Source organism: Rhizobium sp. 01N447_2, from assembly GCF_056399245.1.
The window spans coordinates 1-40,605 of sequence record NZ_JBFTQY010000059.1 but is presented as its reverse complement, the minus strand read 5'-3'; the positions used below and the strand labels follow the sequence as shown (position 1 = coordinate 40,605).

45 protein-coding genes are annotated in these 40,605 nt (G+C 61.9%); 20 read left to right on the top strand and 25 right to left on the bottom strand.

The window, feature by feature from the left end; genetic code table 11:
- The first annotated feature begins 5 nt into the window (after nt 1–5).
- The gene (locus tag AC1ECN_RS29145) at nt 6–128 is read left to right on the top strand and encodes a hypothetical protein (protein ID WP_477954900.1); all 123 of its coding nucleotides are present in this window, start codon (nt 6–8) and stop codon (nt 126–128) included.
- Between the two features lie 13 nt (nt 129–141).
- Here AC1ECN_RS29145 and AC1ECN_RS29140 read toward each other — a convergent pair whose 3' ends face one another.
- Nucleotides 142–1,104: a LysR family transcriptional regulator gene (locus AC1ECN_RS29140; protein WP_477954899.1), complete on the bottom strand. Its 963-nt coding sequence runs from the start codon at nt 1,102–1,104 to the stop codon at nt 142–144.
- Between the two features lie 122 nt (nt 1,105–1,226).
- On the opposite strand from AC1ECN_RS29140, the gene AC1ECN_RS29135 reads away from it, so the two are divergent.
- From AC1ECN_RS29135 to AC1ECN_RS29115, 5 genes are all read left to right on the top strand, one after another.
- A complete protein-coding gene (locus AC1ECN_RS29135; protein WP_075224838.1) occupies nt 1,227–2,627 on the top strand; it encodes an MFS transporter in 1,401 nt (466 codons plus the stop codon).
- Between the two features lie 95 nt (nt 2,628–2,722).
- Nucleotides 2,723–3,136 (top strand): hypothetical protein, encoded by a 414-nt coding sequence (locus AC1ECN_RS29130; protein WP_018070937.1) that lies wholly within the window; start codon nt 2,723–2,725, stop codon nt 3,134–3,136.
- Nucleotides 3,137–3,231: 95 nt separating this feature from the next.
- Entirely contained in the window at nt 3,232–3,564 is a 333-nt protein-coding gene (locus AC1ECN_RS29125; protein WP_130661260.1) for a hypothetical protein, read from the top strand.
- Nucleotides 3,565–3,990: 426 nt separating this feature from the next.
- Complete coding sequence (locus AC1ECN_RS29120; protein ID WP_003546677.1) at nt 3,991–4,134, top strand: hypothetical protein; 144 nt, start codon at nt 3,991–3,993, stop codon at nt 4,132–4,134.
- Between the two features lie 303 nt (nt 4,135–4,437).
- Complete coding sequence (locus AC1ECN_RS29115) at nt 4,438–5,508, top strand: fatty acid desaturase (RefSeq protein ID WP_018070934.1); 1,071 nt, start codon at nt 4,438–4,440, stop codon at nt 5,506–5,508.
- A 101-nt stretch (nt 5,509–5,609) separates the two neighbouring features.
- Here the strand turns inward: AC1ECN_RS29115 and AC1ECN_RS29110 are convergent, their stop codons facing one another.
- A complete protein-coding gene (locus AC1ECN_RS29110) occupies nt 5,610–6,524 on the bottom strand; it encodes an SDR family oxidoreductase (protein ID WP_477954897.1) in 915 nt (304 codons plus the stop codon).
- 183 nt (nt 6,525–6,707) lie between these two features.
- Here AC1ECN_RS29110 and AC1ECN_RS29105 point away from each other — a divergent pair, with 183 nt between their 5' ends.
- Nucleotides 6,708–7,268 (top strand): TetR family transcriptional regulator, encoded by a 561-nt coding sequence (locus tag AC1ECN_RS29105; RefSeq protein WP_075224864.1) that lies wholly within the window; start codon nt 6,708–6,710, stop codon nt 7,266–7,268.
- Nucleotides 7,269–7,274: 6 nt separating this feature from the next.
- On the opposite strand, the gene AC1ECN_RS29100 is transcribed toward AC1ECN_RS29105, so the two are convergent.
- A complete protein-coding gene (locus AC1ECN_RS29100; protein ID WP_018484364.1) occupies nt 7,275–7,751 on the bottom strand; it encodes a YcgN family cysteine cluster protein in 477 nt (158 codons plus the stop codon).
- Nucleotides 7,752–7,954: 203 nt separating this feature from the next.
- On the opposite strand from AC1ECN_RS29100, the gene AC1ECN_RS29095 reads away from it, so the two are divergent.
- The 3 genes from AC1ECN_RS29095 to AC1ECN_RS29085 all read left to right on the top strand — a co-directional run bounded on the left by AC1ECN_RS29095 (nt 7,955) and on the right by AC1ECN_RS29085 (nt 11,465).
- Nucleotides 7,955–10,165 carry a transglycosylase domain-containing protein gene (locus AC1ECN_RS29095; protein ID WP_477954894.1) on the top strand — a complete coding sequence of 737 codons (2,211 nt, stop codon included), beginning with the start codon at nt 7,955–7,957 and terminating at the stop codon, nt 10,163–10,165.
- Nucleotides 10,166–10,336: 171 nt separating this feature from the next.
- On the top strand, nt 10,337–10,924 hold the full coding sequence (locus AC1ECN_RS29090) for a DUF1214 domain-containing protein (RefSeq protein WP_003557846.1): 588 nt from the start codon (nt 10,337–10,339) through the stop codon (nt 10,922–10,924).
- On the top strand, nt 10,917–11,465 hold the full coding sequence (locus tag AC1ECN_RS29085) for a DUF1254 domain-containing protein (protein WP_018070929.1): 549 nt from the start codon (nt 10,917–10,919) through the stop codon (nt 11,463–11,465). The genes AC1ECN_RS29090 and AC1ECN_RS29085 overlap by 8 nt, the downstream gene beginning before the upstream one ends.
- A 13-nt stretch (nt 11,466–11,478) precedes the next feature.
- Here the strand turns inward: AC1ECN_RS29085 and AC1ECN_RS29080 are convergent, their stop codons facing one another.
- A complete protein-coding gene (locus AC1ECN_RS29080) occupies nt 11,479–11,646 on the bottom strand; it encodes a hypothetical protein (protein ID WP_003546657.1) in 168 nt (55 codons plus the stop codon).
- Nucleotides 11,647–12,187: 541 nt separating this feature from the next.
- Between AC1ECN_RS29080 and AC1ECN_RS29075 the strand changes: the two genes are divergently transcribed.
- The gene (locus AC1ECN_RS29075; protein WP_018070928.1) at nt 12,188–12,394 is read left to right on the top strand and encodes a hypothetical protein; all 207 of its coding nucleotides are present in this window, start codon (nt 12,188–12,190) and stop codon (nt 12,392–12,394) included.
- Nucleotides 12,395–12,642: 248 nt separating this feature from the next.
- Nucleotides 12,643–13,692, top strand: a complete 1,050-nt coding sequence (locus tag AC1ECN_RS29070) for a DUF2336 domain-containing protein (protein ID WP_018070927.1) — start codon at nt 12,643–12,645, stop codon at nt 13,690–13,692.
- Between the two features lie 68 nt (nt 13,693–13,760).
- On the opposite strand, the gene AC1ECN_RS29065 is transcribed toward AC1ECN_RS29070, so the two are convergent.
- From AC1ECN_RS29065 to AC1ECN_RS29055, 3 genes are all read right to left on the bottom strand, one after another.
- Nucleotides 13,761–14,108 carry a DUF1491 family protein gene (locus AC1ECN_RS29065; protein WP_026170809.1) on the bottom strand — a complete coding sequence of 116 codons (348 nt, stop codon included), beginning with the start codon at nt 14,106–14,108 and terminating at the stop codon, nt 13,761–13,763.
- A gap of 165 nt (nt 14,109–14,273) precedes the next feature.
- The gene (locus AC1ECN_RS29060) at nt 14,274–15,722 is read right to left on the bottom strand and encodes a methyl-accepting chemotaxis protein (protein ID WP_130672274.1); all 1,449 of its coding nucleotides are present in this window, start codon (nt 15,720–15,722) and stop codon (nt 14,274–14,276) included.
- Nucleotides 15,723–15,857: 135 nt separating this feature from the next.
- Nucleotides 15,858–16,832, bottom strand: a complete 975-nt coding sequence (locus tag AC1ECN_RS29055; RefSeq protein ID WP_130672273.1) for an oxidoreductase — start codon at nt 16,830–16,832, stop codon at nt 15,858–15,860.
- A gap of 56 nt (nt 16,833–16,888) precedes the next feature.
- On the opposite strand from AC1ECN_RS29055, the gene AC1ECN_RS29050 reads away from it, so the two are divergent.
- On the top strand, nt 16,889–17,926 hold the full coding sequence (locus AC1ECN_RS29050; protein ID WP_018070923.1) for an AraC family transcriptional regulator: 1,038 nt from the start codon (nt 16,889–16,891) through the stop codon (nt 17,924–17,926).
- 103 nt (nt 17,927–18,029) lie between these two features.
- On the opposite strand, the gene AC1ECN_RS29045 is transcribed toward AC1ECN_RS29050, so the two are convergent.
- Together AC1ECN_RS29045 and AC1ECN_RS29040 are read right to left on the bottom strand one after the other, a co-directional pair.
- Nucleotides 18,030–18,950, bottom strand: a complete 921-nt coding sequence (locus AC1ECN_RS29045) for a peptidoglycan-binding domain-containing protein (RefSeq protein ID WP_130672272.1) — start codon at nt 18,948–18,950, stop codon at nt 18,030–18,032.
- Nucleotides 18,922–20,502 carry a sensor histidine kinase gene (locus tag AC1ECN_RS29040; protein ID WP_204333937.1) on the bottom strand — a complete coding sequence of 527 codons (1,581 nt, stop codon included), beginning with the start codon at nt 20,500–20,502 and terminating at the stop codon, nt 18,922–18,924. The genes AC1ECN_RS29045 and AC1ECN_RS29040 overlap by 29 nt, the downstream gene beginning before the upstream one ends.
- Before the next feature lie 413 nt (nt 20,503–20,915).
- Here AC1ECN_RS29040 and AC1ECN_RS29035 point away from each other — a divergent pair, with 413 nt between their 5' ends.
- Both AC1ECN_RS29035 and AC1ECN_RS29030 read left to right on the top strand, forming a co-directional pair.
- Nucleotides 20,916–21,410, top strand: a complete 495-nt coding sequence (locus AC1ECN_RS29035; protein WP_024322827.1) for a DUF5330 domain-containing protein — start codon at nt 20,916–20,918, stop codon at nt 21,408–21,410.
- Between the two features lie 377 nt (nt 21,411–21,787).
- Entirely contained in the window at nt 21,788–22,210 is a 423-nt protein-coding gene (locus tag AC1ECN_RS29030; RefSeq protein ID WP_024322826.1) for a SufE family protein, read from the top strand.
- A gap of 404 nt (nt 22,211–22,614) precedes the next feature.
- On the opposite strand, the gene AC1ECN_RS29025 is transcribed toward AC1ECN_RS29030, so the two are convergent.
- The 9 genes from AC1ECN_RS29025 to AC1ECN_RS28985 form a co-directional block, all read right to left on the bottom strand.
- Nucleotides 22,615–23,046, bottom strand: a complete 432-nt coding sequence (locus AC1ECN_RS29025) for a Ros/MucR family transcriptional regulator (RefSeq protein ID WP_003557810.1) — start codon at nt 23,044–23,046, stop codon at nt 22,615–22,617.
- Between the two features lie 440 nt (nt 23,047–23,486).
- Nucleotides 23,487–23,819 (bottom strand): monovalent cation/H(+) antiporter subunit G, encoded by a 333-nt coding sequence (mnhG, locus tag AC1ECN_RS29020; protein ID WP_018484375.1) that lies wholly within the window; start codon nt 23,817–23,819, stop codon nt 23,487–23,489.
- Nucleotides 23,816–24,166 (bottom strand): cation:proton antiporter, encoded by a 351-nt coding sequence (locus AC1ECN_RS29015; RefSeq protein WP_018497342.1) that lies wholly within the window; start codon nt 24,164–24,166, stop codon nt 23,816–23,818. Before AC1ECN_RS29015 ends, mnhG begins: the two co-directional genes overlap by 4 nt.
- Complete coding sequence (locus AC1ECN_RS29010; RefSeq protein ID WP_477954888.1) at nt 24,163–24,639, bottom strand: Na+/H+ antiporter subunit E; 477 nt, start codon at nt 24,637–24,639, stop codon at nt 24,163–24,165. Before AC1ECN_RS29010 ends, AC1ECN_RS29015 begins: the two co-directional genes overlap by 4 nt.
- Nucleotides 24,636–26,189, bottom strand: coding sequence for a Na+/H+ antiporter subunit D (locus AC1ECN_RS29005; protein ID WP_130672270.1), 1,554 nt, complete (start codon nt 26,187–26,189; stop codon nt 24,636–24,638). The genes AC1ECN_RS29010 and AC1ECN_RS29005 overlap by 4 nt, the downstream gene beginning before the upstream one ends.
- Before the next feature lie 67 nt (nt 26,190–26,256).
- Entirely contained in the window at nt 26,257–26,634 is a 378-nt protein-coding gene (locus AC1ECN_RS29000; protein WP_032989519.1) for a Na+/H+ antiporter subunit C, read from the bottom strand.
- On the bottom strand, nt 26,634–27,053 hold the full coding sequence (locus tag AC1ECN_RS28995; RefSeq protein ID WP_024322824.1) for a Na(+)/H(+) antiporter subunit B: 420 nt from the start codon (nt 27,051–27,053) through the stop codon (nt 26,634–26,636). The genes AC1ECN_RS29000 and AC1ECN_RS28995 overlap by 1 nt, the downstream gene beginning before the upstream one ends.
- A gap of 5 nt (nt 27,054–27,058) precedes the next feature.
- Nucleotides 27,059–29,416 (bottom strand): putative monovalent cation/H+ antiporter subunit A, encoded by a 2,358-nt coding sequence (locus AC1ECN_RS28990; RefSeq protein WP_130672269.1) that lies wholly within the window; start codon nt 29,414–29,416, stop codon nt 27,059–27,061.
- A gap of 188 nt (nt 29,417–29,604) precedes the next feature.
- Nucleotides 29,605–29,820: a hypothetical protein gene (locus tag AC1ECN_RS28985; RefSeq protein ID WP_130672268.1), complete on the bottom strand. Its 216-nt coding sequence runs from the start codon at nt 29,818–29,820 to the stop codon at nt 29,605–29,607.
- 187 nt (nt 29,821–30,007) lie between these two features.
- Between AC1ECN_RS28985 and msrB the strand changes: the two genes are divergently transcribed.
- Complete coding sequence (gene msrB, locus AC1ECN_RS28980; RefSeq protein WP_017959622.1) at nt 30,008–30,421, top strand: peptide-methionine (R)-S-oxide reductase MsrB; 414 nt, start codon at nt 30,008–30,010, stop codon at nt 30,419–30,421.
- A gap of 277 nt (nt 30,422–30,698) precedes the next feature.
- Here the strand turns inward: msrB and AC1ECN_RS28975 are convergent, their stop codons facing one another.
- From AC1ECN_RS28975 to AC1ECN_RS28960, 4 genes are all read right to left on the bottom strand, one after another.
- The gene (locus AC1ECN_RS28975) at nt 30,699–31,400 is read right to left on the bottom strand and encodes a pentapeptide repeat-containing protein (RefSeq protein ID WP_130672267.1); all 702 of its coding nucleotides are present in this window, start codon (nt 31,398–31,400) and stop codon (nt 30,699–30,701) included.
- Nucleotides 31,401–31,609: 209 nt separating this feature from the next.
- On the bottom strand, nt 31,610–32,161 hold the full coding sequence (locus tag AC1ECN_RS28970) for a GNAT family N-acetyltransferase (RefSeq protein WP_012756644.1): 552 nt from the start codon (nt 32,159–32,161) through the stop codon (nt 31,610–31,612).
- A 66-nt stretch (nt 32,162–32,227) separates the two neighbouring features.
- The gene (gene trhA, locus AC1ECN_RS28965; protein WP_064245549.1) at nt 32,228–32,896 is read right to left on the bottom strand and encodes a PAQR family membrane homeostasis protein TrhA; all 669 of its coding nucleotides are present in this window, start codon (nt 32,894–32,896) and stop codon (nt 32,228–32,230) included.
- Between the two features lie 115 nt (nt 32,897–33,011).
- A complete protein-coding gene (locus AC1ECN_RS28960; RefSeq protein WP_130661252.1) occupies nt 33,012–33,431 on the bottom strand; it encodes a universal stress protein in 420 nt (139 codons plus the stop codon).
- Nucleotides 33,432–33,727: 296 nt separating this feature from the next.
- On the opposite strand from AC1ECN_RS28960, the gene AC1ECN_RS28955 reads away from it, so the two are divergent.
- The 3 genes from AC1ECN_RS28955 to AC1ECN_RS28945 all read left to right on the top strand — a co-directional run bounded on the left by AC1ECN_RS28955 (nt 33,728) and on the right by AC1ECN_RS28945 (nt 37,274).
- Nucleotides 33,728–34,588, top strand: a complete 861-nt coding sequence (locus tag AC1ECN_RS28955) for a VOC family protein (protein ID WP_130672266.1) — start codon at nt 33,728–33,730, stop codon at nt 34,586–34,588.
- A gap of 202 nt (nt 34,589–34,790) precedes the next feature.
- The gene (locus AC1ECN_RS28950; RefSeq protein ID WP_018484387.1) at nt 34,791–35,957 is read left to right on the top strand and encodes an AI-2E family transporter; all 1,167 of its coding nucleotides are present in this window, start codon (nt 34,791–34,793) and stop codon (nt 35,955–35,957) included.
- An 18-nt stretch (nt 35,958–35,975) separates the two neighbouring features.
- Nucleotides 35,976–37,274: an NAD(P)/FAD-dependent oxidoreductase gene (locus tag AC1ECN_RS28945; protein WP_130672265.1), complete on the top strand. Its 1,299-nt coding sequence runs from the start codon at nt 35,976–35,978 to the stop codon at nt 37,272–37,274.
- Nucleotides 37,275–37,286: 12 nt separating this feature from the next.
- Here the strand turns inward: AC1ECN_RS28945 and AC1ECN_RS28940 are convergent, their stop codons facing one another.
- The 3 genes from AC1ECN_RS28940 to AC1ECN_RS28930 form a co-directional block, all read right to left on the bottom strand.
- The gene (locus tag AC1ECN_RS28940) at nt 37,287–37,844 is read right to left on the bottom strand and encodes a PH domain-containing protein (protein ID WP_128439229.1); all 558 of its coding nucleotides are present in this window, start codon (nt 37,842–37,844) and stop codon (nt 37,287–37,289) included.
- 85 nt (nt 37,845–37,929) lie between these two features.
- A complete protein-coding gene (locus AC1ECN_RS28935) occupies nt 37,930–38,742 on the bottom strand; it encodes a polysaccharide deacetylase family protein (protein WP_130672264.1) in 813 nt (270 codons plus the stop codon).
- Between the two features lie 102 nt (nt 38,743–38,844).
- A complete protein-coding gene (locus AC1ECN_RS28930) occupies nt 38,845–39,234 on the bottom strand; it encodes a DUF930 domain-containing protein (protein WP_018070902.1) in 390 nt (129 codons plus the stop codon).
- 251 nt (nt 39,235–39,485) lie between these two features.
- Here AC1ECN_RS28930 and AC1ECN_RS28925 point away from each other — a divergent pair.
- Nucleotides 39,486–40,605: S9 family peptidase (locus AC1ECN_RS28925; protein WP_477954881.1), on the top strand; the 1,120-nt coding region annotated here is incomplete at its 3' end.

Here is a 40,605-nt window from a genome sequence, read left to right as displayed (position 1 = left end):
GGAATATTATTGAACGCACCTTCTGCCGCCTGAAGKATTGGAGGCGCATCGCAACACGATACGACAAGCTTATGATCAACTTCGAGGCAACTTGCTACATCGCTGCTCTCGTCATTTGGTGGGCATGATTGAGTCTGGAGCCTAGGCCGCGGCTCTCKAGATCGATACGCAGCAGCCGGAGGCTTCGAGCGCCTGGCTGGCGACGTCGAGGAACAGGCGACGGAACCAGCGCGCCCGGCCGTCGGCCTGGTCGACGCGGCGATAGAGCATGGTTACGGGATCGGCCGGCAGCGAAAGCGGCGGCTCGCAGATCGTCAGCCCATGCAACTGCGCCATGCAGCGGCCGATCGACTCCGGCACGGTGGCGATGGCCGGCATGGCCCGCAGCGCCGTCGGCAAGGCGGAAAAGCGCGGTACCGTCGCCACCACCTGTCTGACGTGGCCGGTGCGGCTCAGCGCGATGTCGATGCTGGTCGCGGCATTGCCTTCGAACGAGACCGTGACATGCGCGACATTGGCAAAATCCTTGAGGCTCAGCGGCGCCTTTAGCCGGAGTTGAGCTTCGTCATAAATGCAGATCGAGGCCTGGTCGAACAGCGGCGCACGAATGTGCCAGGAGGCCGGTTCGTCGTGCACGGAGACGCTGAAGTCGAAGACGCCCTCGTCCAACCGGCGCGCGGCATCGCGTTTCTCGGAGGCGACGCCGATCAGCCGGGCGCCGGGTGAAAGCTGGAGAAGACGGGCGGCAAGCGGGCCGAAGAAGGCCGATTCGAGATTGTCACACATGCCGATGCGGAACTCGCCCTGCCAGCTTGCCGGATCGAATTCGGCCTGCGGGCGGATGGCGCGCTCGATGCCCGACAGCGCATCCTCGATCGCCGGGGCGATGGAAAGAGCGCGCGGCGTCGGCTGCAGGCCGCGGCCGACACGCACGAACAATTCGTCGTCCAGCGCCTCGCGCAGGCGCCGCAAAGCGGCCGACAGGCCCGGCTGGCCGAGCAGCAGCCGTTCGGCGGCACGACTGACGTTGCGCTCCTGCATCAGCACCGAAAAGGCCAACAGGAGATTGAGGTCGATCTTGCGAAGAGTGGCATCATTCATCATCGTCAGTAATACCTGGCATGGCTACTATCAATTTGCAATAGGAAAGGAAGCTGTACATTTTCTCGTTCCCTGCCGCCCGGCAACCTCCCCGATGAGGCGGCAGCAAAGAAGGAAAGATTTCGATGACTCTTTCCAAATCGCCAAGCGGGGCGGGGCTGGCATTGCTGCTGCTCTGCGCCGCCAATTTTCTCGACGCCATGGACGTCTCCACCATCGGCGTTGCCTTGCCTGCCATCCAGGCCGAACTCGGCATGGAGGCGACCTCGCTGCAATGGGCCGTCAGCGCCTATGTGCTCGGCTATGGCGGCTTCCTGCTGCTCGGCGGCCGGGTCGCCGACGTCTTCGGCCATCGCCGCGTCTTCCTCTGGTCGCTGGCGATCTTTGCCGCCGCCAGCATCGCCGGCGGTTTCGTCGATAGCGGGCCGACACTGATCGCCGCCCGCTTGATCAAGGGCATTGCCGCCGCCTTCACGGCGCCAGCGGCCCTTGCGCTGCTGCTCTCCGTCTTCGGCGAGGGAACCGCGCGGGCAAGGGCGCTCGGTGTCTTCTCCTCCACCGGCGCCGCCGGCTTCGTGCTCGGCATGGTGCTCGGCGGTGCCGCGACGATCTTCAGCTGGCGGGCGACACTCGTCATGGGCGCGCCCGTCGCCATCCTGACGCTCGTTCTGGCGCCGCTGGTGCTGCCCGCCGACCCGAAAAGGGCGGGACCGAGACCTGCCTTCGACTGGGCCGGCGCGCTGACGATTACGCCCGGCCTGTTGCTCTTCGTCTTCGGCATCACCAATGCCGCGGCCGCCGGCTGGCAGGCGTTCCCGACCTGGGGTTCGCTCGCCGCGTCGCTGGTGCTGATCCTGCTCTTCCTCGTGGTCGAAGCGCGCCATGCCGATCCGATGGTGCCGCTCGGCATGTTCCGCCGCGCCAAGCTCCGGCATGCCAATGCGATCGCCGCCCTCTTCCAGGGTGCCTATGTCGGCTTCCAGTTTCTGGCGACGCTCTACTATCAGAACGTCATCGGCTGGTCGGCCTTCACGACGGGCTTCTGCTTCGCCCTCGGCGGTGTCTTCGTGATGTTCCTGGCGCCACGTTTTGCGACGGTCGCGCAAAATCGCGGTGCTACCCGGCTGATGGCAGTGGGTGTCGGCCTGCAGGCCTTCAGCTACATCTTCTGGGTGACTGCACTCGGACATGTCGATCCGATCCTGCTCGTCGTGTTCTCGCAGATCCCGCTCGGCCTCGGTTACGCCCTGACCTACCCCTCGGTGCAGGTTGCGGCCCTTTCCGATGTGGAGGATGACAAGGCGGGGCTCGCCTCCGGGCTACTCTTCGCCTCCTTCCAGATCGGCGGCGGCATCGTGCTTGCGGCCGCCTCGGCGGTCTTCGCCGCCGCACCGCATTTCGGCTGGAACCCCTATGTCGCCGGCATCGCTTTCGTGGCATCGCTTGCGGTGGCGATCACGCTGCTTGCAGCCGCCGGTCCGCGGACATCGGCCGCCCGGAGGCCTACCTATCAAGCGGCGGAATGATCCTCACAGCCCGCACTCTGACCGGTGCGGGCTGCTCATGAACCGGAGCTAAATCTGCGGCAAGAATCCCGTTGCGTTGCCTGGGCGAAAGGCGCATGGTCGCAACTTCGGCAGCCATTGAACGGGCGCTGCCGACTGAGGATCTTGGTATCCTCGCCCCGATGAAAGGAGGACCGATGTCTTCCACTTCCGAAAAATCGCATCTGACCTCATCCGATCTCGACATGCTTCAGGGCGTGCTCGACGACGCCGGTTACGACGCCAGAATCCTGATCGACGACGAAAGGGTCTTCAACGTCGCGGCCGTGCTGCTGATCAGGCTGTTCGAGGAGGGCGTCACCTCTCCGGCCCTGCTCTCGCTGGCGCTCGAACACCATTTCGGCAAGCTGAAGACGCCGCCGAAACCGGTAACCCCCGTCTTTAACCGATATGCGATACAAGGATTGCCCCGCGAAGACGCGCCGGCAAGAGCGCCGCGGGTCTTTTCAGACGCGCTAAGGACGCTCTAACACTTTGAGTTTGCGCGTAATCCATTCGGAAATCGATTCCGATTTCGGGGTTATGCGCTAGCGGCAAGCGAGCCGCTCGGCTCCGAAGGATTATTGTGCGGAAAACCCTCTTGCTTTGTATCTGCGTCGCAGCGGCCGGTTATTTCGGATGGGTGCAGTTCGGGGCTTACCAACAACGGCAGCAAGCTAGGGATTTTGCCAACATCGACAGGGAGCGCCGGGTGGCGCTCCTGGAAATCGATGGCTGCCAGGCGCAAGTGGATATGCTTTTGTCGATGACAGACCGCCTGCTCAAGGCCGGCGGCATGCTGGTACCGCTCGATATCGGACGGGACATAGAACTCTGTTTGGCCCGCGGCATCATGTCGACATCGGGCCGATCGGAGATGGAAAGAACGAAGCTGATCCGCCTGTTTCCCTTAGAATAGGATGTCGTCCGAAAACCGCTGACACTTTTCGGCATCATGCTCTTGCGGATTGAACCCTGTGGAAATATGGCTTTCCTGCGGCGGTGGCCTTAATGGCGACTCAATTTTACGCTAAGAGGATGGCTCGCTGATTTGGCCGATGCGGCATTTGCGGTGACCGGAGTTCCGGCCCGCCATTTTCCCGATCGCGAAAGCATGGTGACGTCCCGTCTCAACGTCGGGTTTGGCTTTCGGTGACCTCTCCGGTCATCCGCCTCCAGACTGCGATGCGGTTTCAGCAGGCATCATTTTCATTCCATCCCTGCGGCCCGGTGTTGTCGGGTTGCCCCTCATGACGATCCCGCGATCTCTGATCGCGACCGACAAGCGGGGCGAATACCACGCAGGCTGCGGCTTTCAATTTCGATCTAAAGGGAGATTTTATCGATGGCAAAAGGACAAGTAAGAAGCAATCGCGAGGTCCGGAAGCCGAAGAAGGACAAGCAGGCAGCGAAGGTGGAAAGCACATTCGCCAATCAGATGAAGACGGCGACCAAAACCGCCCCGCAGGGCAGTGCTCCAAAGAAATAGAACCTCTTATCGAGCCCCCGCTCCGCCCCCCGTGCGCATAACAGCGCAAGTGATAGCGCGTCTTGTCGAACGCGCCGCGCTCCGGCGTGACACCATCACCCATTGACATGTTTTCAGAAAAACAGGAATTGCTTCAACCATGACCACTCTTCATACGATGTACCACTTCGACTATCCGCTCTTCCTCATTCGCTCGGCCGTGGTGATTGCACTCGGCTTTTCGGCGATCGTCGCCTTTCACGGCGTCACTCTGTGATCGAATCTGCGCGCCGCAGCGAGTGCGAGGAAATCCAAGTGGCCCCTTTGGGCGAGCCCGGCGACAACCCGGAGCGATCCGAAAACCCGGATCGATCCGCAGAGCAAGCCGAGCTTTTCGCTGAAAAACGCTGGCTGAAAATCCTTGCCGGATATCGCCAGCCACGAGCCGGACGCAGCGCTTTCGAGCTTGTCGTCACCGTCGTCCCTTTCGCGCTGTTCTGGGCTACCGCATGGGCGGCGGTTCATTACAGCTTCTGGCCCGGCCTGATCCTCGTCCTTCCCGCCGCCGCCTTCCTGCTCCGGCTGTTCATGATCCAGCATGATTGCGGCCACGGCTCGTTTTTCGCCCGTCGCCGCGTCGACGACTGGGTTGGACGCACGATCGGCATCCTGACGCTGACGCCCTACGACTATTGGCGCCGGGCGCATGCGGAACACCACGCCTCGGCTGGAAACCTGGACGAACGCGGCGTTGGCGACATCGAAACGCTGACGATCGCCGAATATAACGCGCTGTCGCGCTGGGGCCGGCTCGGCTACCGGCTCTACCGGCACCCGATCGTGATGTTCGGGATCGGACCGGCATGGCTGTTCCTCTTCAAGCAGCGCCTGCCTTTCGGCATGATGCGCTCCGGCGCCCTGCCCTGGGTCTCGACCATGGCGACCAATCTTGCCATCGCACTGGTCGCCGCGCTGCTGATCTGGGCGGTCGGGATCGTCCCCTTTTTACTGGTGCATCTGCCGACCGTTCTTCTGGCAGGTGCTGCCGGCGTCTGGTTGTTCTATGTGCAGCATCAATTCGAGGAAACACATTGGTCGAAGAAGCCGGACTGGCAGTTCCAGCATGCGGCCCTCCACGGTGCCTCGCATTACGACTTGCCGCCAGTGCTGCGCTGGATCACCGGCAATATCGGCATCCACCACGTGCATCATCTGTCGAGCCGGGTGCCCTACTACCGGCTGCCGGAGGTGCTGCGAGACCATCCTGAGCTTGCCGATATGGGCCGCATCACGCTCATGGAAAGCCTGCGTTGCGTCAAGCTGGTGCTGTGGGACGAACAGACGAAGCGACTGGTCTCGTTTCGCGACGCAGCGCGGCTTGCCACAGCACGATAATGGGGCGTTAGAGCGGTTCAGCTTTTCACCGAAGCACAGAACCGCCCTAACCTTTTGCCTGCATCCAATTCCAGGGAAAGCCCCTCTTTCCCTGGAATTGTTTAGCGATAGCCTGTCACATCCGCCGGCCTGCCCGGATCCTGCACTTCCACCATGTAGCGCCAGCAATCCGGCCGCGAACCGTCGATATCGTCGAAGCCATAGGTCTTGGCCACTCCGCCGCTCGACAGCGACTGGCCGTTCCAGCGGGCGCGATCGGGATCGGCGGCGATGGCCGCAACGGCGCGGCCGACGAAATGCGGGGTTTCGGAAATGGCGAAATGCGGCTGTATCTTCGTCGCCTCGCGCCAGTTCTCCTCACGGACACCGTAGGCATCCAGCATCATTTCGGAGCGCAACCAGCCAGGCGTGATCGAAACGGCGGTGGCGCCGTGTTTTTCCAAATCTTGCGCATGCGCCCAGGCCATGCGGGTGACACCCGTTTTGACAAGGTCGTAAAAGGGCGAAAGCCGGTAATGCGTGGCATTGTAATCAGCCGTGCCGTCGGTCATCTCCACCAGCAGCCCGCCGGGCCGCTCGATCATCAGCGGCAGGGCGTAATGGGCGGTAATCAGATGCGTCTCGATGCCGAGCCGCAGCATGCGCAGGCCGTTGTCCAGCGAATGCTCCCAGACGGACTTGTCCCATTCGAACAGTTTCTCGCCGCCCCAGATGTCGTTGACGAGAATATCGAGTCGGCCGGCCTCGCCGCGGATGCGGGCGACCAGCGCCTCGACCTGTTCCTCGACGAGATGGTCCACTTGCACGGCAATGCCCCTGCCGCCTGCTGACGTCACCAGCTCGGCCGTCTCCTCGATCGTCTCCGGCCTGATATATTCGGATTGCTGCGCTCGCGTCGTGCGCCCCGTCACGTAAACGGTGGCGCCGGCGGCGCCGAGTYCCACTGCGATGCCGCGGCCGGCGCCGCGCGTAGCACCCGCCACCAAGGCCACTTTCTCCCGCAAGTTCGCTGTCACTTCTCCATCCTCCACGCTAGAACGGCCTTTACGCCGTCATGGAAACGCCCAGGTTTAACTCTTTGTTTTTGCGCAATTCCGGACAGAAAACGCTTCCCACTTGTCCTGGAATTGCTCCGGCTGGCGCTCCTTGTTTATAAACGAATGATCGTTTACATTCACGGCGAATGCAAGAGGAATTTCATGCCGCGCCACCGCACACTTTCCGATGAACAGCTTCTCGCCATGGTGCTGGCGCTGATCCAGGCCGAGGGGCCGGATGCGGCAACCTTTGCGGCGGTAGCGAAAGCGAGCGGACTTTCCGGCTCGACGCTGGTGCAGCGTTTCGCCACGAAGGCGGCAATGCTGCGCGCCGCGCTGCTTTATGCCTGGGACAGGCTGGATGCGGAAACGGCGCGGCTTGCCGAGACGGTGCCGAAAACGCCGGACGGCGCCGTCGCGCTGCTCGTCGGCCTGTCGCAGGACTACGGCGACAATGCCGCCGCCTATGGTGAGGGGCTGCTGGTGCTTCGCGAGGATTTCCGCGATCCGGTGCTACGCGCCCGAGGGGCGGCGTGGGGAACAGCACTGACGGCGGCGATCGCTCGATGTTTCGGATCGGCGAAGGCGCCGGAGACGATCGCCCGGCTGATGCTGTCGCAATGGCAGGGCTCGCTCATCTGGTGGGGTTTTGGCGCAGAGGGGCCGGTGGCTGTCTATGTGGAAACGGAGCTGCGGTGCTTCCTCGCGGCAATAAAGCCCTGAGCCCACTTACGCTTCTTCGTCGTCCTTCTCCTCGCCCACGGTCAGCGGCCAGTCGACCACATAATCCTCGAGATCGTCGATATCGATTTCATTTTCGTTGATCGTGCGGCCTCGCGCAGAAATACCGGCGGCATGGACGGTCTCCGGGTCGCCGGAGACGAGCGGGTGCCACCAGTAGAGGTCGTGGCCTTCATTGACCAGCCGGTAGCCGCAGGTGGGCGGCAGCCAGGCGATATCGGGCACGTTCTCCTTCGTCAGTTGCACGCAATCCGGCACGAAATCCCAACGGTTCTCATAGCTCGAGCAGCGACAGCTTTCGCCGTCGAGCAGCTTGCAGCTGACCGAGGTGAAATAGATATCGCCGCTATCCCATTCCTCGATCTTGTTGAGGCAACAGAGACCACAGCCGTCGCAGAGGCTTTCCCACTCGGCGGCGGTCATCTCGGCAAGCGTCTTGCTCTTCCAGAAGGGCAGATCGTTCATCGTCGTTTCATGCAACAGCGGCCCGCAAATTCGCGTGACCCTCATGCATCTCTCTTGTTATCGGCCGCAAAATCAATCAATCCTTCAGTATACTCCTGGTACTCGGAGAATTCTCTCCCGGTATCGGAGAGATTTGCGGCCATATGCGGGCCTCGCGCTTTCGTCGGACATGACCGAAGCGCGATCAGGCGGGAATACAGGACGTGCAGGATCCGGACAACCCAGGAAATGGGCCAGGAAATGGGCCAGAAAACGGGCCAGAAAAAAGGCCCGGAAAAGCGGCGAACGAGGCGGCGGAAAAGCGGCCGGCGAAGAGCCGTCACATTCTGCTGCGCATCGATTCCTGGATCGATTCGACCGTCTGGAACGCCGGCTTCCGCGCCGCCGAGATCTGGGAAGACATCACCATATTCTTCCGCCGCTTCCGCGTGCGCGGCTGGAAGCGCATGGTCTTCGAACTTGCCGGCGAAGGGCTGACGCTGGGGGCGGCCGGCTCCGTGCTGATGCTGCTGCTTGCYCAGCCCGCCTTCGAGGCGACCAAGGAGGACTGGCGCAACCGCGGCGATTTCGCCGTCACCTTCACCGACCGCTACGGCAACGTCATCGGCCATCGCGGCGTGATCCACCAGAATTCCGTGCCGATCGACGAGCTGCCGGATTCGCTGATCAAATCGGTAATCGCCACCGAGGACCGGCGCTTCTTCGACCATTTCGGCATCGATTTCATCGGCCTCTTCCGCGCCATGAGCGAGAACGMGCGGGCCGGCGAAGTCGTCCAAGGCGGCTCGACGCTGACGCAGCAGCTCGCCAAGAACCTGTTCCTGTCCAATGAACGCTCGATCGACCGCAAGGTCACCGAGGCGTTCCTGGCATTGTGGCTCGAGGCGAACCTTTCCAAGAAGGAAATCCTCTCCACCTATCTCGACCGCGCCTATATGGGCGGCGGCACTTTTGGCGCGGCTGCGGCGGCGCAGTTCTATTTCGGCAAGAACATCACCGACGTGAACCTTGCCGAATCCGCCATGCTCGCCGGCCTGTTCAAGGCGCCGGCCAAATATGCGCCGCATGTCAACTTGCCGGCGGCGCGTGCACGCGCCAACGAGGTGCTGACCAATCTCGTCCAAAGCGGGCTGATGACCGAGGGTCAGGTGATCGCCGCCAGGCGCAACCCTGCCACCGTCGTCGACCGCAACGAGGTGGAATCGCCTGATTTCTTCCTCGACTGGGCCTTCGACGAGGTGCAGCGGCTTTCACCGCGTTTCCACCAGCATTCGCTGATCGTGCGCACGACGATCGACATGGGCATCCAGCAGGCGGCCGAGGATTCGGTCGAAACGTCGCTGCGCGAATATGGCGAAGCCTATCACGCCAAGCAGGGCGCGATGGTGATGATCGAAAACGGCGGCGCCGTGCGCGCCATGGTCGGCGGCCGGGACTACGGCGAGAGCCAGTTCAACCGCGCCACCAGGGCGCTCCGTCAGCCGGGGTCCTCCTTCAAGGTCTACACTTATTCGGTGGCGATGGAGAGCGGGATGACGCCGCAGACGACGATCGTCGATGCGCCGATCTCCTGGGGCAATTGGAGCCCGCACAATTATGCGAACCGCTATGCCGGCCGCATCACGCTTGAGACCGCGATCGCCCAGTCGATCAACACCGTGCCGGTGCGGCTCGCCAAGGAAAAACTCGGTATTCAGCCGATCCGGGCGATGGCGAAGAATCTCGGCGTCGAAACGCCGATCCGCGATGACGTCACCATCCCGATCGGCACGTCCGAGGTGACGGTGCTCGACCAGGCGACGGCCTATGCCACCTTCCCAGCCGGCGGCTACCAGTCGCGCCGCCACGGCATCACCCAGATCCTCGATTACGACGGCGACGTGCTCTACGATTTCGACCATGACGAACCGGCGCCGAAACGCGTGCTGTCCGTACAGGCCGACGCCTATATGAACCAGATGTTGTCGCGTGTTCCCTATGTCGGCACGGCGCGCAAGGCCGCACTCGACAACGGCATCCTGACGGCCGGCAAGACCGGCACGACCCAGGCCTATCGCGACGCCTGGTTCGTCGGGTTCACCGGCAATTACACCTGCGCCGTCTGGTTCGGCAATGACGACTACACCTCGACCAACGAGATGACCGGCGGCTCGCTGCCGGCGATGACCTTCAAGCGTGCCATGGACTACGCCCATCAGGGCGTCACGTTGCGCGCCATCCCCGGCGTCGAAAACCCCCTGCCCTCGGAAAAGGATCTCGCCAAGACCGCTGCCGCCAAGCCGCAGGACGGATTGCCGCAGCTTATCCGGCCACGCATGCTCTCGGTTCAATCGACTGACATCCTCAAGGCGCTCGGCGAAAAGCTGAAGGAGGCCGCCCCGCTCGCGCCGGCGAAGGTGGCGAGCGCCGAGTAGTCACGCGCCGATCCCGAAATCAGCATCCATCCGCATCGATGCATCGGCCTGAATGCCGCTGCCGCATACGGCATGACCGTGGATCAATCGGCTCTATGGCAGGGCTTGGCATTCCACCCTGCCAGAATCAGTGGTAACCCTTTCATCCGATATGGTTTCCAAGGTCATGACGTGTTTCGATTTCCCCTTTTTATCGCGATCACGCTGATCGTCGCCTTTGGCGGCGGGATCATGATTTCGCTTTATGCGCTGGATGCGACACAGGGCTTTGGGGCGATCAAGCTCGGCGCCTGGGAGGCCTTTCCGGCGTTGCAGACGGTCGAGGCCGATCCTTATGCCAAGTCGCACCGGGCACGCGCCGGCAAGCTGCTCTACGGCAGCGCAGAGGGCCTGACGTTTACGGCGAGCGTCGACGACGAGGGCGCGCGGCTGAATGCCGGCTGCCGCTACCGCATCAGCGGGCAGACACCGCCTGCTCGGCTCTGGACCCTTTTTACCGCCGACAATGGCGGCAATCCGGCGGCGGTGACGACCGGGCATCCCTCAGCGCTGAATTCCTGGACGGTGCTGCGCCAGCAAGACAGCAGCTTCTCGATCGAAATATCCGCCGTCGCGCAGCCGGGCAACTGGCTGGCCCTGCCACAGGCCGGCACCTTCCGGCTGGTGCTGACGCTGTTCGACACACCGACCGCCGGCAGTTCCGGCGTGATCGACCTCGCCATGCCGAAGCTCACCAAGACCGGATGCGGCAATGCTTAGGATATTCTTCGCCGTCCTGACCGGCCTTTTCGGCGCAGCCCTGCTGCATCTCGTCATTATCCTGTCGCTGCCGCATTTCACCGGCAGGGATGCGTCGACTCGCGTGGAGGCGGAGGGCGATCTCAACAATTTCTACCTGCTCGGCAACCAGTATGACGAGGCAGGCCTTGCCAATGGCGACCCCTTCCTGCGCACCGCCGTCTGCTCCTTCGATGTCGAGGACGCACCGGTGCATTTCACTGCCAAGGGCAATGTGCCCTTCTGGTCGATCGCGATCTATGACAGCGCCTCCAACGAGGTCTTCAGCATGAACGACAGGACGTCGGTCGGCGGTGCGCTCGATGTGCTGGCCGGCAGTCCGATCCAGCTGACCGACCTGCGCAAAAACCTGCCACAGGAGTTGCAGCAGGCGATCCTGGTGGAAATGGCACGGCCGGACGGGTATGCCGTGCTGCGGACGCTGGCGCCGCAGGCGAGCTTCGATGAGGCCGCGCGCAACTTCCTGACGGAAGCCGGCTGCGAGCAATTCGCCGCTCGCTGAGGTTGAAAAGCGGTTACTTCTTGTTGACGCGCGGCGCTGGCGCCGGACGATGTTTCGGGCTCTCGGCCAACCGCTCGTAGCGGACGCCGGTGAACCAGAGGATCTTGGCTTCGCGGGGCTCCTTGTCCGGGCGACGCGGCGCCCGCGGCCGCCGATCCGCCAATGCAACTACTATTGCCATTCTCGTCTCCATGCACTGCCCGAGACGGATGAACTTGCGATGGATTTCACCCTGCCCGCCAATGTGCGAGCCGGCGCGTCCTGCAGTGCCGGGATGACCGGACCGAGGGCATTCGCGCCTTTCCCACGGCACCTGATTGAAATACCGTGATGCGGAGTTTCAACGATCCAACTACTCAAATCGCGTCGTTCCTATCCGAATTGAGACACATGACAGTTAACAGTTTACTAATGTTCGGTAGATGCCAAATACAGTTCACCTCACTTCCCCTTTAACGCTCGAAGAGTTGATTTGGTTTCACGCCGCCCGCGCAAAGGCCCGGATGGGGATCGGCGCATAAAATTAGAAATAATTCATATAGTTGGCATTGACGCGGCAATCTGCCTGCCAGGAAAGGGACGATGTTGCAAAAATGCCGCATGAAAATATTTAATTGCGAGGCGCTCAGATGCGCGTATGTTCGCTCATGTCGATCACACGTTTCCGGGCACCGATCGATCGGGAATCTTCCTCGCTCTTGCCGGAATGCGGAGGGTAAACGGTGTCTTTGCTGGTGAATTCATCTTTCTCGCCTGAGGATCTCGACGTTCTGCGCAGTGCTCTCGATGCCTGGTGCGCGGAACGGCACATCGACATCAAGAGCGTCGAGGCGCAGTTTGCCGCATCAGCAGCACTCGACCTCTATCAGGCCGGTCACGACAGCCGCGAAAAGCTGCTGCACGCGCTGCGCGATCACAGGATCGCCTGAACTTTTCCACCATCACCTCGGCGATGAGCCATCCTCGCAGCGCCCTTCCAAATCGTGCATTTTTATATTGCCGGCTAACCATGCCTGGACACGCTGAGCGTGTATATTTCTGTTGCTTTTTAATAAAATCTTCAGCATGCATTAACCCTACCGATGTAGGATTTGTTCATAACCGTATGGCCTGACATGCGTTCCGCCAGCGCATATCGGCCCATGGTCCCCTTGTTCTGCGTTTTCGGGGTGTTTTTGTGCGTGACCGGTTTCGAGACCTAGAAGGCCCCTTGGCCGTCAGGAAAAAGGACGTGGTGTTAATGGCGACTGTCAGCAGTTTCGAGAACCTGTCTCATCCGACACGGTCCGAACTGCGCCAATTTGCCGAACTTTTCATGCCGCTGTTCCAGGCCTCCTCCGACGAGGCCAAGCGGCAGGCGGTCGCGGCGCTATCCCAATGCGAGAACATGCCGGCAGCCGTGGCGCTGTTCATCGGCAACCAGCCGATCGAGATCGCGGCCCCTTTTCTTGCCGCCTCCAAAGCAATCGCCGACGATACGCTGATTACCATTGCGCGCATGCAGGGTGCGGCGCATGTCAAGGCGATCGTCAGCCGCGATTCACTCTCGCCGAAGGTCATCGATGCGCTGGTGGCACTGCGCCAGAGCCAGCCGCGGCCCGCGGGCGCATCGGCGCCGATCATGGAATCGCCAGCGGTCCCGCTTTCGCCAGCGCCGGCCGAGACCAACGAGGCGGATGCGCTGGAAGAACAGCGGGTTGCCAATGAAGAGGCGTTGCGCGAACGTATCCTCGGGCTTGCCGGTCATCTCGGCCGTGCCGACGAAGACAGGCTCGGTCTGCGCACGCTCACCGACATTCAAGAGGCGCTGCTGGTGCGCTTCGCGCGCTCACGCGAGGCAACGCATTTCGCAACAGCACTTGCCGATGCGCTTTCCGCCAGCCGCTGGCTTGCCGAGCGCATCATGCTCGACCTTTCCGGCCAGCAGCTTGCCACGACACTGACGAGCCTCGGCATGGGCTTTCTCGATGCCGTCTTCGTGCTCGAAAGGCTCTATCCGCACCTTGCCGAACAGCAGCATAACGTCACGCGGGGCTGGATGGTGCTCGATGCGCTCGACCCGGAAGAATGCCACGAACGCGTCGAAGCCTGGCGGCGTGCCGATCGCTACACCTACAGGCACGACGTGCCCAATGTGCCTGCACCTCAGGAAACGCCCAACCACCGCTTCATCCGCCAGGCGCCGCCGCAGCGCGACATGCGCATCATGGGACGGCGGTCTCGCTGAGCCGCGGGCTGACCTTGCCACATATCAGCGGTTTGAAATGGCGCTGACCTGACGGCTGCCTCCGGCCGTCATCCGCTGTCCCTGACAAGGGGGATCATATCCCCCAGTTCATCCGCCTCCAGCTCGACGATCCAGAGATCGGGATCGAATTTGCGTTCGCGCTCCAGCATCGCGCGCACCGCTTCCGGTTCGCTGCGCAACAGGCGGATCTCGAACAGGCGGTCGCCGGCCTGGCCTTCGTCGAAAGCGGTCTGCGGCGCCGGCGCATAGAGCGTTTCCAGGCCGTCGCGGAAGTGCTGACGGATGAAGATCGCACCCGCTTCCTCCGCACCCTTCTTCTCGACGGCGGCGAAATCGCCGCTGGCGAAGACGCGGCGCAGGAGGGCTGAAACGAAGATGTCGGCGCGTAATCTCATCGGTGCGGTATAAAGCATGTCGCGCAAAAGTGTGTAGCGGTTTTGCGATAACGGCATGCGGGAAAATAAAGACTTAGAGCGCAAGGAGCGAATCTGAAAGATTGCGATGCGCTAGCCCCGGAGCGCCGGTGGCGGCAATGCAGGGTCAGAGCTTGACCCCAGGGGTCAGACCTTGATTGCCAGCCGCAAGCCTCCCCAATGCCGTCCGCGGACGGTGATCGGAGCGGAGATATCCTTCATCATCACGAAATTACCGCCACCCATGTCGCGCCTGTAGGTCTGGACGAGGAAGGGCGCGGTGCTGCGGCCGGCGGCAAGGCCGACGCGATCGGCGAAGATGCGGCGATTGCGGCAATTGGCGGTGTTCCAGACGGTGTCGCCAGGCCGCTGGGCTTGCGAGAATTTCCGGTTGTGGGTCGGCAGATAGCCGTTCTCATCGATCGCCGCGCAGAAGGCGACGCGCTCGTCCAAGGCTGTGACGGGTTCCTGGATCGGCGGCAGCAAGCGGTCGGCGAGTTCGGTGAAGGCTGCCATCACCTGTGCCGGATCGGTGCCCGGTATCGGCCGATACCGTCGGTCGAAGAGAGCATCGAGCCCGATCTGCCCTTCAGCGACGGCGCGCTCGAAGGCGCCGGAAATCTGCCTTGCCACCGACTGCGCTTCCTCGATCCAACGGCTGTCGGCGGTCTTGACGCCGGCGCTCGCCGTCAGCTGGATCAGGGTTTCCGAGAGGCCGACGACGCTGTCGACGCGTTTTGCCGCCTGCTGCAGCCTGATGTTCGAGCCGGCGACCTCGGCCGACATCTCGCCGAGTTTCTCGACGAAGCCAGCGCATTGCTGGTCGACCGCCTCGGTGGTGTTGGCCATGACAGTCGAACTGTCGAGGATGCGGGTGATGACATGTTCCATGTTTTCGAAGGCGCCGCGCATCGCTTCCGACTTGTCACGCACGCCTGCGGCACTGTCGCGCGCATCGCTGCCTACGGCCGACAGCCGGTCGATCTTCACCCGCAGCTCGTCGAGCGTCTGCTGGATGGAACCGGTCGCCTTCGAGGTCTGCAGCGATAGCGCCCGGACTTCGGTGGCGACGACGGCGAAACCCTTGCCCGCATCGCCGGCGCGTGCCGCCTCGATCGCGGCGTTCAGCGCCAGCAAGTTGGTCTGGCGGGCGATGGTGCTGATCTCCTCGGCGATATTGTCGACATCGGCAAGCGACTTGGAGAAGCCGGCGATCTCAGCGCCGATCTCGTTGGAGGACTGGACCATGTGGCCGATCTCGACGACGGAGCCGGTCAGGCGGTCGGCCGATTCTTTCAGCATGTGGCGGGCCTCGGCCGCCGTGCGGTCGGTCTCGCGCAGCGATACGGCGACCGAGCGATTGGTCTCGGCAATCGACAGTGCAGTGCGAGTGACATGATCGAAGGCGGAGGCATGCCGGGCCGACATCCCCGCCATGTCCTGGATGGCGCCGGCGATATCGACGAGATCGATGCCAAGCGTGGAGGCTTCTTCGGCAAGACGCTGCAGGATGTGGCGCAGCGCCTCGGGATCGGGGCCTCCCGCTTTGACCGCCGGTTCTCCGGCCAGATCGTCTATCGCCTTCAGCGCATGCATGCCCGACGCTCCCCCGTCCCAATCAGAAAAGCTTCAGGCAACATGGTTAACAAGTTGCAAACAGCCGCAGCACCTTAGACTTAGGTTGTAGGGAAATCGAACTCCGTGACTGTGGGCCGGCCGTGTGGCGCCCCATCAGCTGGCGATGAAGCCCGTCAGCCGCTCGCTCAGCTGCCAGAGGCGCTCGGCGAGTTCCGGATCGGTTGCCCAAGGACGGACGCCGAGCATCTCGGTCGAATCGCCGGGGACGGCGGTGGCGATATCGCAGTTCTCGCAATAGACGCCGCCGAGACCCTCGAGCTTCTCGCTGACGGCGCACCAGACGGTGGTCGAAGCCCCCTGCTCTATCGTCTTCTTGTTGTTTTCCGGATCGATGACCGGCTTGCCGTCCTCGTCGACATAGCCGCTCGCCTTGAGGAAGTCGCTTGACTGATGGCGGACCAGATTGGTGGTGACGATACCGCCGGGATGCAGCGAGAAGGCCCTGATACCGTGCTTTGCACCCAAAGCATCCAGTGACACCGCAAAGAGAGCATTTGCCGTCTTCGACTGGCCGTAGGCGAGATAGGGCGCGTATTCGCGGTTCTCGAAATTCGGATCGTCGAAATCGACGCCGGCGAAGACGTGGCCGCGCGAGGAGACGGCGACGACACGCGCACCCTCGGCCTTCACCAGCGCCGGCCAAAGGCGGGCAGTGAGCTGGAAATGGCCGAGATGATTGGTGGAGAACTGCGATTCGTAACCGCGGGTATCACGCGTCAGCGGATTTGCCATGACGGCAGCATTGTTGATGAGAAGATGCAGGGGCTCGCCGCTTTCGAGGAAGCGGTCGGCGAAGTCGTCGATCGAGCCGGGGTCCATCAGGTCGAGCTTTTCCAGCGCAAGGCCGGGAATGCTTTCCACGGCCGCCTTGGCTTTTTCGAGATTGCGGGCGGGGACGACGACCCTGGCGCCGGCTTCGGCGAGCACACGAGCCGTCTCGAGACCAAGACCGGAATAACCGCCGGTGACGATCGCGACCTTGCCTGAGAGATCGTGCCCGGCAATCACCTCCTCGGCGGTCGAGGCCGCACCGGAACCGGAACTAATGGGAGCCTGTGGAGTGGACATGACATGCCTCCGTTGTGCGTGACGACCTTATGTACGCCCGGGAAATGGGATTCTGAATGCTTGCAAATCCCAATTTCCTGCTTCATCGTTCAAAAATGACCAGCGATCCGCTTTCCGAAATGCTCAATCTGCTTGATGCGCGCTGCCTTGTGTCCGGTGGGCTGATCGCCGGCGGCGCCTGGGCGCTGCGCTTCCCCCGGCCAAACCGGATCAAGATCAGCGCGGTCGCCAAAGGGCGCTGCTGGCTTTGCCTCGACAATGGCAGTGAACCCATACTGCTCGAGGCAGGCGACGTTGCGCTTCTGAACGGCCGGCACTCCTTCATCCTGGCGAGCGACCTTGCCGTTGCGCCCACTGACGCGGTCGGCGCCTTCAAGGAGAAGGTTGACGGCATGGCGCGCCACGGCGTTGGCGAGGATTTCCATTATCTCGGCGGCCACATCGCGCTCGGGCCGCAGGGCATGGAGCTGCTGTCCGACGTACTGCCGCCGATCATCCATGTGCGCGCAGCCCTTGCCGAAGCCGGGGTGCTGCGCTGGCTGCTCGACCAGTTGGTGCGGGAGATGGCGGCAAAGCGGCCGGGCGCCCTGCTCGCCTCGACCCAGCTTGCGCAGTTGATGTTCGTCCAGGTGCTAAGGGCGCACATCATGAGCTCGGCACCCCTGACGGTAGGCTGGCTCCGAGCCTTCGGCGACGATCGCATTGCGCCGGCGCTGCGGCTGATGCATGGCGATCCCAGCCGGTCCTGGCAACTTGGCGAATTGGCAAAGGCGGCCGGCATGTCGCGCACGAGCTTTGCGCTGCGGTTCAAGACTGTGGCGGGGGTTGCGCCGCTCACCTATCTCACCGGCTGGCGCATGCGCCTTGCCGAACGCGAACTGCGGGAAGGCAGCATGCCGGTTTCGGCGCTGGCGCTTTCGCTCGGCTATACATCCGAAAGCGCCTTCAGCAACGCCTTCAAGCGGATGACAGGTATGGCGCCGAAGCGCTATCGCGTGGCGATGTCCCGCGAGGCCGGGCCGATCGAAGAGGCGGTGGATGTCGAGGGCCAGGCGATGACGACGCATTACAGGCTGTTGAAGGCGGCATCCTAAGGGTTAGAGCATTTCCGTCTTTCTCCAAGCCGCGGAAATGCTCTATCTTTTTGTTTGCGCAATTCCGGACGCAAAACCGCTGCGCACTTTTGCTGGAATTGCTCTATATCGCCCCGATTTCCTTGAGTTTCTTCAGCACCGCCTGGTTCGGCTCACCGTCCTCAGGCAGGTTGTAGTGCTTCTGAAAATGGCGGATGGCCGCGCGGGTCTGCTCGCCGGCAACGCCGTCGACGCCGACATTGGCATAGGCCATGTTGGAAAGACCCTTCTGGATCTTCAACACCAGGTCGACATTGGTGATTTCGCTTGATGGAACCTGCTTTGCTGCTGACGGAGCCGTTTTGACCGTCTTTTCAGCGCTACGGATCGCCGCCGCCACCGGGTCTTCCGCCGCTGCCTTCGAGCTTACATCCTCGGGGGGCTTTTCGGCGGGCACGGTCGAAGGCCCCGCGGCATCGGTCTTTAGCGCTGCCAGTACTTCCGGCGTCGGATCGCCGGTCTGGGTCATGCCGACGGTCTCTTCGAAAAAGAGGATGGCCGCACTGGTGCGCGGGCCGATGATGCCGTCGGGAATGCCGTTATAGAGGCCACGGCGTACTAGCTGCTGCTGGATATCCATGACCAACTGGCTCGGCTGCTGGCCAGGCGCGGCAGGCGCCGGCGTCGCATTGGTGGTGGCGGCATCCTGCGGCCGTTCAATCCGGAATGTGGTGACCTCGCCCTGTTGCTCCTCGGCCGGGCGGCGGGCACCGAGCACCGTTGGAGACTGCGGATCACGGGTGCGGAAAATCGGATGCGGATGCAGGCCCGGCTGATACCAGAGCGCATTGGCGGCGACGAAGGAGAAGATGACGATAAAGGTGATCGTGCCGCCGGCGACCGACGGATTGCGGCTAATAACGCCGCCAAGCACGGATGCGCCCTGCAGGCCGAGCCCCCCAAGGGCGGCCGCACCTGACATCAGAAGGCCCGGCTGCTGCCGTCCCCTTTTTCCCTTAGGCGATTTTCGCTTGCGCGCGGCCATCGAAACGCCCCTCTTCCAATTCTGCGCCTGTGTTGACCGCGCCCTTCAGCCGCGGCGGAAACTCGACAGTCGCGCCATGACCGGCGTCTTCGGCGTGCTGGGCATCCGAGCCGTCCACCGCGATCTCGATGGTGATGATGGTGCCTTCGCCCGGTTGGCTGGCAATGGCGAAATGCCCGCCATGCAGCGCCACCAGCCCCTTGACCAAGGAGAGGCCGAGGCCGGAGCCTTCGAACCGGCGGGTATAGTCGTTCTGGATCTGGACGAAGGGCTGGCCGAGCAATGCCAGCTTGTCGGCCGGGATGCCGATGCCGGTATCGCTGACCGTCAGCTTGAGGATGCCGTCGCGCGCTGCCGCATCGACCGAGACGACGCCGCCGGCCTCGGTGAATTTTATGGCATTGCCGACGAGATTGATGAGAATCTGCTGGATAGCGCGCTGATCGGCGACGATCTCGCCGAGATCGCGCTGGATACGGCTCGTCAGCGTGAGGCCCTTGGTCTTGGCCTGCAATGCCAGCATCGATTCGCAGGATTTGACGGAGCTTGATATATCGAAGGCTTCGAGGATCAGCTCGTAGCGGCCCGCTTCGATCTTGCTCATGTCGAGCATGGTGTTGACGACGGAGAGCAGATGCGCGCCGGACTCGCGGACCAGGCCGACATATTCGCGCTGGCGGTCGTTTTCGAACTTGCCGAAATATTCACCGATCAGGATATCGGAAAAACCGAGAATGGCGTTCAGTGGCGTGCGCAGCTCATGGCTGACGGCGGCGAGGAAGCGCGACTTGGCGTCGTTTGCGGATTCGGCATCGGCCGCGCGGTTCTGGGCTTCGTCACGCAACTGCTGCTCGACGGAGACATCGCGCAGCTGGGCAATGATGGCGGCAAGTTCGCCATCGGCATCGCGCCGGGCGGTCATGTCCATTCTGAGATAGGCGAACTGGCGTTGATCGCGCGAGACCGAGGGCCGGTCGAGGCGCAGATCGACGCTCTGAGCATCCTCGCCCCGGCGCAGGTCATCAAGCGCCTGCAGGAAAAGGATGCGGTCGGAGACATGCACCTGCTCGAGGAAGCCCCTGCCCTTGGGATCGCGCATCCAGGCAAGGAAATCGCGCCGGTCGCGGCCGCCGACCGTCGCCACACTGCCGTGCGGGTCTAGGAAGAAGACGAGGCCGGGGGTGGCGGCAAGGAAGAAATCCTCGGCCGACTGCGTGGCGATACCGGCAGACGAACCCTGACGGGCGAGCGCGATGCTGCCGACGGCGGAAAAGAGAAAGGCGGCGCAGACCATGGCGACACCCGCCGGCAGCGCGACGGCCGGACTGGTGACTGCCGAAAGGCCGATAGGAGCGGCAACGAGAGCGGCCGACGAGAGCAGCACGAGACGGCGCAGGATCGCAAGCTCGCGTTGGCGTACGGCTTCGCCGCCGCCCGTCCGGGAGAGCCAGCTTGTCGCTGCCCGGTCTACGAGGGCCGTCATCCAGCCGCCAATGTTACTCAATATACGCACGCAATACCCGCCCGAAAGGCTGTCGATCGATCCGGACAATAGGCCTTGGCGACTTAAAGAAAGGATAAGGCAAAAGCGCTGTTCACAGGCTGAAACGGCCGAAATTCCCGTTTTGAAGCATCTGGAAGGCTCTTTGCCTTTTGTGGTTAATAGCAGGTAAGCGACGGATTTTCCTCATATTTCAGCATTGCGTTAACTCTTGTGGCAAGGCGAGCTAGCAAAAGCCCTGCAATTGCAAGCAGGTGCTGCCCTGATGCTTAACGGCGATCGCTCGCATTCGACTAAAATGCGGCTCAAATACCGTTCGCTAAAATTTGAACTAAATTTGCCGCAAATGCGCGTGAGTTTCGAAAAGCGGCATTCGCAACTTGGCGGTAGGGTGAAAACACACCGGACAACCGGCCTGATTCGGCGACAAGAACCGGACGGGGAAAACAGGATGGGCGACGACAATGTGGTTTCTGATCAAAGGATCCTTCTGGTTTGGCCTCGTGCTCGTGCTTCTTTCCGTGTTCAGCACGGAGAGTTCCGACAAGTTGGCCAACGGCCCGCAACTGCAGCTTTCCGACGCGTTCACGGCGGCAAGCGGCGCCTATGACTATCTCACCGGCATGTGCTCGGAAAAGCCCGAGGTTTGTGCCAAGGGCGCCGAAACCTTCACCGCGCTCGGCTACCGGGCCCGCGAGGGCGCCCGCGTCGCCTACGAACTTCTCGACAGCCAGTTCAAGGACGAAGCGCCGGCGACCGCAAAGCTTGTCGAACCGCAGATGCCGGTGGCGCTCAACATGCCTTCGCTGGCAGCACCTGCTATCCAGGAAAAGATGCGCGAGGCAAAGGCTGCACTCAACCAGCCGATGCCTTACCGCCCGCCCGTCGAGGATGATGCCTCTCCTGAGACGGTGGTAACCGGCGCGATCCCGCTGCCGACGCCGAAGCCGGCGACCTGACAAAATTTTTCGCGGGCATTCGTCCGCAATACCTTTCGGTTTTATAGCTTGCATCGGCGGTCCGCATGACGCGGAGATACCCCATGCCTGACGTGCCTGCCCTGTTTAATTCAGCATGTTGCTGCGCCGTGAGGATGCCCATCCCTCACGGCGTTTCTTTTGYGGTTCAGCTTTTGATGGAAGCGCAGAACCGCTCCAATCTTTTGTGTACGCAATTCCCGGCAAAATCGCTGCGCGCTTTGCCTGGAATTGCTTTAGCGGTTCAAATCTGCCGGTCTTTCACCTATATGCAGTTCTAGAGCATTTCCTCACGCATTCCGGACGCAAAACCGCTGCGCACTTTTGCTGGAACGGCTCTAACAGTGAAAGGCTTCTCCATGGCATCCCTCGACCAGATCATCGACGACTTCGCTTTCCTGGACGATTGGGAAGACCGCTACCGCTATGTCATCGAACTCGGCAAGGCGCTGCCCGACCTGGCCGAGGCGAAGCGCACCTCCGAGAACAAGGTGATGGGTTGCGCCAGCCAGGTCTGGCTGGTGACGCATACGACAGGCGATCCCGACAACCCGGTCATGAGCTTCGAGGGTGATTCCGACGCCCATATCGTGCGCGGCCTCGTCGCCATCGTGCTTGCCACCTATTCCGGCAAGGCCGCATCCGAGATCGCCGGGCTCGATGCCTTCGAGATATTCTCGAAGATCGGCCTGGTGGAGAACCTGTCATCGCAGCGCTCGAACGGACTGCGCTCGATGGTGAACAGGATCCGCGAAGAGGCAAGAGTGCGCGCCGCGGCTTGACCGCGATGATGGCTGATCGGCCTTCGGAGCCACAGCCGATCGATTCGGACAGCGCGCCTGCCTTCGCACATCGAATACATTAACACTTGCTGATAGTATAGGAATACATTCTAAGCCTGTCGGCAAAGCATAAGACAGGGTCGCTCAGACTATCTTGGCGCCCGTCCGAATCATCTGGGAAGGGTTGGATTACCAGCGCGATTCAGCTTTTGATAGAAGCGCAGAACCGCTCCAACCTTTCGTTTTACCCAACTCCCGGCAAAACCGCTTCGCGCTTTGCCTGGGAAAACCATTTCGCACTTCCTGGAATGGCTCTATCGAGATTATTTTCCTCGCCTTGAAAAGGCACACAAAAAAGCCGGGCACAAGACCCGGCTTTTTGTCGTCGATGCTTTCGAAAAAGCTCAGCCGCGGCCGCGCTTGCGGCGCTGCCCGAGGCCCATTTCCTTTGCCAGGCGCGAACGCGCTTCGGCATAAGCGGGCGCTACCATCGGGTAATCGGTCGGCAGGTCCCACTTCTCGCGGTATTCTTCCGGCGAGAGACTGTGATGCGTCATCAGGTGACGCTTGAGGGACTTGAAGTTGCCGCCGCATTCCAAACACGTGATCTGCTCGTCCTGTACGGACTTGCGGACAGAAACTGCAGGCTTCTGCTTTTCGACGATCGCCGCAGCAGGCTGCGGTACGGACGTGTTGCTCAGTGCCGAATGCACGTCGGAAATCAGATTGGCCAGGTCGCTGACCGGTACAACATGGTTGCTGACATAGGCCGCGACGATGTCGGCTGTCAGTTCCACAAGCAGCTCCGGCGCATTGCCGGTCGCTATATCCGTCATATTTTTTCTCCTGTTAGCATGCACAAACGGTCTTTGACTGACATGCCAAAGACCCGCCTCGTAGAAGCGAACAGCAAAAGCACCGGAAGCGACCTTCTGTTTCGAAAAACGTGAAATCCACCCCTAGATTCCGAAGAGCGAGACCTGTCCTTATACTGCCTGATTGGAAACCACTACGTCATGCTCCAGGCTATGGCCTCAGTTTAGACATTAAAAATCAAAACTGAGGGACTTGGAAGCAGTACGATTGCAATTCACAATCAGAACTCTACTTGCATTTTCAAATACCATCGTTTGACCAAAAGGCCAATTATTATTTGTCGTTTTTCTTGAGAAAAAATGACAGATGAAGAATTGAGGGGCATTCCGCCAAGCTTTACTCACAGCTTCCTGTGCATAAGTTTTGCATAAATCTGGTAAAGTCGCTGAACAGAATAGGCTCAGCGATCCCTGATATCGTCACGGACCGAGAGTTCACCGAGATCATATCCTGAACGGTGGGCAGCTCTGGCAAGCAGATGGGCAGACACCGGCGCCGTCAGCAGGAAAAAGATAAAGCCGGCGATGGCGCGGGCGAGAATCGCCAGATCTTGCGAATAGAGGCCGGCGGCGAGGAGCAGTAGGCCGGAGCCGACAGTCCCCGCCTTCGAGGCCGAGTGCATGCGCGTGTAGAGATCGGGCAGCCTGACCAGGCCGATCGCCGCTGCAAGAGCAAAGAGCGCACCGACGATCAGCAGCAGGGCGGTGATGGCAGCCACGATATAATCGATCATCGCTTCTTGCCCCCTGCCCGCTTTTGCGTGTTGCCATTTGCCGCAGATGCAGACGGCTTCGATTTGATGTTGCCGCGCGACAGCACAAAGCGGGCGAAGGCGACGGTCGCCAGGAAACCGACAAGGCCGAGCGAGATGGCGATATCGATATAGAGCGAAAACCTGGTCTTGACCGCGATGACCGCTATGAAACCGATGGCGATGCCGGTCAGCATGTCGAGGGCGAGGATCCGATCCGGCAATGTCGGGCCGGCAACGACGCGCCAGACGGCGAGGATCAGCGCCAGGCCGAGGATGACGAGTGCGGTCGAGGATGCGACCGCGATGATGGCGGCAGGTGTGATCACCGGAAAGCCTCCATGATCTTGCGTTCGAAACCGTTGGCGATATCACGTTTGGTTGCCTCAGGATCGGAACAATCGAGCGCATGGACATAGAGCGTGCGGCGATCTGTGGAGACGTCGACCGAAAGCGTGCCAGGTGTCAGCGTGATGAGGTTTGCGAGCAAAGTGATCTCGAAATCGCTCGTCACCGTCAGCGGGAAGGCAAAGATGCCGGGCTYCAGCTTCATATCGGGCGAGAGGACGGTGACCGTGACCTTCCAGGCCGACAGCGACAATTCCTTGAGAAACAGAGCGGCGAGCGAGAGCACCGGGCGGAAGCGGGGGATAATATATTCCTTGCCGCCGAAAGATTCGCGGATGATGACCAGCGCCAAGGCCCCAAGCAGCAAGCCGAGGACTAGATTGTGCAGCGAGGCGCTGCCGGTGACGGTGACCCAGGCAATGGCAAGCAGCAGGTTGAAGAGGAAGAAGATCACGGCGCACCTCCTACCGGGAAGACCGAGTGAAGATAGGCCCGGGGATCGGCAAGGCCGGCAGCTGCCGATTGCGACAGCGCCAGCAGCTGTTCCGGCAGGATGCCGAAGCCGACGACCAGCGCTGTCAGCGCGGCGAGCGGCAGACCGGTGCGCCACCTCGGTCCGGACGGCGTCAGTGCTATGGCCGCCGGGCGCCAATAGGCGAGCAGGAAGAGGCGGCCGAAGGCGATCGTCGTCAGAAAACCGCCAACCAGGATCGAGGCTGCCAGCCACCAGGCGCCGAGATCGAGCGAGGCCTTGACGAGAATGACCTTCGGCCAGAAGCCGGAAAAGGGCGGCAGGCCACAGGCGGCAAGGAAGAGCACGAGGGAGAGCGCGGTGAAGCCGCCGCTTTGCCTGTACAGCCCGCCGAGGGCCGACAGTGAAAAGCCGCCGCCGCGACGGGCGATCTCGCCGGCGGCAAGATAAAGCGCCGTCATCAGCACCATGGAATGGAGCGCATAGAAGACCGCACCGCTGATGCCGCCTAGCCCGCCAAGCGCGACGCCCGCAAGCATATTGCCGATGCCTGATATGACGACATAGCCGAACAGCCTGCGAATATCGTTTTCGGCAAGCGCGCCGAGAGCGCCGACGAGAATGGTCGCTGCGGCGGCGAGCGCGATCACCAGGCTCAACTCCTGGCGTTCCACCGGTAGCAGCATGACCATCACCCGGATCAGCGCGTAGATGCCGACCTTGGTCAGCAGGCCGGCAAACAGTGCCGACACGGTGATGCGCGGCGTATGGTAGGCGGCCGGCAGCCAGAAATTGACCGGAAAGGCCGCCGCCTTCATGCCGAAGGCGAGCAGGAAGAGGCTTGCCAGCGTCATCAGCGGCGCCGTGCCGCGCAAATCCGCAGCTTTTGCTGCGATATCGGCCATGTTGAGGGTGCCGAAGGCGGCGTAGAGGATGCCGACGCCAATCAGGAACAACGTCGTGGCGATGAGATTGAGCACCGCATATTTCAGCGCGCCGTCGATCTGTTGGCGCTCGGAGCCAAGGATGATCAGCCCGAAGGAAGAGATCAGCAGCACCTCGAACCAGACATAGAGATTGAAGACATCGCCGGTGAGAAAGGCGCCGGTGACGCCGGCCATCAGCAGCATCAGCAGCGGGAAGAAACCATATTTCCGGCCGCTCTCACCAATATCGGCCAGCGCATAGATGCCGCCGGCGAGCGCGGCAAGGGCTGCGGTGAAGGCCATCAGCGCACCGAAGAGATCGACGGTGAAGGCAATGCCGAAGGGTGGCAGCCAGCGGCCCATGACCATGGTGAGCGGCCCCTCGGCGGCGACCTTGGCGAGCAGTGCCGCATCGATCAGCGCCAGCGCGGCAAGGCCAGGGATGGCAAGCCAGGCCTGCAGGCGGGGATAGCCGCGCAGCATCAACAGGACGGCACCCAGCGTGATGCAATGGGCGACCGGCAGGATGGCGAGCCAATGGCCGATCGGCACCGGGGTGGTGATCAGGGCGGCGGAGAGATCGACGGTGGCGGCGGGGGCGGCCATCAGATGGCGCCTCCGTTATCGCACGAGAGGGTTTGCCGTGGGGTCAACATCCGCACAACCATCCGGCTCAATACCCCAATGGCGGCAGCGGCCGGTCGTCGGGCTCGGCGGCGCGCATATCGCTGGTGTTGTCGGTGCCGAGGTCCTGATAGGCGCGGTAGGTCAGCACCAGCAGGAAGGCAAGGAAGGAGAAGGAGATGACGATCGCCGTCAGGATGAGGGCCTGCGGCAACGGGTTGGCGGTGCCTGCGGGCAAACTGTCGAGACCCAGCGGGATGATCGGCGGCACCTCGCGCGTCAGCCGACCGCCGGTAAAGAGCAGCAGGTTGACGGCATTGCCGAGGATGGCGATGCCGAGCATGATCCGGATCGAGAATTTCGACAGCATCAGATAGATGGCGGCGGCAAAGAACAGGCCGACGAGGATCGCGAGAAGCGGCTCCATCATTCCACCTCCTTTTCCTCGAGCGCCAGTGCGATCGAGATGATGGCGCCGAGCACGACGAGATAGACGCCGACATCGAAGAGCATGACGCTCGACAGCGGCACCTCGGCGCCGAAAAGCGTCGGATAGATCCAGAGGCCGGTCATGAAGGGAACGTCAAACAGGATGGAGAGAAGACCGGCCGCTGTCGACAGGAGCAGGCCGAAGCCGGCAATCGACAGCGGATGGAAGTACAGTGCGCGGCGAACGGCGCCAACGCCGCGGGCAATGCCGTAAATCGCCAGTCCCGAGGCAGCGATCAGCCCGCCGATGAAGCCGCCGCCGGGCTCGTTATGGCCGCGCAGCAGCACGAAGACGGAAAAAAGCAGCATCAGCGCGGTGAGAAACGGGGCGACGGTGCGGAAGATGAGGGTGTTCACGGCACTCAGCCCTCCGCCGCGGGATCATTGGCGGCAAGCTTGCGCTCGCTGCCGGCGCGGATGCGGATCAGCGCCAGGATGGCAAGGCCGGTGACCGCGACAACGGCGATTTCGCCGAGCGTGTCGGTGCCGCGGAAATCGACGATGATGACGTTGACGACGTTGGCGCCGTGAGCGATCGATTTGGAATAGGCGTTGAAGAAGGCCGTCAGCGCATCGTTGAACGGCGCCTCGGTCGCCCGCATCAGCACAAGCGTGAAGCCGAGGCCGCAGACAAGCGCCAGCGCTCCGTCGAAGAGCTTGCGGCCGAGCGGCCGCCGATCGGCGGGAGATAGGCGAAGCCTGGTCATGACCAGCGCGAGGATGACCACCGAGAGCGTTTCGACCATGAACTGGGTAAACGACAGATCCGGCGCGCCGAACAGCAGGAAGATGATGGCAACGGCGAAACCCTGGATGCCGAGCGAGACGATCGCCGTCAGCCGGTCGCGGGCAACCAGCACGGCGGCAAGGCCGAAGGCGGCGATCAGGAAGACCGCCCATTCATAGAGCCTGACATCGGCCGGCCAGGCCGGAAGGCGCGGCAGTTCGCCATAGACGACTGGGGGGATGATGAGGATGGCGGCAACGCAAAGGAAGCTGCAGGTGACATAGATCTCCAGCCGCCCCGGTTGGAGCATACGCATGAGGCGGCCGGCGAAGCGGACAAGGCCCGATATAGCGACATCAAAGCCATGGTCCGGCCCACGGCCTGCCGCGCGCAAGAAGACGGCCATCAGGACACGGGCGCGCGCGAGCTGCCAGTAAACGCCGATACCGAGCAGCACGGTCAGGGCAGAAAGCGCCAAGGGCAGGCCGATATGCGGCGTCAGCGAAATATCGATGTCGACGGGTGTCTGGCGGATGGCGGATGCGATCGGCGAGGACAGGACGGTATGGGTGAAGGTCGAAAAGATCGCCGCGAGCAGGCCGAGGACGGCGAGAACAGCCGGTCCGAGCCAAAGCAGGACAGGTGCTTCGTGCGGAGGTTTCGGCGTCTCCACCGGCCGGCCGAGGAAGGGTTTCAGCGCCACGGCGAAGGCGACGGCGAACATCAGCGCATTGCCGAAGACGGTTATCGCGGTAAACGTGATCGCGCGGACATCGGCACCGACGAGTGCCGTGTAGATCTCCTCCTTGGCGAGGAAGCCGAAGAAGGGCGGCAGGCCGGCCATCGAGAAGGCCGCCGCAAGCGCGATCATCCAGGTGAGCGGCATCGCCCGCATCAGGCCACTGAGCCTGGTGATATCGCGCGTGCCGATCTCGTGATCGATGATGCCGGCGACCATGAAGAGCGCGCCCTTGAAGAAGGAATGCGCCACCAGATAAAGCGCCGCCGCCTCGACCGCATGGTCCGAGCCGAAGCCGATCAGCATGACGAGCAAGCCGAGCGAGGAGACGGTGGTATAGGCAAGCTTGAGCTTCAGGTCGGTCTGGCGGATGGCGAGTGCGGTGCCGACCACCAGCGTCAGCCCGCCGAAGAAGGGCAGAAGGATTTCCCAGGCAGGGGTTGCCCCCATGACGGGATTGAGCCGCATCAGCAGATAGACGCCTGCTTTCACCATGGTGGCCGAATGCAGATAGGCCGAAACCGGCGTCGGCGCTTCCATGGCGTTCGGCAGCCAGAAATGAAAGGGAAATTGCGCCGACTTGGTGAAGGCACCGCCCAGGACCAGAAGGAGTGCCGCGAGATAGAACGGGCTTTCGCGCACGACATCGCCCGTTCCGATAAGCCGCGACATCTCAGTGACGCCTGAGATATTCCAGAGGAGCAGCAGGCCGGCCAACAGGCAAAGCCCTCCCCCGCCGGTCACAACAAGCGCCTGCAGGGCGGCGCGGCGAGCCGCCGCACGTTCGTGATCGAAGCCGATCAGCAGGAAGGACGTGATCGACGTCAGTTCCCAGAAGACGAAGAGCATCAGGAAACTGTCGGAAACGACGACGCCGAGCATCGCGCCCATGAAGAGGAAGATGAAGGAGAAGAAGCGGCCCTGATCCTTGTGTCCCTTGAGATAGCCGCCGGCATAAAGCACGATCAGGGTGCCGATGCCGGTGATCAGCAGCGCGAAAGCCAGCGACAGGCCATCGAGGAACCAGGAGAAGGAGAGATGAAAACTCGGCACCCAGGAATACCCGCCGGTGACGACCTCGCCGCGCGCGATCTTGGGAATGAAACGCAGAAAATGCAGGAAGGCGAGCAAGGGAGCGATCGCCAGGAGCCAGGCACCGTTTGCGCCGAAGATGCGAATGACGAAGGGAGCGGCAAGAGCGCCGACGAGCGGCAGACACAGGGCCAGAAATGTCAGAGCCGTGACATCGGCCATGTCTCCTCCTCTACTGCATGAATCAAAATATTACAGTCCCTTGCACGTCCGACAAGGCGCGCGGCGCTGTAAAGGCAACAGACGAAAAGCCAGCGAAAACCGGCCTGTCTTCTGGCTTAGGCGAAACGGGGGAGCGTCTCAAGCGATTTCGGCCGCAGGCCGCACTGCATGGCGATGTTCGAAGCCGATCAGGCCATCGGTCGGGAAAGGCGCGTCAGCAGCCGGGTGATGCAACCGTGCAGGACGAAGACCAGAAGCGTCAACGGCCAGAGCAGGCAGGCGAAGAGCCCGGCGAGACGATAGAGCGTAAAGCCGGCATGGTTGGCCCAGCCTTCCAACAGCGTGACCGCCATGGCGGCCACGGCCACCAGGCCGTAGAGCAGGACGATTGCTGCCTCAAACACCAGTGATTCTCCAATGCACGTAACATTAACCCTAACAGAAAACCCCTAACGGATGTAAAAGCAAGCGTCTTACTCCAATTGCGGTATGTCGCCAATCTCATGGCGCGGCGCTGGAGACTTGATGAAGTGAACGCGGCGCACCACATTTTGCGCAAACGGAAACGCCCCTCGGCGAAAGGAGCACCTCATGTCCGAAACTGCGACCACCGCCAAGATCCACAAGACCGATGCCGAATGGAAAGAGCAGCTCACCCCCGAGCAATACCGCATCACGCGCCAGCACGGCACCGAACGCGCTTTTACCGGCCCCTACTGGGACTCCTTCGAGACGGGGCTTTACCGCTGCGTCGGCTGTAATGCCCCGCTTTTCCGCTCCGACACGAAATTCGATGCCGGCTGCGGCTGGCCGAGCTATTTCGAAGCAGTGTCGCCCGAAGCGGTGATCGAGCATCGCGACACGACCCACGGCATGGTGCGCACCGAAATCCGCTGCGGCAGCTGCGACGCCCATCTCGGCCACGTCTTTCCGGACGGCCCACCGCCGACCGGCCTGCGCTACTGCATCAACGGTCACTCCATGGTGTTCGAGCCCGGGAAGTAATCGCCCGGCCGAGCAAGCGGCAAGCGGTTCATTCGGATGCGACGAGCCCCTCATCCGGCTGCCGCCACCTTCTGCCCGCTCGCGGGGCGAAGGGGGATAGCCGCAACCTCTCCGCTCCTCGCCCACCTCTGGCAGGGCACGTCCCCTCGCCCCGTTTACAGGGTCCGAAGGACGGGTCGAGACGGGTGGCTCGACCCCTGTAGGGTTAGGGTGAGGGGCAATCATCAACACTGAAAGACGCCTGCGTAGCTCGACCATACGGCCGGCGAGCCCCCGATCATTCGTGCTCAGCAGGACAGGGCCAGGTTGTCGGTGCGGAGAGGCCGACCGGCAGCTTGGTCGAGGCATCGCCGCAGGCAAGATCGATCTGCGCCTGTTCGAGCCCGGTTGCGGCCGAGAGGTCAAGGCCTTCGATGTGGGTCAGGAACATGAAGGCGCGATCGAACATCGGCGTGGTTTCGAAGGTCGCGCCGGAGAGATCGGCACGGGAGAGATTGGCGAACGAGAATTTCGCCCCCGTCAGCACCGCCTTGTCGAAATCGGCGCGGCCGAGCTCAGCCTTTTCGAAGCTCGCGCCGGCGAGCCGGGCTCCGGCGAAATTGGCGCGCTGCAGCTCGGCGCCGGCAAAGGAAGCACCATCGGCGGCGATATTGGCGAAGCTGGAGCGATAGGCCTCGATCTTGGCGAAGTTGGCGCCTTCAGCGTGCGCACCCTCCAATGAGGCCCGCACCAGCGTCGCTTTCTCCAGATTGGCGGATTTGACATTGGCCCCGGCAAGGTCGGTCAGCGAGAAATCGGTGCCGACGAGGTTGGCGCCTTCGAGATCACTGCCCTGCAACATCAGGTTCTTCTTGGTGCAATCCTGCCAGTCGAGCTGCGGCGAGGCCATGCTGCCGCAATCGGCGGCCCGGGTGACAACCGGCGGAAATGCCAGAAGGACGAGGGCAAGGAGACCGAGCGACGATCTTTGCATTGCCATTGAATTAATCACCCCCATAACGCTTACAATACGCTTCAGGCCGCTTTCCGCGAAGCAGGCCGCTTCGACATTCTTACACAGCTCAGACTACAATAAAAAGATGGCGCGCGCCGTTCACAATGGCTTTGCCTGATGGGTCTGGGGCTTTGCCTGATGCGTCTGGGGCTTTGCCGGGCAGGCAGGTCAATCCGCCTTGCCGGGCAGGTGGATCAATCCACCTTGCCGGGCAGGCGAAGTTCCATGCAGGTCAGGTCCAGCCAGCGGCCGAATTTGGTGCCGACCTCGGAAAATCTGCCGGCGATGCGGAAACCGAGCTTTTCGTGCAGCCTGATCGAGGCGGTGTTCTCGGCCTCGATGCCGGCAATCATCACATGGATATTGCCGGCCGCAGCACGCACGATCAGCTCCCGCATCAGCCGCTCGCCGATGCCGCCACCGCGGCAATCCTTGTCGACATAGACGGAATGTTCGACCGTGTGGCGGTAGCCGTCGAAGGCGCGCCAATCACCATAGGAGGCGTAACCCGCGACCTTGCCCGACATTTCGGCGACGATGACGGGAAAGCCGCGCGCCTTGCGCGCCTTGAACCATTCCAGCCGATTTTCGAGATCGACCAGCGTGTCGTTCCAGATCGCCGTCGTGTGCTCGACGGCGTGATTGTAGATATCGCGGATGGCAGAAAGATCGGCTTCGGTGGCGTCGCGGAGGAGGACAGCGTCTGTCATGATGCTCGGGTTCATATTGTTTGCGAAGGCGGGCATACGCCCCGCCTCGAGAGATGTAAACGGCGGACGCAAAACAGGAACGGCTTCGGGCACATCAGTCGTTCAGAGGCCTGGTGGCGACAGGCTGAAACAGGTGAAGACGGCCGAATAATGCACGGCCGCCGCGGTGACGACGAAGCCGTGCCAGATGGCGTTCTGGAAGCGCAGCTTCTCCCAGACATGGAAGATGACGCCGAGTGAATAGATGACACCGCCGATGACGATCAGCAGCATCGAGGCGGCGGGAATGCGCGAGGCGACGGGCTCGGCCACCAGAACGCCGCTCCAGCCCATGGCGAGATAAAGCAGGATGGCAAGACGGTCGAAACGCCCGGGAAAGACGCATTTCAGGATAATGCCGACGGCGGCGAACAGCCAGATCGCGACCAGCATGAACAAGAGCAGCGGATCGTCGGCGCCACGTTCGAGGAACGGCGTGTAGGTGGCGGCGATCAGCAGGAAGATCGCCGAATGATCGAAGCGGCGCAGATACCATTTCGTGCGCGAGACCGGCCAGGCGTTGTAGGAAAAGGAAATGGCAAGCGTCAGCACCAGCCCGACGCCGTAGATCCAGGCGGCGGCGAGCGCGCCGTAGGAACTCCAGACGGTGGCGTAGAAGATCAGCACGGTGGCGCCGATCAGCGCCAGCACGAGACCGACGCCATGGACGATACCGTCGGCGATCAATTCGTATCTGTCATAAGCCCAGCGAATGCCGTTGAACTCGGCCATGCACGCCAATCCGTTTCATACCCCGATTGCAATCGTCTCATCGAACGGACGGGCGCGCAACTGCGGCAAAGCGCACGGGCGGTAAATCTTCGTGACAGGCTGCACTTGCGCAAGATCAAACCTTCTGCCGGTCGACCAGCACCGAGCATTTGGCATGGCGCACGACCCGGTCGGCAGTGGCGCCGATAAAGTAGTTGGAAAAGTCGGGAACGTGCGAGGCGACGATAATCAGGTCGGCGCCACGGCTTTCGGCAGTCGAGATGATGGCTTTGGCGGGCGGACCGTTGGCAATTTCGACGGTTGCCGTGACGCCGGCTGCGGCGATCAGCGCTTCCAGCTTCTCGCGGCCGTCCTTCATGGCGTCCTCGACCATATTGGCCGGCAGTTCGATCGCGACATAGCTCGGCACATCTTCGATGACGTTGAGCGCGATGATCTCACCGCCGTCATCGAGCAGGGACGCCGCCTTGCGGAGGATTTTTTCTCCCTTGTCGATGCCGCCGAGCGCGATCGCTACGATGATCTTCCTGTACATGGCTTCCCTCCATGACTGAGATGCATAAGTTTCCTCTAAAGAAGATATGGACGCATTGATCGTGATCAAGTGGACACAAGTCATCGTCAACACCTGCTCAACGCTTCATCCTCAAAAACGGATCTTCTGTGAACAATCGGAATGCGCCATATAGGGATCAAGTACGGCAGCCGAGGGGAGATCAGAGGCGAATGAACCGGCGAAACTTCCTCGGGCTTGCCACAGGCGGCATGTTTGCCGCCACCGCCGGTACGCCTTCTATCTTACAGGCCAATTCAGAGGCAGGAGAACAATCCATGACGACCGAAACTTCCTATGCGCTGACGCGGCCCGCCTATATCGACCAGTCGCATCTCGTCGTCACCGACCTCGGTCTCGTTTCCGGCTTCTATCAATCGATGCTCGGCCTGAAGGTGATCGAGAAGACGGCGAGCGGCGAAGTGCTGGGTGTCGGCGATCTGCCGCTGCTGACGCTGACGACCACAAAGAATGCGACCATCGCGCCGCGCAACGCCGCCGGCCTTTTCCATACCGCCTTCCTGATGCCGAACCGGACCGAGCTCGCGCGCTGGCTGCGCCATGCGGCACAGAACAATGTCGTTCTCGACGGCGCCTCGGACCATCTCGTCAGCGAAGCGATCTATTTGTCCGATCCCGAAGGCAACGGCATCGAGATTTATGCCGACCGGCCGCACGAACAATGGAAATTCCACCAGGACGGCATGGTGGAAATGGCGACGCTGCGCCTCGACCTACAGGCGCTCTACAACAGCGCGCCTGATGAGCGCTGGGACGGCATGGCTGTGGGGACGGCGATCGGCCACCTGCATCTGCAGGTCGGCGACATCCCGCAGGCCGACGCCTTTTACCACGACGTCCTTGGCCTCAAGCTGATGGCGCGCTATCCCGGCGCGAGCTTCTTTGCGACCGGCGGCTACCATCACCATCTCGCCGCCAATATCTGGAACAGCCGCGGCGCCACGGCACGCGCCGGCAACATGACCGGGCTTTCGGACTACAAGGTCCGTTTCAACGACAAGGCGACGCTGGATGCGGCGGTCTCCAAACTCGACGCGCTGGAGATCAACAGCGAGAAGCGCGACGGCGGCGTGTTCCTGAGGGATCCCTGGGGCATCGGCCTGACGCTTTCGGCGTAACTCCTGCAACAACGGATCAGCCCTATCGGTTGAAGGAATAACGGCGGAAATCGGCCTGCTTCGGTTGCACGCCGGACGGCAAAGGGCGCCAAATGCTGTGCACCTTCACGTGCACCGCGCCACATTGTCACACCCTTGAGGAACCGGAACCCTATCGGCGCGTTTCCGTGAGGAAGCAATGGGGCTTCGGGGACCTCACCGCATGGGCATCGCCAATGGCATCCGCAAACAAGCAAAGAAGATCGCCATCGGCGAACGCCACACCAGCGCCTGGGCACAGTCGCTGAAGGAAGCTGCGGAAGAACTGCCGCCGCCACCGCTGCACCGGCTGGAAAAGGACGGGCTCGACGTCAGCATGGCCTGGGCGATCATCGGCATCTTCGGCATTCTTTTCCTTGCCGCCGTCTATCTGATGTCGCTGATCCTCATCCCGATCACGCTTGCCGTCGTCGTCGGCATGATCCTCGGTATGGCGGCAGAAAAGCTCAGCAGGATGGGCGTGCCGCGGCTTGCCAACGCCTTCATCCTGTCAAGCAGCGTGGCGCTGGTGATCTTCCTGCTGATCAACTCGCTCGCCGACCCGCTGATGACGCTTGCCAATGAAGGCCCGGCCTTCGCCGAGCGGACCATAAACCGCGTCATGCCTTATCTGGAGCGCATCAGATGGCTGCATATCACGCCGGCGACATTCGAAAGCGGGTCGATGTCGATCGGTGCGCTGCTCGAAAACACCGGCAACGTGCTGCACGTGGTGACAAGTAGCCTGACGCCGGCGCTGGTGCAGGGGATGATCTTCTTTGCGGCGCTGCTGTTCTTCCTCGCTGGTCGGGTCAACCTGCGCAAGACGATCATCATGACCTTCCGCACCCGCACGCAGCGCCTGGCGGCGATCCGTGTCATCAATGCCGTCGAGCAGGTGCTCGGCTTCTATTTCGCCACGGCCTCGCTGATCTATGTCGGGCTCGGCGTGGTCATGACTGTCATTGCCTATGCCGGCGGGCTGTCTGCCCCGGTGCTCTGGGGCTTCTTTGCCTTCCTGTCGAGCTTCATCCCCTATCTCGGCATCACGCTGATGACGTTTGCCGTCGCGGTCGCCGGCATCCTGACCCATGACGGCCTCCTTATCGGCCTGATGCCGGCCGCAGCCTTCTTCACCGTGCATCTGCTCATGGAGAACCTGATCTTCCCCGCCGTGATGGGACGGCGGCTGGAAATCAATCCCTTCGTCGTCTTCCTCGCCATCCTGTTCTGGACATGGATGTGGGGCGCCGTCGGCGCGATGCTGGCGCTGCCGCTCTCGCTGATCGTCATGACCGTCATCGACGAACTGCTGATCGAGGAAAAACCGCAGCCGCAGTTGCCGAAATGATCAACCGGGGGGACGTCAGTGGCATCTGATCTCGATCTTGCCGAATCCGATCACGACCAGATGGTGAGCGGGCGTTCTCTTTGGGGGAAAAGCGGCATACGGCCGGAATGGCGGCCGATCGACCAAAGCTTTTCCACCGACGTCGCCGTGATCGGCGGCGGCATCACCGGCGCATTGGTTGCCGAACATTTGACGGCGCGCGGTTTTTCCGTAGCGGTCATCGACCGGGAGGAGCCCGGTTTCGGCAGCACCGCGGCGAGCACGGCGATGCTGCAATGGGAAATCGACAGTACGCTCACCGAGCTCGAGGATTATTACGGCTTCGAGCGCGCGGCCGGCATCTACCGCCGCAGTGGTGCCGCGGTCGCCGGCCTTTCCAAACTGATCGCAGCAAACGGGATCGCCTGCGGCTTCCGGCCGCGCAACACGCTCTATCTCGCCGCCAATCGCGAAGGCGCGCGCGACCTCTTGGAGGAGCGCCAGCTTCGTCGCCGGGCGGGTCTGCCCGGCGTCTATCTCGAACATCCCGATCTCTTCACACAATTCGAGCTCGACCGCGATGGTGCGATCTATTCGCCGGGTTCGGCGGAGTGCGATCCGCTGCTTCTGACCTGGGCCTTGATCGAGATGGCGTTGCGGCGCGGTGCGCGGCTGGTGAGCGCTTCCGTGGCTGCGCTTCACAGCGAAGGTGGCCGCGTCTTGGCGAAAACGGATGGAGGGCACGTCATCGAGGCGCGGCATGTCGTGCTTGCGACCGGCTATTCGATGCCGGGCCTCGAAATGCCGAAGCTGCACCGGTCGAGTTCGAGCTGGGCGCTCGCCACCGTGGCGCAGGATCCGGCGAATTTCTGGCGCGACAGAGCGCTGATCTGGGAGGACAGCCACCCCTATCTCTACATGCGTACGACGCCGGACAATCGCATCGTCGCCGGCGGGGAGGATGACGAGACGAGCGACGCGCAAACGCGCGACCGCAGGCTGCCGGCCAAGATCATCGCAATCCAAGAGAAGATGCAGCGGCTGTGGCCGAAGGCGGATACACGCGTCGCCCATGCCTGGTGCGGCACCTTCGGCGAGACGACCGACGGACTGCCGCTGATCGGTCCGGTGCCGGAGATACCGCATGTGTTCGCAGCCTATGGCTACGGCGGCAATGGCATCACCTTTTCCTATCTCGCCGCGCAGATGATCGGCGCCATGCTGGCCGGCATGCAACGGGATTGGTTCGAGGATTTTGCACTCGACAGGGATGGGCCGGGTTTGGCGCGCTTTCATTCGGGAATGTATAGAAGCGAGACGGAAAGCCAAAGGCGCTGAAATTTCAGTCGTCTAGCTGGCTTGCTTTCTTGCACTCATTCGCAATTCTTCAACATGTTTAGCCACTTCGCGAACGTTTGGGATACCGATAAAGGCGAATTTTTTGACGCTATCCCCGTCTCCCTCCCGGCGAAAAGTCAGGGTTCCCGAGCGGTCCCATTTTTCCCGTACCTCCACAACGTTGATGGCCGTTGGTGCTATCGTCGTTGCTCGGCGCCTGATCAGATTTCGAACGATGAGAAGCCTGCGATCGGTGGCAGCGTAAGCGGTTCGGCCCGTAGCGATCATCTCGAAAACCGCGCCCGCTATGGCCGCGACACCGGCCAGTAAAAAGACTCCGGGGAATATGATGCCCATTATTCCATCCGCCTTTTCGACGATGGCAAGCGCATTGTCAGCCGGTAGAAAGCCAGCGCAACCGGAGATCACACAAATTAGGCCGATAATTAATTCAGGACACTTGGAAACGAAAGTTCCCCAGGCACCTGGTTGCCCTGTCCAGACAACAATTTCGGAGGGATGAAGCTCATTTTGAATTTCGCCTTCGACATTCCAAATCGCACGAGACATGCGCTCCCCTACGTTCCCGCAACCGAACAAACAAAAACAGCATTATTCGTTTTCCGGGGGTAAACAAGCAAGAGATTCGGACGCTCTATTCGGTCGTCTTGTCGTCGCCGGTATCCTCGACATCCTCGAGGCGGACGAACTCCGTGCCCTTGGCCTTGAGATCGACCAGCGCCTTGGCCACGCCCTCGCCGGCCGCATGGGTCGGCTGGTTGACGTGGGAGATGACGACATCGCCGTCCTTGCCCGAGGCGATGCGTTTTTCGGTGATGACAGCCCCGAGCAGCGAGCCGCCGTCGCCGTTTACGGAATAACCGGCAATGCGATAGCCCATGGCGCGGATCTCGCCGATGGCGGAAAGATCATATTTGGCGGTCGAGCCGCGGAACCAGTGCGGCGCCGGAATGCCGGCCGCGACCATGGCGGCAGCGCCGCCTTCGACTTCCTGCCGCACCGCCTGCGGCGAGCCGGCGGACGCGATGCCATAGATCAGCGTTGGCGTATCGACGGCCGGAATATGGTTCTGGCCGTGATTTTCGAGTTCGAAGAGATCAGGATTTTGCAGGAATACGGCAAGTGCTTCGGGATTGCGCTTCAGCCAGCGGGCAGTGACGAAGATCGTTGCCGGGATGCGTTCACGCACCAGCGTCGAAAGGATGCGCTCGTCCGCCTGCCCCATGCAGGCATCGAAGGTCAGCGCAATGCGAGCGTGGCCGACAAGGTTCGAGCGGGCGATGTGCAGATGCGGCTCGACGAGCTTTGGCGCCGACGCCTTCGGGGCCGGACTCACCGCAGCCGGGACCGAACCAACCGCCGTCGGCACGGCTGACGGAATTCCGTCCGCGAATGCAGCGGAGATGCTGACGAGAAGGAACGCCGAAGCGAGCAGGATGCGGTTCATATGATGGGTTTCTATGATTCGAACTGCCAATTTTAGCGGCAGCTCTCTCCCGGCGCCATGCGGCCGGATGTCACCGCAGCCGCTTGGACGGACAGGGCCGTATCAATCATAGAGATAATACTTGTCCCACTTCTCGCGCGGCACCTTCTCGCCGATCTCGTAGTTGAGCTCGCGCACATTGATATGCTGCGGACCGGTGATGCAATTGTAGGAGAGATGGTACCAGTCGCCCTTGCTGCGAAAGACGGCACCCGGCGCGTCCAGCGAATTGTCGCCGGGGATCGGGTCCTTAAAGGTGTAGGCGATCACCTTGTCGGGCTTGAAGCCGGTGCTGTCCTTGTTGATGCGGCTCATCGCCTCGGTGTCGCAGCTCTGTTCCAGGCGGGTCGAGGGATCGAGTTTTTCCAGCTGCTTCTTGATGGCGGGATCGACGGCAAAGGCGGGGGCTGCAAGGCTTGCGAGGGATACAAACAGGATCAGACGTTTCGGCATTGCGGAGAGAATCCCTTACTGTTCTGCAATTTCTACCCTACCGCCGACAGCTTGCCGGGAGCTTGGCACGTGCAAATTCACTGAGATAGCGGACTTTCTTAAATATTGTGGTGACATCAAGGCAAGGTGGGCTGGGTGTCCTCCTTGTCTGTGGAAGGTCATCTGCGCCCTTGCCGCACCCTTGCCGCTTGATCCGGCGGCGGCGCGCCTCTATCTCTTGCCAACCCGACATTCCGACCCGGAGCCATTCCTTGTCCGTTTTCAAGAGCCTGCCGACACCGCCTGCCGCACCGAAGAAGCCCGTCTCCGATACGCGCCACGGCATTACCCGCACGGACGACTATGCCTGGCTGCGCGCCGACAACTGGCAGGCGATGTTCAAGGATCCGTCGATACTCGACCCTGAGATCCGCCGGCATCTCGAAGCCGAAAACACCTATATGAACGCGGCGATGGAGGACACCAAGCCGCTGCAGAAGGTGCTGTTTGCCGAAATGCGCGGCCGCATCAAGGAAGACGACAGCTCGGTGCCGATGAAGGACGGCGCCTATGCTTACGGCACCTTCTACGTGACCGGCGGCGAACAGCCGCGCTTTTTCCGCATCGCCCGCGACGGCAATGTCGCCGACGAATCGATCCGCACGGTGCTGCTCGACGGCGACAAGGAGGCGGCCGGCAAGGCCTATTTCCGCCTCGCCGGTCTCGACCATACGAGCGACCACAGCCGCGGCATCTGGGGTTATGACGACAAGGGTTCGGAGTTCTTCACGCTGCAGGTGCGCGACCTCCAGACCGGGCAAGACCTTGCCGACCGGATCGAGAATACCGGCGGCGGCGGCGTCTGGGCGCCCGACGGCAAGAGCTTCTTCTATTCGGCGCTCGACGAGAACCACCGGCCGTCGAAGGTGTTCCACCATATTCTCGGCCAGCCGCAGTCGGAAGACCGGCTGGTCTATGAGGAAGCGGATGCCGGCTTCTTCATGGGCGTCGGCGGCTCGCTGCTCGACGATTTCATCTATATTGACATTCACGACCACGAGACCAGCGAATACCGGCTGCTATCGACCAAGGACCTCACAGCCGAGCCGAAACTGGTGGCGGCACGCGAGGAAGGCATCGAATATTCGCTGACCGAGGGCGGCGACGTCTTCTACATCCTCACCAATGACGGGGGCGCCAAGGATTTCAAGATCATGGAAGCGCCGGTCGACAATCCGGTGAAGGAGAACTGGCGCGAAGTGGTCGCCCACAAGCCCGGCACGCTCGTTATCAGCCACATGGCCTATGCCCGCCATCTTCTGTGGCTGGAACGCAAGGACGGGCTGCCGCAGATCATGATCCGCGATCGGGCGACCGGCGAGGAACATGCGG

Bases quoted from the DNA above. Each gene is read 5' to 3' on its own strand.
- AC1ECN_RS29135 (WP_075224838.1), top strand. From the start codon at position 1,227: ATGACTCTTTCCAAATCGCCAAGCGGGGCGGGGCTGGCATTGCTGCTG.
- AC1ECN_RS29130 (WP_018070937.1), top strand. From the start codon at position 2,723: ATGGTCGCAACTTCGGCAGCCATTGAACGGGCGCTGCCGACTGAGGAT.
- AC1ECN_RS29120 (WP_003546677.1), top strand. From the start codon at position 3,991: ATGGCAAAAGGACAAGTAAGAAGCAATCGCGAGGTCCGGAAGCCGAAG.
- AC1ECN_RS29105 (WP_075224864.1), top strand. From the start codon at position 6,708: ATGCCGCGCCACCGCACACTTTCCGATGAACAGCTTCTCGCCATGGTG.
- AC1ECN_RS29100 (WP_018484364.1), bottom strand. From the start codon at position 7,751: ATGAACGATCTGCCCTTCTGGAAGAGCAAGACGCTTGCCGAGATGACC.
- AC1ECN_RS29085 (WP_018070929.1), top strand. From the start codon at position 10,917: ATGCTTAGGATATTCTTCGCCGTCCTGACCGGCCTTTTCGGCGCAGCC.
- AC1ECN_RS29080 (WP_003546657.1), bottom strand. From the start codon at position 11,646: ATGGCAATAGTAGTTGCATTGGCGGATCGGCGGCCGCGGGCGCCGCGT.
- AC1ECN_RS29065 (WP_026170809.1), bottom strand. From the start codon at position 14,108: ATGAGATTACGCGCCGACATCTTCGTTTCAGCCCTCCTGCGCCGCGTC.
- AC1ECN_RS29060 (WP_130672274.1), bottom strand. From the start codon at position 15,722: ATGCATGCGCTGAAGGCGATAGACGATCTGGCCGGAGAACCGGCGGTC.
- AC1ECN_RS29055 (WP_130672273.1), bottom strand. From the start codon at position 16,832: ATGTCCACTCCACAGGCTCCCATTAGTTCCGGTTCCGGTGCGGCCTCG.
- AC1ECN_RS29050 (WP_018070923.1), top strand. From the start codon at position 16,889: ATGCTTGCAAATCCCAATTTCCTGCTTCATCGTTCAAAAATGACCAGC.
- AC1ECN_RS29045 (WP_130672272.1), bottom strand. From the start codon at position 18,950: ATGGCCGCGCGCAAGCGAAAATCGCCTAAGGGAAAAAGGGGACGGCAG.
- AC1ECN_RS29035 (WP_024322827.1), top strand. From the start codon at position 20,916: ATGTGGTTTCTGATCAAAGGATCCTTCTGGTTTGGCCTCGTGCTCGTG.
- AC1ECN_RS29030 (WP_024322826.1), top strand. From the start codon at position 21,788: ATGGCATCCCTCGACCAGATCATCGACGACTTCGCTTTCCTGGACGAT.
- AC1ECN_RS29025 (WP_003557810.1), bottom strand. From the start codon at position 23,046: ATGACGGATATAGCGACCGGCAATGCGCCGGAGCTGCTTGTGGAACTG.
- mnhG (WP_018484375.1), bottom strand. From the start codon at position 23,819: ATGATCGATTATATCGTGGCTGCCATCACCGCCCTGCTGCTGATCGTC.
- AC1ECN_RS29005 (WP_130672270.1), bottom strand. From the start codon at position 26,189: ATGGCCGCCCCCGCCGCCACCGTCGATCTCTCCGCCGCCCTGATCACC.
- AC1ECN_RS29000 (WP_032989519.1), bottom strand. From the start codon at position 26,634: ATGGAGCCGCTTCTCGCGATCCTCGTCGGCCTGTTCTTTGCCGCCGCC.
- AC1ECN_RS28990 (WP_130672269.1), bottom strand. From the start codon at position 29,416: ATGGCCGATGTCACGGCTCTGACATTTCTGGCCCTGTGTCTGCCGCTC.
- msrB (WP_017959622.1), top strand. From the start codon at position 30,008: ATGTCCGAAACTGCGACCACCGCCAAGATCCACAAGACCGATGCCGAA.
- AC1ECN_RS28975 (WP_130672267.1), bottom strand. From the start codon at position 31,400: ATGGCAATGCAAAGATCGTCGCTCGGTCTCCTTGCCCTCGTCCTTCTG.
- AC1ECN_RS28970 (WP_012756644.1), bottom strand. From the start codon at position 32,161: ATGCCCGCCTTCGCAAACAATATGAACCCGAGCATCATGACAGACGCT.
- trhA (WP_064245549.1), bottom strand. From the start codon at position 32,896: ATGGCCGAGTTCAACGGCATTCGCTGGGCTTATGACAGATACGAATTG.
- AC1ECN_RS28960 (WP_130661252.1), bottom strand. From the start codon at position 33,431: ATGTACAGGAAGATCATCGTAGCGATCGCGCTCGGCGGCATCGACAAG.
- AC1ECN_RS28955 (WP_130672266.1), top strand. From the start codon at position 33,728: ATGACGACCGAAACTTCCTATGCGCTGACGCGGCCCGCCTATATCGAC.
- AC1ECN_RS28950 (WP_018484387.1), top strand. From the start codon at position 34,791: ATGGGCATCGCCAATGGCATCCGCAAACAAGCAAAGAAGATCGCCATC.
- AC1ECN_RS28940 (WP_128439229.1), bottom strand. From the start codon at position 37,844: ATGTCTCGTGCGATTTGGAATGTCGAAGGCGAAATTCAAAATGAGCTT.
- AC1ECN_RS28935 (WP_130672264.1), bottom strand. From the start codon at position 38,742: ATGAACCGCATCCTGCTCGCTTCGGCGTTCCTTCTCGTCAGCATCTCC.
- AC1ECN_RS28930 (WP_018070902.1), bottom strand. From the start codon at position 39,234: ATGCCGAAACGTCTGATCCTGTTTGTATCCCTCGCAAGCCTTGCAGCC.